General features: G+C 66.6%; 49 protein-coding genes and 1 tRNA gene (1 of these 50 running past the window's edge). 18 read left to right on the top strand and 32 right to left on the bottom strand.

What is annotated here, in order from left to right:
* Positions 1–1,924: the 5' portion of a penicillin-binding protein 1C gene (gene pbpC, locus HNR60_RS13255; protein WP_430694929.1), read on the bottom strand. Its footprint begins 122 nt before the window's first position; only the first 1,924 of its 2,046 coding nucleotides appear in the window; the start codon lies at positions 1,922–1,924; its stop codon lies beyond the left edge, outside the window.
* Positions 1,925–2,250: 326 nt separating this feature from the next.
* Complete coding sequence (locus HNR60_RS13250; protein WP_184258206.1) at positions 2,251–7,464, bottom strand: alpha-2-macroglobulin family protein; 5,214 nt, start codon at positions 7,462–7,464, stop codon at positions 2,251–2,253.
* A gap of 296 nt (positions 7,465–7,760) precedes the next feature.
* On the opposite strand from HNR60_RS13250, the gene HNR60_RS13245 reads away from it, so the two are divergent.
* The 3 genes from HNR60_RS13245 (at position 7,761) to HNR60_RS13235 (ending at position 9,301) form a co-directional block, all read left to right on the top strand.
* Positions 7,761–7,837, top strand: a tRNA-Arg gene (locus HNR60_RS13245).
* Complete coding sequence (gene rhuM, locus HNR60_RS13240) at positions 7,808–8,968, top strand: RhuM family protein (RefSeq protein ID WP_246432928.1); 1,161 nt, start codon at positions 7,808–7,810, stop codon at positions 8,966–8,968. Before HNR60_RS13245 ends, rhuM begins: the two co-directional genes overlap by 30 nt.
* Positions 8,969–9,103: 135 nt before the next feature.
* Complete coding sequence (locus tag HNR60_RS13235) at positions 9,104–9,301, top strand: hypothetical protein (protein WP_184258204.1); 198 nt, start codon at positions 9,104–9,106, stop codon at positions 9,299–9,301.
* 101 nt (positions 9,302–9,402) lie between these two features.
* On the opposite strand, the gene HNR60_RS13230 is transcribed toward HNR60_RS13235, so the two are convergent.
* The 5 genes from HNR60_RS13230 to HNR60_RS13210 form a co-directional block, all read right to left on the bottom strand.
* Positions 9,403–9,513 (bottom strand): sodium:solute symporter, encoded by a 111-nt coding sequence (locus HNR60_RS13230; protein WP_184258202.1) that lies wholly within the window; start codon positions 9,511–9,513, stop codon positions 9,403–9,405.
* Between the two features lie 315 nt (positions 9,514–9,828).
* Positions 9,829–12,972 (bottom strand): multidrug efflux RND transporter permease subunit, encoded by a 3,144-nt coding sequence (locus tag HNR60_RS13225; RefSeq protein ID WP_184258200.1) that lies wholly within the window; start codon positions 12,970–12,972, stop codon positions 9,829–9,831.
* 1 nt (position 12,973) lies between these two features.
* Complete coding sequence (locus HNR60_RS13220) at positions 12,974–14,143, bottom strand: efflux RND transporter periplasmic adaptor subunit (RefSeq protein ID WP_184258198.1); 1,170 nt, start codon at positions 14,141–14,143, stop codon at positions 12,974–12,976.
* A gap of 230 nt (positions 14,144–14,373) precedes the next feature.
* Positions 14,374–15,111 (bottom strand): Crp/Fnr family transcriptional regulator, encoded by a 738-nt coding sequence (locus tag HNR60_RS13215; RefSeq protein WP_184258196.1) that lies wholly within the window; start codon positions 15,109–15,111, stop codon positions 14,374–14,376.
* A 77-nt stretch (positions 15,112–15,188) separates the two neighbouring features.
* Entirely contained in the window at positions 15,189–15,626 is a 438-nt protein-coding gene (locus HNR60_RS13210) for an FKBP-type peptidyl-prolyl cis-trans isomerase (protein WP_184258246.1), read from the bottom strand.
* A gap of 346 nt (positions 15,627–15,972) precedes the next feature.
* Here HNR60_RS13210 and HNR60_RS13205 point away from each other — a divergent pair, with 346 nt between their 5' ends.
* Positions 15,973–16,317, top strand: coding sequence for a DUF6481 family protein (locus tag HNR60_RS13205; protein WP_184258194.1), 345 nt, complete (start codon positions 15,973–15,975; stop codon positions 16,315–16,317).
* Positions 16,318–16,402: 85 nt separating this feature from the next.
* On the opposite strand, the gene HNR60_RS13200 is transcribed toward HNR60_RS13205, so the two are convergent.
* On the bottom strand, positions 16,403–16,675 hold the full coding sequence (locus tag HNR60_RS13200; RefSeq protein WP_184258192.1) for a pentapeptide MXKDX repeat protein: 273 nt from the start codon (positions 16,673–16,675) through the stop codon (positions 16,403–16,405).
* Between HNR60_RS13200 and HNR60_RS13195 the strand changes: the two genes are divergently transcribed.
* Genes HNR60_RS13195 through HNR60_RS13180 form a run of 4 tightly spaced genes read left to right on the top strand, consistent with a single transcriptional unit; the run spans position 16,665 to position 19,916 of the window.
* Positions 16,665–16,994, top strand: a complete 330-nt coding sequence (locus tag HNR60_RS13195; protein ID WP_184258190.1) for a hypothetical protein — start codon at positions 16,665–16,667, stop codon at positions 16,992–16,994. The genes HNR60_RS13200 and HNR60_RS13195 overlap by 11 nt on opposite strands.
* Entirely contained in the window at positions 16,994–18,010 is a 1,017-nt protein-coding gene (gene dctP, locus HNR60_RS13190; RefSeq protein ID WP_184258188.1) for a TRAP transporter substrate-binding protein DctP, read from the top strand. Before HNR60_RS13195 ends, dctP begins: the two co-directional genes overlap by 1 nt.
* Positions 18,007–18,561, top strand: coding sequence for a TRAP transporter small permease (locus tag HNR60_RS13185; protein WP_430694927.1), 555 nt, complete (start codon positions 18,007–18,009; stop codon positions 18,559–18,561). Before dctP ends, HNR60_RS13185 begins: the two co-directional genes overlap by 4 nt.
* Positions 18,558–19,916 (top strand): TRAP transporter large permease, encoded by a 1,359-nt coding sequence (locus tag HNR60_RS13180; protein ID WP_184258184.1) that lies wholly within the window; start codon positions 18,558–18,560, stop codon positions 19,914–19,916. The genes HNR60_RS13185 and HNR60_RS13180 overlap by 4 nt, the downstream gene beginning before the upstream one ends.
* Before the next feature lie 306 nt (positions 19,917–20,222).
* Here the strand turns inward: HNR60_RS13180 and typA are convergent, their stop codons facing one another.
* Complete coding sequence (gene typA / locus HNR60_RS13175) at positions 20,223–22,046, bottom strand: translational GTPase TypA (protein ID WP_184258182.1); 1,824 nt, start codon at positions 22,044–22,046, stop codon at positions 20,223–20,225.
* Positions 22,047–22,397: 351 nt separating this feature from the next.
* Between typA and HNR60_RS13170 the strand changes: the two genes are divergently transcribed.
* Positions 22,398–23,279 (top strand): protein-L-isoaspartate O-methyltransferase family protein, encoded by an 882-nt coding sequence (locus HNR60_RS13170; RefSeq protein ID WP_184258180.1) that lies wholly within the window; start codon positions 22,398–22,400, stop codon positions 23,277–23,279.
* A 165-nt stretch (positions 23,280–23,444) separates the two neighbouring features.
* Here the strand turns inward: HNR60_RS13170 and HNR60_RS13165 are convergent, their stop codons facing one another.
* The gene (locus HNR60_RS13165) at positions 23,445–24,908 is read right to left on the bottom strand and encodes a TAXI family TRAP transporter solute-binding subunit (protein WP_184258178.1); all 1,464 of its coding nucleotides are present in this window, start codon (positions 24,906–24,908) and stop codon (positions 23,445–23,447) included.
* A 101-nt stretch (positions 24,909–25,009) separates the two neighbouring features.
* On the opposite strand from HNR60_RS13165, the gene HNR60_RS13160 reads away from it, so the two are divergent.
* Together HNR60_RS13160 and HNR60_RS13155 are read left to right on the top strand one after the other, a co-directional pair.
* Positions 25,010–25,381, top strand: a complete 372-nt coding sequence (locus HNR60_RS13160) for a 4a-hydroxytetrahydrobiopterin dehydratase (RefSeq protein ID WP_283810644.1) — start codon at positions 25,010–25,012, stop codon at positions 25,379–25,381.
* 77 nt (positions 25,382–25,458) lie between these two features.
* Complete coding sequence (locus HNR60_RS13155; RefSeq protein WP_184258244.1) at positions 25,459–25,845, top strand: YkvA family protein; 387 nt, start codon at positions 25,459–25,461, stop codon at positions 25,843–25,845.
* A 268-nt stretch (positions 25,846–26,113) separates the two neighbouring features.
* On the opposite strand, the gene HNR60_RS13150 is transcribed toward HNR60_RS13155, so the two are convergent.
* Both HNR60_RS13150 and HNR60_RS13145 read right to left on the bottom strand, forming a co-directional pair.
* Positions 26,114–27,532, bottom strand: a complete 1,419-nt coding sequence (locus tag HNR60_RS13150) for a peptidoglycan DD-metalloendopeptidase family protein (protein ID WP_184258174.1) — start codon at positions 27,530–27,532, stop codon at positions 26,114–26,116.
* A 136-nt stretch (positions 27,533–27,668) separates the two neighbouring features.
* Positions 27,669–28,322 carry a protein-L-isoaspartate(D-aspartate) O-methyltransferase gene (locus HNR60_RS13145; protein ID WP_184258172.1) on the bottom strand — a complete coding sequence of 218 codons (654 nt, stop codon included), beginning with the start codon at positions 28,320–28,322 and terminating at the stop codon, positions 27,669–27,671.
* A 213-nt stretch (positions 28,323–28,535) separates the two neighbouring features.
* On the opposite strand from HNR60_RS13145, the gene HNR60_RS13140 reads away from it, so the two are divergent.
* Positions 28,536–28,910 carry a response regulator gene (locus HNR60_RS13140; RefSeq protein WP_184258170.1) on the top strand — a complete coding sequence of 125 codons (375 nt, stop codon included), beginning with the start codon at positions 28,536–28,538 and terminating at the stop codon, positions 28,908–28,910.
* Between the two features lie 283 nt (positions 28,911–29,193).
* On the opposite strand, the gene surE is transcribed toward HNR60_RS13140, so the two are convergent.
* Positions 29,194–29,961 (bottom strand): 5'/3'-nucleotidase SurE, encoded by a 768-nt coding sequence (surE, locus tag HNR60_RS13135; protein WP_184258168.1) that lies wholly within the window; start codon positions 29,959–29,961, stop codon positions 29,194–29,196.
* Between the two features lie 189 nt (positions 29,962–30,150).
* On the opposite strand from surE, the gene HNR60_RS13130 reads away from it, so the two are divergent.
* Entirely contained in the window at positions 30,151–30,660 is a 510-nt protein-coding gene (locus tag HNR60_RS13130) for a hypothetical protein (protein ID WP_184258166.1), read from the top strand.
* A 248-nt stretch (positions 30,661–30,908) separates the two neighbouring features.
* Here HNR60_RS13130 and HNR60_RS13125 read toward each other — a convergent pair whose 3' ends face one another.
* The 12 genes from HNR60_RS13125 to HNR60_RS13070 form a co-directional block, all read right to left on the bottom strand.
* The gene (locus HNR60_RS13125) at positions 30,909–31,307 is read right to left on the bottom strand and encodes a hypothetical protein (protein ID WP_184258164.1); all 399 of its coding nucleotides are present in this window, start codon (positions 31,305–31,307) and stop codon (positions 30,909–30,911) included.
* Positions 31,308–31,424: 117 nt separating this feature from the next.
* Positions 31,425–32,825 (bottom strand): serine--tRNA ligase, encoded by a 1,401-nt coding sequence (gene serS / locus HNR60_RS13120; protein WP_184258162.1) that lies wholly within the window; start codon positions 32,823–32,825, stop codon positions 31,425–31,427.
* A gap of 347 nt (positions 32,826–33,172) precedes the next feature.
* A complete protein-coding gene (locus HNR60_RS13115) occupies positions 33,173–33,472 on the bottom strand; it encodes a hypothetical protein (protein ID WP_011472964.1) in 300 nt (99 codons plus the stop codon).
* 94 nt (positions 33,473–33,566) lie between these two features.
* On the bottom strand, positions 33,567–34,379 hold the full coding sequence (tatC, locus tag HNR60_RS13110; protein ID WP_184258160.1) for a twin-arginine translocase subunit TatC: 813 nt from the start codon (positions 34,377–34,379) through the stop codon (positions 33,567–33,569).
* Positions 34,376–34,927: a Sec-independent protein translocase protein TatB gene (gene tatB / locus HNR60_RS13105; RefSeq protein ID WP_184258158.1), complete on the bottom strand. Its 552-nt coding sequence runs from the start codon at positions 34,925–34,927 to the stop codon at positions 34,376–34,378. Before tatB ends, tatC begins: the two co-directional genes overlap by 4 nt.
* 135 nt (positions 34,928–35,062) lie before the next feature.
* Positions 35,063–35,299 (bottom strand): twin-arginine translocase TatA/TatE family subunit, encoded by a 237-nt coding sequence (locus HNR60_RS13100; RefSeq protein WP_184258156.1) that lies wholly within the window; start codon positions 35,297–35,299, stop codon positions 35,063–35,065.
* A 114-nt stretch (positions 35,300–35,413) separates the two neighbouring features.
* Complete coding sequence (gene scpB, locus HNR60_RS13095; protein WP_184258154.1) at positions 35,414–36,184, bottom strand: SMC-Scp complex subunit ScpB; 771 nt, start codon at positions 36,182–36,184, stop codon at positions 35,414–35,416.
* A 20-nt stretch (positions 36,185–36,204) separates the two neighbouring features.
* Entirely contained in the window at positions 36,205–37,041 is an 837-nt protein-coding gene (locus HNR60_RS13090) for a segregation and condensation protein A (RefSeq protein WP_184258152.1), read from the bottom strand.
* Positions 37,038–38,063, bottom strand: a complete 1,026-nt coding sequence (gene nagZ, locus HNR60_RS13085; RefSeq protein ID WP_184258242.1) for a beta-N-acetylhexosaminidase — start codon at positions 38,061–38,063, stop codon at positions 37,038–37,040. Before nagZ ends, HNR60_RS13090 begins: the two co-directional genes overlap by 4 nt.
* A gap of 48 nt (positions 38,064–38,111) precedes the next feature.
* The gene (locus tag HNR60_RS13080; RefSeq protein ID WP_184258150.1) at positions 38,112–39,542 is read right to left on the bottom strand and encodes an SPOR domain-containing protein; all 1,431 of its coding nucleotides are present in this window, start codon (positions 39,540–39,542) and stop codon (positions 38,112–38,114) included.
* A 101-nt stretch (positions 39,543–39,643) separates the two neighbouring features.
* The gene (argS, locus tag HNR60_RS13075; RefSeq protein ID WP_184258148.1) at positions 39,644–41,437 is read right to left on the bottom strand and encodes an arginine--tRNA ligase; all 1,794 of its coding nucleotides are present in this window, start codon (positions 41,435–41,437) and stop codon (positions 39,644–39,646) included.
* 166 nt (positions 41,438–41,603) lie between these two features.
* Positions 41,604–42,818 (bottom strand): deoxyguanosinetriphosphate triphosphohydrolase, encoded by a 1,215-nt coding sequence (locus HNR60_RS13070; RefSeq protein ID WP_184258146.1) that lies wholly within the window; start codon positions 42,816–42,818, stop codon positions 41,604–41,606.
* A gap of 106 nt (positions 42,819–42,924) precedes the next feature.
* Here HNR60_RS13070 and erpA point away from each other — a divergent pair, with 106 nt between their 5' ends.
* A complete protein-coding gene (gene erpA, locus HNR60_RS13065) occupies positions 42,925–43,254 on the top strand; it encodes an iron-sulfur cluster insertion protein ErpA (RefSeq protein WP_184258144.1) in 330 nt (109 codons plus the stop codon).
* A gap of 13 nt (positions 43,255–43,267) precedes the next feature.
* Here the strand turns inward: erpA and HNR60_RS13060 are convergent, their stop codons facing one another.
* Positions 43,268–43,843, bottom strand: coding sequence for a histidine phosphatase family protein (locus tag HNR60_RS13060; protein WP_184258142.1), 576 nt, complete (start codon positions 43,841–43,843; stop codon positions 43,268–43,270).
* 242 nt (positions 43,844–44,085) lie between these two features.
* On the opposite strand from HNR60_RS13060, the gene HNR60_RS13055 reads away from it, so the two are divergent.
* The 3 genes from HNR60_RS13055 (at position 44,086) to HNR60_RS13045 (ending at position 45,727) form a co-directional block, all read left to right on the top strand.
* Positions 44,086–44,304, top strand: coding sequence for a CbtB domain-containing protein (locus tag HNR60_RS13055; RefSeq protein ID WP_184258140.1), 219 nt, complete (start codon positions 44,086–44,088; stop codon positions 44,302–44,304).
* Positions 44,305–44,322: 18 nt separating this feature from the next.
* Entirely contained in the window at positions 44,323–45,048 is a 726-nt protein-coding gene (locus tag HNR60_RS13050; protein WP_184258138.1) for a CbtA family protein, read from the top strand.
* A gap of 61 nt (positions 45,049–45,109) precedes the next feature.
* Complete coding sequence (locus HNR60_RS13045; protein ID WP_184258136.1) at positions 45,110–45,727, top strand: hypothetical protein; 618 nt, start codon at positions 45,110–45,112, stop codon at positions 45,725–45,727.
* A 15-nt stretch (positions 45,728–45,742) separates the two neighbouring features.
* Here the strand turns inward: HNR60_RS13045 and HNR60_RS13040 are convergent, their stop codons facing one another.
* Both HNR60_RS13040 and HNR60_RS13035 read right to left on the bottom strand, forming a co-directional pair.
* Positions 45,743–48,871 (bottom strand): efflux RND transporter permease subunit, encoded by a 3,129-nt coding sequence (locus tag HNR60_RS13040; RefSeq protein WP_184258133.1) that lies wholly within the window; start codon positions 48,869–48,871, stop codon positions 45,743–45,745.
* A 3-nt stretch (positions 48,872–48,874) separates the two neighbouring features.
* Complete coding sequence (locus tag HNR60_RS13035; RefSeq protein ID WP_184258131.1) at positions 48,875–50,005, bottom strand: efflux RND transporter periplasmic adaptor subunit; 1,131 nt, start codon at positions 50,003–50,005, stop codon at positions 48,875–48,877.
* A gap of 155 nt (positions 50,006–50,160) precedes the next feature.
* Between HNR60_RS13035 and xth the strand changes: the two genes are divergently transcribed.
* Complete coding sequence (gene xth / locus HNR60_RS13030) at positions 50,161–50,952, top strand: exodeoxyribonuclease III (protein ID WP_184258129.1); 792 nt, start codon at positions 50,161–50,163, stop codon at positions 50,950–50,952.
* A gap of 266 nt (positions 50,953–51,218) precedes the next feature.
* Here xth and HNR60_RS13025 read toward each other — a convergent pair whose 3' ends face one another.
* The 4 genes from HNR60_RS13025 to HNR60_RS13010 form a co-directional block, all read right to left on the bottom strand.
* The gene (locus HNR60_RS13025; protein ID WP_184258127.1) at positions 51,219–52,028 is read right to left on the bottom strand and encodes a tetratricopeptide repeat protein; all 810 of its coding nucleotides are present in this window, start codon (positions 52,026–52,028) and stop codon (positions 51,219–51,221) included.
* Complete coding sequence (ilvD, locus tag HNR60_RS13020; protein ID WP_184258125.1) at positions 52,015–53,739, bottom strand: dihydroxy-acid dehydratase; 1,725 nt, start codon at positions 53,737–53,739, stop codon at positions 52,015–52,017. The genes HNR60_RS13025 and ilvD overlap by 14 nt, the downstream gene beginning before the upstream one ends.
* Positions 53,740–53,994: 255 nt before the next feature.
* Positions 53,995–55,413: a dihydrolipoyl dehydrogenase gene (lpdA, locus tag HNR60_RS13015; protein ID WP_184258123.1), complete on the bottom strand. Its 1,419-nt coding sequence runs from the start codon at positions 55,411–55,413 to the stop codon at positions 53,995–53,997.
* Between the two features lie 97 nt (positions 55,414–55,510).
* Positions 55,511–56,640: 2-oxo acid dehydrogenase subunit E2 (locus tag HNR60_RS13010; RefSeq protein WP_246432927.1), on the bottom strand; the 1,130-nt coding region annotated here is incomplete at its 5' end.

Below are 56,640 nucleotides of genomic sequence, written 5' to 3'. Positions count from 1 at the left end.
CGACGCCGTTGACCATCATGGTCAGCGGCAGCACCCCGCCCGCGACCCTGACCGGCAGCGACGGCATCGAGGTGTCGCCGGAGCCGTCGATCCGCGAGCCGTTCAGCGGAAACTGGATGCGCAGCGCCTGCTCGTTGCCGTTGCGCAGCAATTCCCCGGCCGGCCGGAAGCGCCGCAGCGGCAGCGGCAGCTTGGCGTTGCTGGCCAGTAGCGTACCGCGCGGGGCTTTCGGCAGCGCCGCGGGCAACTTGCCGGTGCGGGCAAAGGCGTCGAACAGGATCGGGGCTGCGGCGGTGCGGCCGACCAGGCCGGGCACCGCGGCGCCGTCGGGCCGGCCGACCCAGACCCCGATGGTGAGGCGGCCGTCGAAGCCGACCGACCAGGCGTCGCGATAGCCGTAGGACGTGCCGGTCTTGAAGGCGATGCGATTCGCCGCGGCGTTGTCCGGCGGCGGGGTGCCGAGCAGCACGTTGCCGACCTGCCAGGCCGCGACCGGATCCATCAGCCGCAGCGGCTCCGGCGGCTTCGGCTCGTCCAGCGCGAGCTCGCGCAGCGGCACCGTGGCGCCGAGCCGCGCGATCCCGGAATACAGCTGCACCAGATCCTGCAGCCTGATGCCGACGCCGCCGAGCCCCATCGCCAGCCCCGGCGCCTCGTCCTTCGGCAGCACCAGGCCGGCGCCGGCCTGTTTCAGCCGCGCCGCGAGGCGACTCGATCCGACGCGGTCCAACAGCGCGATCGCCGGCACGTTGAGCGACAGCTGCAGCGCCTTCCGGACCGGCACCGTGCCCTGGAAGGTCATGTCGAAATTCTCCGGCGCGTAGGCGCCGAAGCGGATCGGCCGGTCGTCGATCAGGCTTTCCGGATGCACGAAGCCGTCTTCGAAGGCGAGCCCATAAATAAAAGGCTTCAGCGTCGAGCCCGGCGAGCGGATCGCGCGCGACATGTCGACCTGACCGGCGCGGCGGTTGTCGAAATAATCCGGCGAGCCGACCCGCGCCAGCACCTCGCCGCTGGCGTTGTCGACCACAACCAGCGCAATCGAAATGTCGGGGCCGAGCGCCGCGGCGCGGTCGCGCGCCAGCGCTTCCAGCGCGCGCTGGATCGGCGCATCCAGCGTCAGCCGGATCGTCGCCGCGCGCTTCCCGGTCGCCATCGCCTGATCGGCGGAATGCGGCGCCAGCATCGGCATCGGCCCGCGCTGCCGCGCCAACGCCACCGCCTTGGCCTGCGCCGCGTCGTCGGCGCTGAGCACGCCGTCCTCGACCATGCGGTCGAGCACGCGGTCGCGCGCCGCCCGCGCCGCAGCCGGATGGCGGTCGAGCCGCCGCGTCTCCGGCGATTGCGGCAGCGCCACCAGCAACGCGGATTCGGCGAGCGACAGCCGCTTCGGCTCCTTGCCGAGATAACCTATCGAGGCCGCGCGAACCCCTTCGAGATTGCCGCCGAACGGCGCCAGCGCCAGATAGAGATCGAGGATCTGATCCTTGCTGAACCGCCGCTCAAGTTGGATCGCGCGGACCATCTGCCGCAGCTTGGCGTGGACCGAGCGCTCGCGGCGCGGCTCCAGCAGCCGCGCCAGCTGCATGGTGATGGTGGAGCCGCCGGAGACGATGCGGCCATGCGTGATCAGCTGCAGCGCGGCGCGCCCGAGCGCCAGCGGATCGACACCAGGATGGCTGTAAAACCGCTTGTCCTCATAGGCCAGCAGCAGATCGAGATAGCGCCGGTCGACGTCGGTCGCGGCATGCACCGGCAGCCGCCAGCGGCCATCGGCCATCGCATAAGCGCGTAGCAGCTTGCCGTTGCGATCGACCACCGAGGTCGAGACCTGCTGGGCTTGATCCAGCGGCAATGGTCCGAGCGCCCAGACCCACGCGGACATCGCGCCGACGGCGATGACGCCGAGCGCAGCGATGATCATCGCCGCGACTCTGACCTTGCGCCACCTGCTCGGGGTCTCGCTCATGATCGGTTCAACATCATCCGGCGTCGAAGTTGATAGCAGCGGTGCGACATCGTCCCCTCGCCCCGCTTGCGGGGAGAGGGTGGCGTGACAAGCGAAGCTTGTCGCGCCGGGTGAGGGGGCGCCGCGTTGTGCCGAGGCGCCCCCTCACCCGACCCGGCTTCGCTGGCGCTCCGCCGGGTCGACCTCTCCCCGCACGCGGGGAGAGGTGAGTCAGCGCTTGCATCGGAAGCCTGAGTGCAACGACGTCATCCGTATCTTCCTAACTACTCACACCCCGCCCCTCACTTCGCCGGCCGCACCTCCACGCTGCCCGTAGAGCTGCGGCCATTACGCGACGGGTTGTACATGTCCTCGACATAAGCCTGCGGCAGCACGTATTTGCCCGGCGACACCGCGCGCACCACATAGGCCACCGTGAACACCGCCTTGTCGTCGCTCTTCCTGTCGATCGCGGCGTTGAAGCGGTCGTCGCGGAACTCGCTATGCACCGGCTCGACGCCGTCCTCGATCCAGTCCAGCGTGCCGCTGTCGCCCGACGACACCAGATGCGGATTGTCGATCTCGAAGCCGGCCGGCAGATAGTCCGCCACCATGATGTGACCGTATTCCGGCTTGGCTTCGGTGATCTTCAGCACCACCGCAAAGCGGTCGTTCTGCTTGGCCTTGGCGATCTGCGCCGGGGTGCCGTCGAGCGCAAAGTAGTTGCGCTCGATCTTGAAGCCGTTGGCCGCCGCGGGCTCCGGCGTAATCGGCGCGCCGGCGACCGAGACCACCGCCTGCACCGGCGCGTCGCCGGTGTTGCTGATCTTGATCGGCCGGCCCGCCATCTCGCTGGCCTTATAGCTGCGATACAGCGCGGTCTTCACCGGACTGCCGTCGACGTCGAGCGCCATGGTTTCCTTGGCGAGCGCGCGCGCGGCCAGCACCAGCCAGGCGTTCTCCTGCGTCGACGTATAAGGCGTCAGCCCCCTCGCCGCCTCGACCCGCTGCACGGCTTGCGTCAGCGTCGCGCGCGGCGCGTTGCCTTCGCTGGCGAGCGACACCAGGGCCGCTGCGTCGCGCAGCGCCGAGCCGTAATCGACCCGGCCGAACGCGATCACCGGCTTCGGCGCCAGACTCTGTACCGCCGCGGCATAGACCCGCTCGGCGCGCGGCCGGTCGCCGACCAGCGCCAGGGCGGCTGCGAGCTGCGACTTGGCGATCGGGGTCGCCAGATTGTCGAGCTTGGTATCGGCGAGATAGCGCAGGTCACCGATGGGTGCTGCGCCGTTGCGCGCCAACACGTAGAGCCCGTAGGCCAGATCGCGGCCGCCGTCCTTCTCCGGTTCGGCGGCGTTGACCACCGCATTGCGCACCCGGTCCAGCGCCGACTTGAACACCACGTCCGGCACCGCAAATCCCTTTTCGCGGGCGCGGGTCAGGAAGTCGGTGACGTAAGCGTCGAGCCAGGCGTCGTCGCCGCCGGCCGACCACAGCCCGAACGAGCCGTTGGAGCCCTGCCGCGCCAGCAATCGATCGATGGCGTCCTTGATGCGCTGGTCGGCCGCTCCGTCGATTGCCAAATACGCGCCGGCCGCGAGATCGTTGACGTACAGCAGCGCCAGCGCCCGGCTGGTGATCTGCTCGGTGCAGCCGAACGGATAGCGATCGAGCGCCTTCAGGACGGTGGCGGCGTCGAGCGCGGTGGAGAGCCCGACCGACAGCGAAACGCTGCCGGTGCCCGACACCAGGTCGTTGAACATGTCCGAGGTCAGCGTCAGGCTTTCGCCCTGGGCCAGCGTGCGGACCGAGCGTCGTGCCAAAATCTGCGTCGCGGGCTTCACCTCGAGCGCGTAGTGCCGCGCCAAGGTCAGACCGTTCGGCCCTTTGATCGAGACGTCGAACGCCGCGGTGCCGGCGCCGCCGGCGTCGAGCGACAGCGCCGTCGAGCCGCGCTGCTTGGCCGCGAGCTTCAACGTCGTGGTGGGATTGCCGCTGACTTTCACCGGCCCAGAGGCGGCGACGCTGATGGCGTAGTCGCCGGGCGCACCTTCCACGTTATCGAGGTCGAAGCTCAGCGTGCCGCGGTCGCCGTTCAACAGGAAGCGCGGCAGCGTCGCGGTCAGCACCACCGGATCGCGCACCGTGACGTCAACGCTGGCGCGGCCGACCTTGGTGGCGGTCCAGGCCACGGCCATCACGCGCGCGGTGCCGGCGAATTCCGGGATCTCGAAATCGATCTTCGCGCTGCCATCGGCCGCCACGGTGACGATGCCGGAATACAGCGCCAACGGCTTCTGCGTCGGCGGGCTGCCCTGCAGCTCGGCGCCGGCCGAATCGCCACCGGAACGGATCTGGCCCCGCGAACCCTGCATGCCGTCGATCAATTGCCCATAGAGGTCGCGGATTTCCGCGCTGAGGCGGCGCTGGCCGAGATAGTAATCGTCCGGCGCCGGCGGCTTGTAGTTGGTGAGGTTGAGAATGCCGACGTCGACCGCGGCGACCACGATCTTGGCGTCCTCGCCCGGGTTGAGCCCGCCAAGTTTCACCGGCAGCGTCAGCGTGGTCGACGGCCGGATCAGCGGCGGCGGCGACAGCGCGACCGAGAGCGTCCGCGCGGTCTTGTCGATGCCGAACCATTTCAGCCCGATGGCGCGGCCGGGCATCCGTTGCGCGGCGGCATCGAGCGGCCGGCGCAGCGTCGTCACCACATAGGCGCCGGTGCCCCAATCCTTGCCGACCGCAAGCTTAACCTGCGACTGGCCTTCCTTGACGTCGACGCTCTGCGTGGTCAACAGCCGGTCGCCCAGCACGTTGACGGTGAGCTTGCCGGCGCTGCGGGCATTGACCGTCACCACCAGCGTGTCGCCGGCGGCGTAGTCGGGCTTGTCGATCGAGGTTTCCAAGAGGTCGGGCGTGTCGGCCGAGCCGTCCGAATACCAGCCGACGTCGAACTGCACTTGGGTGAGCGGGCCGTCGACGTCGGCGGATTTGACGTCGAGCCGGTAGCGGCCGGGCTGCGGCTGGAACGTCAGCCGCGCCGGCTTGTCGGCGGCAAGGCTGAGATCGCCGTCGGCGACCCGCCGGGTGGATTTCACCGGCTCGTAATCCCAGGAGGAATTTTGCCGGTACCATTGATAGCGGGATTCGATCTTGAGGAGTTCATAGCGCAGCCCGCTGCGCGGCAGCGCCTTGCCCTCCGGCGAGACGAACACCACGTCGAAATTGGCGTTGTCGCCCTCGGTGACGGTTTTGTCGGCAAACAGCGGCTTGACCCCGATCGCCGCCGCACTCGGCGCCACCGGCAGCACCAGCTTGCGCTCCACCGCGCGGCCGCCGGCTTCCGCCATGCGGATGAAGATCTGCGCCTCCTGCGGCCGGGTCGACGCCGCGGGCTTGGGCAGCACCAACGGGAAAGCCGCCACGCCATTGGCGTCGGCCTCCGGCAGGTTCTCGAGCGGGGTGCGCTCGTGGCTTGCGGTCTCCTCGTCGGCGATGCCGAAGCGATAGCCGGCAAAACCCGGGCGCTCAGTGGCCGGCGCCACCAGCAGGTCGCCCTCGAGCTGCAGCCCGGAGGCCGGCGCGCCGTAGAGGAAATGGCCGTCGACCTTCAGTTCCAGCGGAACATCAGCTTTGATCAACTTGTCCTTGCTGGAAATATCGAATTCGATGCGATCCGGGACGTAATCCTCGACCATGAAGGTGGTTTCGCCGACGCTCGCCCCCTTCGGATCGGCGAAGGCGCGGACCCGCCAGGTGCCGGTCGGCACCGCGGAATTCAGCGGCAGCGTCAGGCTGCGACCGCCGGCGCCCTGGTCCGGCAGCACGGCGCGGCGGAATTCGACGCCGTCCGGCCGCTCCACCACCAGCGTCAGCGGGGCGCCTGCAAGCGCGTTGCCCTGGCCGTCGCGCAACAGGGCTGTGAGATAGACCGTCTCGCCGGAGCGATAGACGCCGCGCTCGGCATAGACGAAGGCGTCGGCGCCGGCCGGCACCGCGCGCCCCGACACGCCGCGGTCGGAGAGGTCGAAGGCGTTGGATTTCAGGCTGAGAAAAGCGTAGTCGGCAACCGCCCCCGAGATCGTCAGCAGTGCCGGCGACAGCCCGCCCTCGCCGCGCGACAGCCCCGCTTCGAACAGCACGTGGCCGGCGTCGTCGGTCTTGCGGGTGGCGAGGATCTCGTTGTTGCGGGCGAGCAGCCGCACCTCGGCGTTGACGACCGGCTCGGTCGAGGCCAGCGAATTGACGGAGACGTGGATGCCGTCATTGCCGGAAAACGCGGTCAGCCCGAGATCCGAGACGATGAACCATTGCGTCGCCAGCGAGCCGCCGTCCTCGTCGCCGTCGGCGCTGGGGCCCTTGGCGGCCGCGGCCATCACATAAACGCCGGGCTGCAATTCGCCCAACACCTCGCCGACCGGAAACGCGGTGGTGACGTCGGCGTTCAGCGTGCTCTCGGTGTCGAGTTCGCCGCTCCACACCTTCAGGCCGCGCTCGCCGCCGAGCTCGGTCAGCTCATAGCCGCTCAGCGCACGCTGAAAATCGCTGCCGATCACGGTGTTGATCAAATTGCGGTCGCCGATCCGGAACACCTGCACCGACACCGTCTTGGTATTGACGCTGACCAGCGGGATGCCGCGCTGGCCGCTGCGCGGCAGCACATAGGCGCGGCCGGTGAAGCGCACCAGCGGCTTGCGGTCGCGGACGTAGATGTTGAATTCGGCGGATTTCGGCAGCGTCTCCTTCACCGCCGACGGCAGCCCGGCGCGCAGGTTGACGGTGTAGCGCTCGCCGTGCTTGAGCCCCTCGACGCAGAGCTGCTTGTCCTCGCTGGTCAGCGCCGGCTTGTCGGTGCCGGCCTGGGCGAGGAATGGCGCGAAGTCGGTGCGCTTGGCGAGATCCTCGGAGAATTGGAAGCAGGCCCGCGGCGACGCCGAATCGGAATCCACGGTGTAATCGAGCAGCCGGAAGCCGTGATCGTCGCGCAGCTTCTCGTATTGGCCGCGCACCTCGGCGACCTCGCGCAAATCGAGCGACAGCCGCAGCGTATCCAGCGCCGGGCGCCACAGCTTCCTCTCGGCGAAAGCGCGGCCGAGCACCGCCAGCGCCTCGGCCTCCTCGCCGGCATTGCCGGCGCGCTGATAGGCGAGATAGGCCGCGGTGGAGGCGCGCTCCAGCAGGAAGGTCTGTTCGCTCGAGGTCGGCGACCACACCCGGAACACGGTCTTCGCCAGCCGCAGCCAGTTGCCGCTGTCCGCGGGCGACACGGTGGCGATCTGCCCCATGATCTGCAGCGCGCCGCGGGTGTCGTTACGCTTCAAGGCGGCGTCGGCGTCAGTGCGCAGCGTCGCCAGCGGCTTGTTGACCACCCCGGCCTCGGACTTGATCTGGGCCTCGAGCTTGATCGCGGAATCCGAAAGGTCGTCGCGTTTGAACGCCTTGTCGGCCGCCGCGGCGGACAACAGCCCGAGCGCCAGCGTGGCGCAAAGCGTGACGGCGCGAAGCAAACCAATCATCGAGGCACTCCCCTGCGCGGACCAACCCCGCGTCTCGAATCCAATCGCGCGACGGCGACGCGGTGATGACCGCGCCGCCCGGGCTGCGGCGCCGACCCTTGCTCCGGCCCGGCGCGGCGGCCCCGCCCGCATCATTGCGTGCAGCCGCGCCGAACACAACGGCGCAGCCGCTTTGCTTTGACGCAAGGTCGCGCTAAATGGTTCGCAGGCATTTGGTCGGGGGCTGGATTTTTCCGCCGCCCGGGTGCCGGATGGTTGCCGGCCACCGGCGCTCACGGCGCCGGCGGCCACCCGACGGTCCCATAGCTCAACTGGATAGAGTAACGGATTTCTACTCCGTGGGTTGCAGGTTCGAATCCTGCTGGGATCGCCAATTGCCAGACCACGGCGCAGAGCGGCGGACGGCTACCTCGCCGCAGAATTCGAATCGGGCGAAGCCATGAGCGCTGATGGGGATGAACCGGTCCACCTCGTCGAGGACGCCGAAACTGGCGACCGATTTCTGGTCTACGGAACCGAAAAGGGCCTGCGGCTCGACATCCGATATCAGGGCGAAACGCTCTGGATGACACAAGCCCAGATCGCAGAGCTTTTCGGCGTTGACCGCTCCGTCATCACAAAACACATCGCCAATGTGTACGCCGAGGGTGAACTGGAGGCCGAGCCAACAAGTGCAAGAATTGCACAAGTTCGACAGGAAGGCTCCCGCAGGGTCGAGCGGCAGATCGAGCACTACAACATCGACGCGGTAATCTCGGTGGGATACCGGGTGTCCTCCGCCCAAGCCACGGTATTTCGTCGGTGGGCTACGGGAATCTTGGTCCAGTTCGCCAAGCAGGGGTTCGTGGTGGATGCGCCGCGCCTCAAACAACCGGAGAACTTCGACAGGGTCGCCGAACTACGCGAGATTATTCGCGATATCCGGTCGGATGAAGCGAATGTGCATCGTGAGTTGCGCAGAATTTGCTCGATGTGCCAGGACTATGATGGCACGTCGGAGGCAGCGCGCGAGTTCTATCAACGGACACAGGCCAAACTGGTCTATGCCGTAACGTCGCATACCCCTGGCGAGATCGTCGCCACGAGAGCAAATTGTCAGTCGGACAATATGGGACTCCGCACTTGGCAGAACGATAACATCAGGAAGACCGACGTCACCGTTGCCAAGAACTACCTTGTGGAGACGGAAATCAAAGAGCTCAACCGTCTCACGACAATTCTTCTCGACATATTTGAAGACCAGTTGGATATCGGCAGACTTGTGGTGATGCAGGATGCCAACAATCTGCTCGACCAACAGCTGCAACAACTGGGGAGAACAGTCTTGCGAACCGGCGGCTCGATCAAAGCTGGCGACGCAAAACGTGTTGCCGAATCTGAATACGAGAAATTTGATCAACGGCGCAAGCTTGAGCGCCACCAAGAGGCCGACGCAAGCATCGCCGCTTTAGCAAGAGAGGCAAAGAAGCTGCCGAAGTCGCCGCCGCGAAAGCCGAAGAGATAATCGCGGAAGGATTCCGGTAGAACCGCTGGCCACGAACTCCGTCAGTCGGAGCGCAACGCACCCAGCCTGCCCCTTGCATTCCCGTTAAAGTTGCGGAATCATTTGGCCCATAAGTCTTAGGGGGGGGGTAGCGTCATGAGTATCGAAGCCCGGCCGGACGACAGCATCGTCCGCTTCTACGAGAGCGTGCGCAGGCAGGTGGAGCTCGACAAGGTCGCCAAATTTCCGCTGGCCTCGGGCCGCCGCGTCCGCGACTATGCGGCGTCGTTGCGCGCCGAAATCGATCGGCGGCGGCTGCGCGCCGCCCCGATCGAATGGCCGGCCAAGGATTGACGGTTCACGCTATCGCGGCGATCTTGGCGCTCACCCCCGACCGCCAGGCGGCGGTCGACCTCTTGCGCGCGGTTGCCGGTCGAGCGCGGGCGTCGGTCAGATCAGGGTTTGGCCAGCGCGGCCGTAATGCGGCCCTGCAGCACGACGCCGAACCAGATCACCAGGGTCGACAGCGCGGCCGCGGCGATCACCAGAACGTCTGTTTCAGCCATGACGATAATCCCGGTTTGGGGGATGATGGATCTGGCCGCGACGATGCGCCCGGTCGGAGGGGCGGTCGTTGACCTGTATCAACCGTCAGAGCCGGCCGAGACCACCGCCGCCTCAGGCAAACACGAACAGCACGATCGCAAACGACAACGCGACCAGTTGCAGCAAAGCTGGAATCATGGCGTCCGCTCCCGTTGGTTGAGCCCTTCGCTACGGTGCGGAGAAATGATTAACTGATTCTTACCACCGGATGGAACCGGCGGCCGCTGACCCGGGGATTCAACGGGCTGGGAGGGCGCGAATCGCCGCGTGCCGCCCTACTCCGCCGCCTGCTTCACCGCGTCGCGCTCCTCCGGGGGGCCCACCACCTCGCGCTTGCCGCGGCCCCAATGCGCCAGCGCCTCGGACAGCCGGTCGAGATAGAGATAGACCACAGGCGTGGTGAACAGCGTCAGCACCTGGCTGACCAACAGCCCGCCGACCATGGCGTAGCCGAGCGGCTGGCGGATCTCCGAGCCGGTGCCGGTGCCGAGCATCAAGGGCACGCCGCCGAGCATCGCCGCCATCGTGGTCATCATGATCGGGCGGAACCGCAATAGCGCCGCCTTGCGGATCGCCTGCTCGGCCGGCAGTCCCTCGTCGCGCTCCGCGGTGATGGCGAAGTCGACCAGCATGATGCCGTTCTTCTTGACGATGCCGATCAGCAAGATGACGCCGATCAGCGCGATCAGGCTGAAGTCGTAGCCGAACAGCATCAAGGTGGCGAGCGCGCCGACGCCGGCCGACGGCAGCGTCGACAGGATCGTCAAGGGATGGATGTAGCTCTCGTAGAGAATGCCGAGGATCAGATACACCACCACCAAGGCTGCGATGATCAACAGCGGCACGGTGGACAGCGACTGCTGGAACGCCTGCGCGGTACCCTGGAAGCTGCCGTTCAGCGTCGACGGCGCGCCGATTTCGGCCATCGCCTGCTGCACCGCCTCGGTGGCCTGCCCGAGCGCCACGCCCTGCGCCAGGTTGAAGCTGATCGTGGTCGCCGGAAACTGGCCCTGATGGCTGATCGACAAGGGGCGCACCGGCACCGTCGACCATTTCGCGAACGCCGACAGCGGCACCTGGTCGCCGGTCGAAGGCGATTTCAGATAGATCTTGTCCAGCGTGTCGACGGCGCCCTGCAACTCCGGCAGGATTTCCAGGATGACGTGGTAGCTGTTGAGCTGGGTGAAATACTGCGCCACCTGGCGCTGGCCGAACGCGTCATACAGCGTGTCGTCGATCAGCTGCGGCTGAATCCCGAACCGCGCCGCGGCGTCGCGGTTGATGGTCAGCGTCAGCGTGGTGCCTTCGGTCTGCTGGTCGGTGGCGACGTCGCGCAATTGCGGAAGCGTCTTCATCTTGGTGAGAATCTTCGGCGCCCATTCGTTGAGCTCGCCGAGATTGGCGTCCTGCAAGGTGTATTCGAACTGGGTGCGGGTGGCGCGACCGCCTAAACGAACGTCCTGCGCCGCCTGCATGAACAGCCGCGCGCCCTGCACCTTTTCGAGCTGCGGGCGCAGCCGCGCGATGATCTGCTGCGCGCTGGCGCTGCGCTCGCTGCGCGGCTTCAGCGTGATGTACATCCGACCGGTATTGAGCGCGCTGCCGGCACCGCCGACCTGCATCGCCACGCTGCCGACGTCGGGATCGGCCAGCACGATCTGGCCGAGTTCTTCCTGATGCCGCTTCATGTCGGCGAAGGAGATGTCCTGCGCGGCCTCCGAGGCGGCGGTGATCAGCCCGGTGTCCTGCTGCGGGAAGAAACCCTTCGGGATCACCACGAACAGATAGACCGACAGCCCCAGCGTGACGAAGAACACGATCAGCGTGGTCAGCCGCCAGCGCAGCACCAGGTCGAGCCCGCGCGCGTAGCCGCGCAGCATCGCGTCGAAGCCGCGCTCGCTGAGCTGATAGAGCCGGCCATGCTTGGTCTCGCCATGCGCGCGCAGGAACCGCGACGCCATCATCGGGGTCAACGTCAGCGACACCAGCAGCGAGACGACAATGGCCATTGTCAACGTGATGGCGAATTCGCGGAACAGCCGGCCGATGATGCCGCCCATCAGCAGCAGCGGAATCAGCACCGCGATCAGCGAGATGCTGATGGAGACGATGGTGAAGCCGATCTCATTGGCGCCCTTGATCGCGGCGTCCCAGGGCTTTTCGCCCGCCTCGATATAGCGGGTGATGTTCTCCAGCATGACGATGGCGTCGTCGACCACGAAGCCGACCGAGATGGTCAGCGCCATCAGCGAGAGGTTGTCGAGCGTATAGCCGAACACCCACATCAGCGCGCAGGCGCCGAGCAGCGCCAGCGGCACGGTGACGCTGGGGATGATGGTGGCCCAGACGCTGCGCAGAAACAGGAAGATCACCATCACCACCAGCGCGATGGTCAGCAGCAGCGTGAACTGCACGTCCTCGACCGCGGCGCGGATGGTCTGGGTGCGGTCGCTGATCACCGCGACCTTGACGGTCGGCGGGATCGCCGCCACCAGCCGCGGCAGCGCCGCCTTGATCTTGTCGACGGTCTCGATGACGTTGGCGCCGGGCTGCTTGAAGATCACCAGGAACACGCCGCGCTGGCCGTTGGCCCAGGCGGCCTGCTTGGCGTCCTCCGGCCCGGTCACCGCCTGGCCGATGTCGCGAATCCGCAACGGCCCGCCGTTGCGATAGGCGACGACGACGTCGTTCCAGTCCTTGGTCTCGGGCAATTGGTCGTTGGCGTAGATGGTGTAGCTGCGCGTCGCTCCGTCGATGTTGCCCTTCGGGCTGTCCACCGTGGTGATCGCGAGCTGGGTGCGGACGTCCTCCAGCGACAGGCCTTTGGCGACGAGTTTGGCGGGGTCGATCTGGATCCGGATCGCCGGCTTCTGCTGGCCGCCGATCAGCACCTGGGCGACGCCGGTGATCTGGCTGATCTGCTGCGCCAGTTGCGCATCGACCGCGTCGCTGACCGAGGTCAGCGGCAGCGTGTCGGAGGTCGCCGACAGCAGCATGATCGGGGAATCCGCCGGATTGACCTTGCGATAGGTCGGCGGGCTCGGCAGGTTTTTCGGCAATTGCCCGCCGGCGGCGTTGATCGCGGCCTGCACGTCGTTGGCGGCGCCGTCGATCGCGCGGTTGAGATCGAACTGGATGGTGATCGCGGATGAGCCGAGCGAACTGGTCGAGGTCATCTGCGCGACGCCGGGGATCTGCGCCAGTTGCCGCTCCAGCGGCTGCGCCACCGAGGTCGCCATGGTCTCCGGGCTGCCGCCGGGCAGGCTCGCCGAGACCTGGATGGTCGGAAAATCCACCTGCGGCAGCGGCGCCACCGGCAACAGCGGATAGGCCACCAGGCCGACGAACAGGATCCCCGCCATCAGCAGCGAGGTGGCGATCGGATAGCGGATGAACGGAGTCGAGATGCCGCCGGCCATGCTACTTGGCCCCGGCGGCGTTCGGCGCGGCCGCCGGCGGCGGCGCCGCATTGGCCACCGCGGTGGCAACGCGCGAGCCGGCCTGCACCTTGTATTGCCCGGCGACGATCACCCGATCGCCCGGCGACAGCCCCTGCTCGACCACCGCGCGTCCGTCGCCTTGCGCGCCGATCGTCAATTTGCGCAGCTCTGCCTTGTTGTCCGCATCGACCGCGAAGGCGTAGAGCCCGTCGACGCCGCGCTTCACCGCGTCTTCCGGAACCACCACGACGTCCTGCAGCGTATTGACCAACAGCCGCGTCGACACCGACAGGCCGGGCCACAGCGCGTGGTCCTTGTTGTCGAAGGTGGCTTTCAGCCGCACCGTGCCGCTGGTGGAATCGACCGTGTTGTTGACCACCGCCAGCGTGCCCTCCGAGAGCTGCTTCTTGCCGTCGGTGCTCATTGCCAGCACCTTCAACGGGCCCGAAGCCAGCGCCTTGTTGATGTCCGTGAGCTGCTCCTCCGGCGCGGTGAAGATCACCGCGATCGGCTCGATCTGCGCGATGGTGACGATGCCGGTCTGGGTCGCGGCGTTGACGATGTTGCCCTGGTCGACCTGGCGAAAGCCGGTGACGCCGGAGATCGGCGCGGTGACGTGGGTGTAATCGAGCTGGGTCTGGGCGTTGGAGATCGCCGCATCATCGGCAGCGAGCTGCGCGGTCAATTGCTGCACGGTGGAGCGCTGGGTGTCGGTCTGCTGACGGGTGGCGAATTCGCCGAGCTTGGTGAAGCGCTGCAGATCGAGATTGGCATTGGCGAGGCCGGCCTCGTCCTGGGCCTTCTTGGCCTTGGCCTGATCGAGCGCGGCCTGGAACGGGCGCGGATCGATCTGCGCCAACAGATCGCCCTTTTGCACCAACTGGCCTTCCTTGAAGGCGATGCGGTCGATCTGGCCGTCGATCCTGGTCCGCACCACCACGGTGTTGAAGCCCTGCGCGGTTCCCAGCCCGCCGAGATAGACCGGAAAATCGCTGCGCTCGACCGCCGCGATCCGCACCGGCACCGCGGCTTCGCCGGGCGCCTTGGCCTGCTCGTGCTTGGCCGCCGGCCGCAGCACGGCGTAGCCCCCGACCAGCACGACGATGGCGAGGAGCGCGAGCGTCCATCGCAGGGTTCGGGATTTCAGCATTGCCGGCCACGCTGTTTCTGCCACGCCAAAACAAATCAATTCCGGCTATGCCGGATTGATCCGTCAGCTTCGCAGTTAAGGACCGAGGCCGGCGCTGTAAACACACTAACGCTTGAAGCGTTACCACATTGCGAATTATTCACATTGCCGATGATTCATGTTGCTGCGGGGCTGCGCGGCGACGGCGCCGTTACGGCGCCCGATGCGCCAACCATCGCCGGCGTCTGCGTTCAGACGTTGGCGGGCGCCGGTTTCGCATCGAGCCCCTCCGGCGTGCCGAGCAGCCGGTCGTATTCGGCCTTGCTGACCGCGTAGCACTCGCACGAGGTGCGTTCGATGCCGGCACGATCCAGGATGGTGACGTGACCGCGGACGTAACTAATCAGCTGAAGCTGCTTCAGTCGCTTCGCCGCCTCGGTGACGCTGGAGCGCCGCGCACCCAGCATCATCGCCAGGAATTCCTGGGTCAGCAGGAAATGGTCCTCGTGCATCCGGTCGTGGGTCATCAGCAGCCAGCGGCAGCAGCGCTGCTCGATCGAATGGAAATGATTGCACACCGCCGACTGCGCCACCTGGTTGAAGAAGGCGTGGACGTAGTGCAGCATCAAGGTGCGGGTGGCGGCGCTCTCCAGCAATGCCTGCCGCAGCACCTCGGCCTTCAGCTTCAGCGCGTGGCCCGGCACCTGGACGTAGACATTGGTGGGCGCGATGGTGTCGCCGAGGATGATCGGGGTGCCGACGATGCCTTCATTGCCGATGGTGCCGATCTCGGCCGCGGAGCCGTCCGCCATGGTGGCGACCAGCGAAGCCACGCCGTCGAGCGGAAAGTACACGTCGTGGATCGGCTCGAAGGCTTCGTAGAGCGGCATCTTGTAGTCGAGCACGACGCTGTGCAGATGCGGCCGCAATTGATTGAGATCGTGCCGGGGCAGCATCTCCAAGAGCCGGTTTCGCCGCGACTGGATCATCGAGTCCTCCTCGGACCACGCCAGCCTAGTCGGCTTCGGTGCCGGCAGCAACGCCGGCACCGCTGTCGTTTGGGCGATCAGCCCTTCACGCCGAGCAGTTCGACGTCGAACATCAGCGTGGCGTTCGGCGGGATCACGCCGCCGGCGCCGCGCGCGCCGTAGCCGAGCTGCGGCGGAATGATCAGCGTGCGCTTGCCGCCGACCTGCATGGTGGAGACGCCCTCGTCCCAGCCGGCGATCACCCGGCCTTTGCCGATCGGAAATTCGAACGGCTCGTTGCGGTCCACCGAGGAGTCGAATTTCTTGCCCTTGACGCCGTTCTCGTAGAGCCAGCCGGTGTAGTGCATGACGCAGATTTGTCCCGGCTTCGGCGTGGCGCCGGTGCCGACTTGGGTGTCTTCGATCTTGAGGCCTGAAGCTGTGGTCATGGTTTTTCCTGCGCTCTGCGCCGTGGCGGGGGAAACCGGCGCGAGCGTGGCGCCGGTGGTGAACGTTGCGACGATGGCGATCGCCATCACGACGCGGGCCGGATTGAGGGTCGGCATGGTCACTCCTCGTCGAGACTGATTCCACTTCGTGCGAGGCCGCCGGAACCCGCGCGGCCGCCGCCGACAAAAACCATCGCCGCCTCGCGGTCAACCTGGTTTTCGCCGACAATGCCCCGGCGGCGCAGCGCTGTCGACCCGCCGGCGCCACGCCGCGACAACGGTTTCTGCGCCCAGCGCGCAGAATTCGCAGATAATTGGTGCGCAACCGGCCCGCGGCCTGTAAACCGGCGTCGAGTTCAAGATGGCGCAGCTCTTCGGAGCGCGCACAGACTTTCGGCTCGCCACAACAACCGAAACCAACAAGGGCCGTCCCATGAGCGGATTCAAGGAACCAAGCTTCGCCGACCGCCAGAAGGCCGCGCAACAGGCCCGCAAGAGCATCCTGGAAAAGTTCAAGGCCCAGCCCGGCCCGGACGATCCTTTGGTGCAGCAGCGCGCCGCCGAGCGCGAGGCGCAGGCCGCGGCACGCGCCGCTGCGAAGATCGCCCGCGACGCCGAGAAGGCCGAGAAGAAGCGCCGCGACGAGGAAGCCGCCGCCGAAGCCTTGGCGTTGGCTGCGCGCGAGAAGGAAGAAGCCGCCAAGCGCGAAGAAGCGCTGGAGGCCGAACGCAAGGCGGCGCGCGACGCCCGCTACGCCGCCCGCAAGAAGCGCAAATAACCCACAGCGATCGCGGCGCGCCTTGCCGCGCCGCGAGGCCTGCGGCTGCCTGATCGGCGCCGCCGCCCCGGGCGCGATCGCAGCGTTATTTCTTCATCGTATCCTTGGCCATGCCGTGGTCCTTGGCCATGCCGTCGCTGCCGGCGTCCTTGGCCATGCCGTCCTTGGTCATGGCGCCTTTCGACATCGTGTCCTTCGACATCGCCCCGTTCGACATCGCGTCTTTCGACATGCTGTCGTGCTTCATGGCGTCGTCCTTGCCCATCTTGTCCTGAGCGAACGCAGCCGGCGCGAGCGCCAGGCTGAATGAAGCCGCGGCGGCGAAGGCGGCGGCGGCGAAACGGCGATTGATCGTCATGCTCTGTCATCCTGTGTCATGGGGACGCGCGACGAACGTCGCCGTCGCCATCAGGGACGCAGCCCGCGCCTTATTGTTACCTGCCGCACGCGAATTTTTTCCGGTGGATACGGACGTCGCGCAGATCACGCCTGACGCCGCGCGTCGCGTGCCCGATCAGGCGATGGCCGACGACCGCACCCTGCCCCGAAGCTGTGCGGCGCAGCATGCGAAGTCGGCGCCGCCCTCTATCCTCCGCGAGAATTTGCAGGCAGACTTGCCGAAACGCCGCGGCAGGCTCGATCCGGCACGCGGTCAAAACAAATTCGGGAGGTTTTGATGATCACGCGCCGCCACGTCCTTGCTTCCGCGCTCGCGGCCCCCGCGATCCTGCGCTTCGGCCCGGCGCACGCCGCCACCACCTTGAAAATCTCCCATCAGTTTCCCGGCGGCACCATCGACAAGGGCGACTTCCGCGACCGGCTGACCCGCAAATTCGCCGAGGAAATATCCAAGCGCAGCGGCGGCGAGTTGGTCGGCGAAGTCTATCCGAACTCCTCGCTGATCAAGACCACCGCGCAGTTCTCCGCGCTGCGCAAGGGCGCGCTCGATCTCAGCCTCTATCCGATGCCCTATGCGGGCGGTGAAGTGCCGGAGACCAATATCGGGCTGATGCCCGGGCTGGTCTCGACTTACGATCAGGGGCTGCGCTGGAAGACCCAGCCGATCGGCAAGGCGCTGACCGATTTCCTCGCCGACAAGGGCATCGTGCTGATCAGCTGGGTGTGGCAGGCTGGCGGCGTCGCCAGCCGCACGCGTCCGCTGGTGGCGCCGGAAGACGCCAAGGGGCTGAAGGTGCGCGGCGGCTCGCGCGAAATGGACATGGTGCTGCAGACCGCCGGCGCCGCGGTGCTGTCGGTGCCGTCGAACGAAATCTACGCCGCGATGCAGACGGGCGCCTGCGACGCCGGCATCACCTCCTCCACCAGCCTGATCTCGTTCCGGCTCGAGGAGGTCGCCAAGCATCTCACCTCCGGCGCCGGCGCGTCCTACTGGTTCATGCTGGAGCCGTTGATGATGTCGAAGGCGATCTTCGACAAGCTGCCGAAGAATCAGCAGGACATCATCATGGCGGTCGGCAGCGAACTGGAAGCGTTCGGCCGCAAGGGCGCGCAGGACGACGACATCGAAGTCGCCAAGGTCTACGAGAAGGCCGGCGCCAAGGTCGCGACGCTCGACGCCGCGACCGTCGGCAAATGGCGCGACATCGCCCGCGACACCGCGTGGAAGGACTACGCCGGCAAGACCGCCACCTGCGCCAATCTCTTGAAGCTCGCCAGCGACGTCGCCGCGTGATGCACGGTCCGTTGCCGGACGGTCATCATCATCCGCAGGCTGTGCCGCAGCGCGGCGTGATCGCGGCGTTGGCGCGCGGCCTCGCGCTTTGCAACGCCGCGATCGTGGTGCTCGCCGCGATCGCGCTGATCGCCGCCTGCGGCATTCTCAGCTTCAGCGTGCTCAGCCGCAGCCTGTGGCACAGCGCCACCTATTGGCAGGACGAGGCCGCGGTGTTCCTGCTGGTCGGCGCCACCTTCCTCACCGCGGCCTATGTGCAGCAGCAGCGCGGCCATATCGGCATCGAGGCCTTCGTCGGCCTGCTGCCGCCATGCGTCAACCGGGTCCGGCTTTGGCTGGTCGATGTCGCGAGCCTCGCCTTCTGCGGCTTCTTTGCCTGGAAATCCTGGACGCTGACCCATGAGGCCTATGTCGACGGCCAGGTCTCGAATTCGATGTGGTCGCCGCCGCTCGCCATCCCCTACGCGCTGATGGCCGCCGGCATGACGCTGCTGTGCCTGCAATTGCTGGTTCAAGTGCTGGCGCCGGCGGTGCGGAAGCAGCATCGATGAGCGTGCTCGGGATCGGCATCAGCTACGGCGTGGCGACGCTGCTGGCGATGTTCTCCGGCATGCCGATCGCATTCGCGCTCGGCGCCGTCGCGGTCGCGTTCATGGCGATCTACATGCCGGCGGCCTCGCTCGATACGGTGACGCAGAACGTCTACGAGGAGATGGCCTCGATCACGCTGCTGTCGATCCCTCTCTTCATTTTGAAGGGTGCCGCGATCGGCAAATCCCGCGCCGGGCAGGATCTCTATTCGGCGCTGCACGCCTGGCTCAATCGGGTGCCGGGCGGGCTCGGCGTCGCCAATGTGTTCGCCTGCGCGCTGTTCGCCGCGATGGCCGGCTCCTCGCCCGCGACCTGTTCGGCGATCGGCTCGGCCGGGATTCCGGAGATGCGCAAGCGCGGCTATTCCGGCGGTTTCGCCGCCGGCATCATCGCCGCCGGCGGCACGCTCGGCATTCTCTTGCCGCCTTCGATCACCATGATCCTGTTCGCGGTGGCGGCGGAGAAGTCGCTCGGCCGGCTGTTCCTCGCCGGCATCGGCCCGGGCCTGTTACTTGTGCTGCTGTTCGGCAGCTACGCGGTGTTCCGCTTCCGCAAGGAATACGCGGCGGCGAGCCGGCTTTACGAACAGACCGGCGTCGACGCGCCGATTCTCGCGCGCGACAAATTCACCATGGCGCAGCGTTTCAACGCGCTGCCGCGGGTGGCGCCGTTCGTGATCCTTTTGACCGGGGTGATGATCGCGCTGTATGGCGGCTACGCCACGCCGTCGGAAACCGCGGGGCTCGGCGGCTTGCTGGCGCTCGCACTGATCGCGCTGATCTACGGGGTGTGGCGGCCGACCGACCTCGCGCCGATCCTGCAGGCGACGATCCGCGAATCCACCATGCTGATGATGATCATCGGGATGTCGCTGCTGTATTCCTACGTGATGAGCTATCTGCACATCTCGCAATCGGTCGCCGAATCCATCGTGGCGATGCAGCTGCCGCGCTGGGAGCTGCTGGCCGCGATCCTGGTCATGGTGGTGGTGCTGGGCTTCTTCCTGCCGCCGGTGTCGATCATCCTGATGACCGCGCCGATCATCCTGCCGCCGCTGCGCGCCGCCGGCTTCGACATTACCTGGTTCGGCATCGTGATGACCATCGTGATGGAGATGGGGCTGATCCACCCGCCGGTCGGGCTCAACATCTTCGTGATCCGCAACGTCGCCCCCGACATCCCACTCAGCGAGGTGATCTGGGGCACGCTGCCGTTCGTGCTCTTGATGATGTTCGCCGTGGTGCTGTTGTGCTTCGTGCCGCAGATCGCCACCGGCTTCCCCGATCTGGTGATGGGACCGGAAAGCGTGCGGTGATAACCGCTCTTCGGCCGCGCCATACATTCCACCGTCATCCTGAGGAGCCCGGCGAAGCGCAGCGGAAGCCGGGCGTCTCGAAGGATGGGCAGCACGGATCTGGCGGGCCGCGCGTCTCGCAGCCGCATCCTTCGAGGCTCGCCCGACAGCGCAAAGAGCGCTGTCGGACGAGCACCTCAGGATGACGGCGCCGCTCAGCGAGGCTCACCTTCGCGTAACTAACAACACGCCGCCGCAACGAAAAAGCCTGCCCTCGGGTTTCCCCAAGGACAGGCTTGATACTTGCAATCCCGGTGAAAGCGGCGCTTACGCCACCGCCACCTTGCTCTTTTCGGCGCGCTTGCGCTCGTTGGGATCGAGGTGGCGCTTGCGCAGCCGGATCGACTTCGGGGTGATCTCGACCAGCTCGTCGTCCTCGATATAGGCCAAGGCCTTTTCCAGCGTCATGCGGATCGGCGGGGTCAGCCGCACCGCTTCATCCTTCGAGGTGGTGCGGATGTTGGTGAGCTGCTTGCCCTTGAGGATGTTGATCTCGAGGTCGTTGTCGCGGGTGTGCTCGCCGACGATCATGCCCTTGTAGACCTTCCAGCCCGGCTCGATCATCATCGGGCCGCGATCTTCCAACTTGAACATCGCGTAGGCCACCGCCTCGCCCTGGTCGTTGGAAATCAAGACGCCGTTGCGGCGGCCCTGGATCTCGCCCTTGTACGGCAGGTAGTTGTGGAACAGCCGGTTCATCACCGCGGTGCCCTTGGTGTCGGTCATCAGTTCGCCCTGGTAACCGATCAGCCCGCGGGTCGGAGCGTAGAACACCAGCCGCAGCCGATTGCCGCCGGACGGCCGCATCTCGATCATCTCGGCCTTGCGTTCGCTCATCTTCTGCACGACGACGCCGGAGAATTCCTCGTCGACGTCGATCACGACCTCTTCGACCGGCTCCAGCACGGTGCCGTCGTCGTCCTTGCTGAGCACCACGCGCGGCCGCGACACCGACAGCTCGAAGCCTTCGCGGCGCATCTGTTCGATCAGGATCGCGAGCTGCAATTCGCCGCGGCCGGACACGATCATGGAGTCCTTGTCGTCGGCCTCGACCACCTTCAGCGCGACGTTGCCTTCGGCCTCGCGCAGCAGACGGTCGCGGATCAGGCGGCTTGTCACCTTGTCGCCTTCGGTGCCGGCGAGCGGCGAGTTGTTGACGATGAACGACATCGACACCGTCGGCGGATCGATCGGCTGCGCCTGGATCGGGATCTCGACGGTGGGATCGCAGAAGGTGTCGGCCACGGTGCCCTTCGGCAGGCCCGCGATGGCGACGATGTCGCCGGCTTCGGCTTCCTCGATCGGAGTGCGCTCGAGGCCGCGGAACGCCAGGATCTTGGTGATGCGGCCGGTTTCAACCACCTTGCCGTCGCGCGACAGCACCTTGATGGCCTGGTTCGGCTTCACCGAGCCCGAGGCGATGCGCCCGGTGATGATGCGGCCGAGATAGGGGTTGGCCTCCAGGATGGTGCCGAGCAGCCGGAACGGGCCGTCTTCCACCACCGGGGCGTGGACGTGCTTCACCACCAGTTCGAACAAGGGCTTCATGCCCTCTTCCTGGTTGCCGTCGGGCTTGTCCGACATCCAGCCGTTCTTGCCGGAGCCGTACAGGATCGGGAAATCCAGCTGGTCGTCGGTGGCGTCGAGCGCTGCGAACAGGTCGAACACTTCGTTGACGACTTCGGTGATGCGGGCGTCGGGGCGGTCGACCTTGTTGATCGCCACGATCGGCTTGAGGCCGAGCTTCAGCGCCTTGCCGACCACGAATTTGGTCTGCGGCATCGGGCCTTCGGCGGCGTCGACCAGCACGATCACGCCATCGACCATCGACAGGATGCGCTCCACCTCGCCGCCGAAATCGGCATGGCCCGGGGTGTCGACGATGTTGATGCGGACATCCTTCCACTGCACCGAGGTGCACTTGGCGAGAATGGTGATGCCGCGCTCTTTTTCCAGATCGTTGGAATCCATCGCGCGCTCGACCTGGCGCTGGTTGTCGCGATAGGTGCCGGATTGCTGCAGCAGCTTGTCCACCAGCGTGGTCTTGCCGTGGTCGACGTGGGCGATAATGGCAATGTTGCGAAGTTTCATGGTTCTTCTTTTAGGTTCAAGCGGCCTGGATGCCCGGTCAGCGCAATCGGCGGAGGCCTCGAGCGCGCAATCCGCGCCCCCGCACCCGCCTTGCCTGAAACGCGCAAGGACATCCCAGATCAGGGCAATCCCTAAAAAGCAAGCCCGGCCAAAAGGGGCCGGGCACTCGCACGCGTTGCGACGCAATATAGTCGAAAATCAGCAAAAAACAATGACGACGTCGCCTTTTCGACGCTCGAGCCGGATTTTTCGCAACCCAAAGGTTGTCGCAAATTTCGGGTAGAATCGCCGATCGGCCGTCGGCAACGGCCGGTTCCCGACTTTTCGGGCTGGCAGGGAGCGGCTGACAGGATGAGCAAGGCGACGCAGCGATCGGGCGCGGTGGCGGCGGCGGCTCGGCTCGACGAGATCCGCGGCTTTTTTGCCAGGTTGATGGCGGCGACCGCCGAATCCGACGATCCGCGGTTCGAGCGGGCTTTTGCATCGGTTAAGCGCGAGGCGTTCCTGTCGCCCGGCCCCTGGCAGATCCAGGTCACGCGCGACAAATACGTCGCAACGCCCAGCGACGACCCCGCCTATCTCTGTCAGAACGTCGTGGTGGCGCACGATCCGACGCGGCGGATCAACAATGGCGAGCCGTTCCTGCACGCGCGCTGGATCGGCGCGGTGGCGCCGCAGCCCGGCGAGACGGTGTGCCAGATCGGCGCCGGCACCGGCTATTACACCGCGATGCTGGCGGCGCTGGTCGCGCCCGGCGGTACGGTGACCGCGTTCGAGATCGACGACGTGCTCGCCGACACCGCGCGGCGCAATCTCGCGCCGTTCAAGAACGCCGCCGTGGTCAGCGGCGACGCCACCCGGCTGCCGTTGCCGCGCTCCGATGTGATCTACGTCAATGCCGGGGTGGTGGCGCCGCCGGCGGCCTGGCTGCAAGCCTTGAACCCGCAGGGCCGGATCATCCTGCCGTGGCGCCCGGCCGACGACATCGCGCTGACTTTGCTGATCCGCCGCGTTGCGGCCGGCTTTACTGTGCAGCCGATCGGGCAGTCCTGGTTCATCCCCTGCGTCGGCGCCTCGGATCTCGCGATCTGCCGCAGGCCGCCGAGCCACAGCGAGGCTGCGGCGGCGCGATCGCTCTGGCTCGTCCGCGAGCGCGCGCCCGATGCCGACGCGGTGGCGATCTACGACGAGGTCTGGTTCTCCGCGACCGAGCTTGCCGCAGACTTTTCGTGACGATTGAATCCAGCTGACCGACGATCACGCCGTCATTCCGGGGCGCGAGGTCGAAGACCGAGCCAACCCGGAATCTTGCCGCGCGTCCAAGCATCCGCCACATGTTGCGAGATTCCGGGTTCGCTTGCAGCTTCGCTGCGCGCGCCCCGGAATGACCGACAATGTCTACGACCCGCTGCCGGCCAGCAGCTGCACATTGGCGCGCGGCGGGATTTGCGGCGCCAAGGCCAGCAGCGCCTTGCGGTCGGCGACCGCGTTGTGGAACTGCTCCAGCGCGATGTTGAACGCCGTCAGCGTGCCCTCCTCGATCGCGCCGTTCTCGAAGCAGGTCAGGGTATCGCGCAGGATGTTGTCGGCCTCCACCTGCATGGCGTCGAGTTCGTCGGTCGAATCGCTGCGCCTGGCCGTCGCGATCATGTCGAGCAGCCGCTCGCGCAGCCAGGAGTTGTTGGTGCGCTCGTCCTTGCGCAGATAGCCGGCGAACCAGGCGCCGATCGAGCCCAGCGCCGAGGCGCCCATCAGCGACCACCAGATGTAATCGCTGTAGCGGTCGAGGAAGGTCTTTTCCTCGCCGTCGACATAGGCCGCAGCCCCCGGATGCACCGGGATCGCGGCGTCCTTGTCGGTGTCCGGAGTCTCGATCTTCGCCGCCAGCGGGAATTCGTTCATCACGGTCTGGCGGATCGCGAACAATTGCCGCGTGAACGCCGAGACGGTGGGCTCCGGCAGATCCTTCCGCGCCACGATGTGGTGCGAAAAGCTGATGGTCTTGACCTCGTCCTCGGGCCGCGCCGGCGCGCCGCCGAACACCCCGGCCGGAATCTCCGAGGCCTCGTACATCGGATGGTTCTGCGCGATCGCCTCGGCGGAATCGATCGCCAGGAACGTCGGCATGCCGCCTTCCTTGGTCGAGGCGGCGATGGCGTCGGCGGTGATCTTGCTGTTGACCGGGCCGGCGGCGAGGAAGGCGTCGACCTTCTGGTCCTTGATCGCCTCGGCGACCTCGCCGGTGGAGAACTGCACGATGTCGACCTTGGCGGGGTCGACGCCGTATTGCTGCAGCACCACTTTCAACAGGTTCACATTGGCCTGGGTGCGGCCGATGATGCCGATCCGCTTGCCTGCGAGCTGCCCGATCGCGGTGATCTTGACCGCGGCCTTCTTCTTGGCCTTGGCCTCGGATTTCGGCCTGGTCGGCACCCACAACACGGCGACGTTCTTGCGCAGCACCGCGACCGCCTGGGCGTTTTTCGGCACTTCGAGGTCGCCGCGGATCACCGCCAGATCGGCCTTGCCTTCGGCCAGCGCGCTGGCGCTGCCGAGCGCGCCGTCGGTCAAGACCGGGCGCAGCCGCACCGAATTGTGGTCGCGCGTGAACGCCTGGGTCAGCGCCTGCACCACCCGGACGTCGTCGGAATTCTGCGGGCCGACCGCGATCCGCAGCGTCTCCGGCCGCATCGCGAAGTAATAGGCCCCGGCGCTGGCGCCGACCACCGCGAGGATCGCCGCCAACACCACGAAAGCCGCTTTTTGCCGTCGGGAACGCGAAACCTGTTGCACCGTGGGTCCCACCAAGTCAGGGCCATCCACGATCTGTCTGGAAAACAATCGTTCGAGGCTGGAACCCATTGTGCTCCCGATTAAATCAAGATCGTAGCGAATTCCTTGCGCGCTTGGACGGGTGAGCTGCACATGGTTACTGTGACCAGTGAGCCGGCTTTGCCGCGTTATTGTGGCACGGATCGGCCACGCGCCGCGGCGGTTCGGGGTCAAGATGCTGTGACAGGGAGGCGACCATGGTGGAACGGCTATCGGACGAGGAACGCCACGCGGCGCTGCGCGAGCTGCCCGGCTGGAGCGCGGTCGAAGGCCGCGACGCCCTCGCCCGCAGCTTCGTGTTCAAGGATTTCAACGAGGCCTTCGGCTTCATGGCGCGGGTCGCGCTGATCGCCGAGAAGCACGACCATCACCCGGAATGGCGCAACGTCTACAAGACCGTCGAGGTGGTGCTGACCACCCACGATTCCGGCGGCGTCACCGCGCGCGACATCGATCTCGCCCGCGCAATGAACGCCATCGCCGCACAATTGTCGCCGCGCTGATGCAATCCGGCGGCGCGCTCCCTACATCCAGGGAGCCAGGTGGAACAGGGCCGCGGCTGGCGGCTTGAGGTGGAATGATGAGTTCAGAGCACAGCGTGGGCTATGAGCCGGCGGACCGGCTGGCGCGGGATCCCGACGGCGTGCGCCGGCGGTTCTGGCACAAGCTGAAGCGTCTGGCGGTCAAGCTGCCGTTCGCCGAGGAGCTGCTGGCGGCGTATTACTGCGCGTTCGACCGCCAGACGCCGCGGCACGTCCAGGCGACGCTGCTCGGCGCCATCGCCTATTTCGTGCTGCCGTTCGATTTCGTGCCCGACATGCTTCCCCTGCTCGGCTTCACCGACGACGCGGCGATTCTGGCGACCGCGATCCGCATGGTGGCGAGCCACATCACGCCCGAGCACCGCGCCGCCGCCCGCGCCGCGATGGCGCGCGGCCTCGATCACGGCGAGGATCCTGTCGAATAGAGGGCGACGAGGGAGTTAGATGACGAGGCGAGAGTCTGGTTGTTAGTTCAGCCCAGCCCATAAACGCCGTCATTCCGGGGCACGAGCAGCTTTAGCTGCGAGCGAACCCGGAATCCAGTAGTCCAGGGCGGTGAGTACTGGATTCCGGGTTCGCTCGGCCTGCGGCCTCGCGCCCCGGAATGACAGCCTCGGTATGTGGCACGCGCGACACCATGGAACGCGCTTTAGGCCAGCATGTGATGATGCGTCATCACATGCTGAGGCGCGATCACGCGCCGTTGAGGAACTGCAGCGGATCGACCGGCGACGAGCCCTTGCGGATCTCGAAATGCAGCTGCGGCGATGCGACTTCGCCGGACTGGCCGGACTTGGCGATGGTCTGGCCGCGCTTGATGGTTTCGCCGCGCTTCACCATCAGTTCGCTGGCATGCGCATAGGCGGTGACGTAGCCGTTGGAATGCCGCACCAGCACCAGGTTGCCGTAACCCTTCAGCTCGCTGCCGGAATACGCCACCACGCCGTCCTCGGCGGCCTTGATCGGGGTGCCCTCGGGCACCGCGACGTTGATGCCGTCGTTCTGCTTGCCGTTGGTCTTGGCGCCGTAGCTGGTGATCACCCGGCCGCGCACCGGCCAGCGGAAGGTCGGCAGCGCGCCGGTGGCTTCCGCGGCTTTCACCGGGGCTTCCGGCGCCGCGGTTTCGGCCGGCGTCGTGGTGGCACTGGCGAGCCGCACTTTTTGCGCGGGCTCGGCCGGCAGGGCCGCCGCCATCTTGATCGGTGCCGCCGCAGGTGCCGGAGCCGGCGCGGCAGCGACCGCAACGGGCGCCGCGGCCGGGGCCGGCGTGGTCGCGGCTTCGGCGCTGCGCCCGCTCGGCACGGTGAGTTTGGTGCCGATCTTCAACGGCGCGTTCGGCGCCAGACCGTTGGCGCGCGCCAATTCGGCGACCGGCACGCGGTTGCGCCGCGCGATGCTCATCAGGCTGTCGCCCGGATTGACGACGTGGACGCTCGCCGGCGCGGCGGCGGCGACCATCGCCGGACGGGTGGCGGGCGCGGTCATCGCGGGGGCGGCGGCGGGCGGCGCCAGCGCGGCGGCGGCGCGGGTCGGAATGATCAGAGACTGGCCGGGCGACAGCGCGCGCGGACCCCTGTAGCCGTTGGCCTGCAGGATCTCGGCGGTGGAGACGTTGTAACGCCGCGCCAGCGTCTCAAGCGAGTCGCTGGTGCCGACGATGATGGTGGTGCCGCGCGCCGCCGGCTTGGCGGCGACCGAACGCGGCGCGGTGGAGCCGGTGATCTCGGCGGCGGCGCTCGGCGGCGCGTAGGAGGCGACGCCCCGCCCGCCCCCGGACACCCCGGCATTGGCGCTGGGATAGCCGCGCGGCTGAGCGCTCGGATAGGCCTGCGGCGCGGCGGCGCTGGGATAGGACTGCGGCGCCGCAATCGGCGGCGGCAGCGGCTGCGACTGATATTGCGGCTGTTGCTGTTGGTATTGCGGCCGGGAATATTGCGGCAATTCCCGCGGCGCCTGCTGCGGCACCGCGCCGGTGGCCTCCCGCGCGAACGGATCTTGCGACAGACGCGTCTGCATGTCCGCGCTGCAGCCACTGAAACCGACGGACATCAACGCCAGCGCCGCGACCTGCGGAGCGCGACGCGAGCAAAGCAACTCGAGGACGCGGGACATGGTTACTCACTCTTTACGCAACAGAACTTTACCTTTTGAGTAAACCACCCGTTCAGTTACCAAGCGTTTAACCGTGCCGGCGAAAACATCGCCGCGGCGCTGCAACCGTTAAACAACGGGGAGATCTTGCGGAGCGCTACAGCTCGCGCGCGAGCCCCGGCAGCGCCGGCACGAAGCGCACCGCGACCAGCTCCTTGCGCTCGATTGCGGTCTTGGTCTTGCGGATCCGTACCAGGGTCTGGGTGGCGTCGTGCGGTCCGACCGGCGCGATCAGCACGCCGTCGAGATCGAGCCGGGCGAGCAGCGCCTCCGGCACGTCCTGCATCGCCGCAGTGACGATGATGCGATCGAACAGCCCGGCGTCGGCCGGCACCGCGAAGCCGTCGCCGATCCGCACCTCGACGTTGTCGCAGTGCAGCGCCTCGAGCCGGGCGCGGGCGCGGTCGGCCAGGGTCTTGAAGCGCTCCAGCGTCAGCACCGAGCGGCTCAATCGCGCCAGGATCGCCGCCTGATAGCCCGACCCGGTGCCGATCTCCAGCACCCGGTGGTCGGGGCGCAGCTGCAGCTGTTCGGTCATATAGGCCACCACGAAGGGCTGGCTGATGGTCTGGCCGCAGGCGATCGGCAGCGCGGTGTCGCGCCAAGCCTCGGCGCGCTGCTCGGGTTCGACGAAGACGTCGCGCGGCACCTCGTCCATCGCCCGCAGCACCGTCTGGTCGCTGATGCCGCGGCGGCGCAGGCTGAGCTGGAACATCATCTTCTCGGGCGGCGGTGGTCCGATCGGCGGCATGGCGGGCTCTCGTTGGCGGGGCACATCTGTTCCGCGGCCGGAACTTAGCAGGGTTTTCGCGGGCCCCGCACAAACTCTCGGTAAGGCTCCGTCCAGAAGAAAGTTGACATTGCGTACCAGAGCCTTATTTGCGACCTTGGTCGGTGTTCCAATCTGATCGGCTCCGCCATTGAACTCAGCGCAGGCTGGGCAGCTTGGCTAAGGAAATTCATTATGACGACGACGACTCCGGCCGGCTCCGTGTTCCTGGTCGAGGATGAGGCGATGATCCGAATGATGGTCGCCGATATGCTTGAGGAACTGGGCTATCGCGTCGTCGCCGAGGCCGGCGAGATCAACGAGGCGATCCGGCTTGCCGGCTCCACCGAGTTCGACATCGCGATTCTCGACGTCAACGTCAACGGCAAGGTGATTTCGCCGGTCGCCGACCTGTTGAAGGCGCGCAACTGCCCGTTCATCTTCGCCACCGGCTACGGCGCCCAGGGCGTGCCGGAAGACTACCGCGACCGCCCGGCGCTGCAGAAGCCGTTCCAACTCGAAACGCTGGCGGAATTGTTGGCCAGCACGCTGAAGGGCGCGACGGTCTAGCCGCGCCGCTGTCGCTTCCGGTCATCCTGCACCGAGTCGTCATCCTGAGGCGCCCGAGCGTAGCGAGGGCCTCGAAGGACGCGGCTGCGAGTCCGCCATGCCCGCGGCCATCCTTCGAGACACCCGGCTTCGCGCTGCGCGCTTCGCCGGGTTCCTCAGGATGACGGCGCCAGCGTCGAAAGCCCTGGGTTCATCCTGCACCGAGTCGTCATCCTGAGGCGCTCGCGCACTTCGCGCGAGCCTCGAAGGATGCGGCTGCGACCGCAGCGCTCGCTCGTCCGCCCTACCCCAGCGTGGTATTCAGCACCTGCGAGAACACCTCGTCGGTGCGGTCGAGCCGCAGCGGCGTCACCGAGACGAAGCGCGCGGCGAGTGCCGCGAGATCGGTGCCCTCGGCGGGCGTGTCGACCACCGCGATGCGCTCGAAGCCGATCCAGAAATACGGATTGCCGCGGCCGTCGCGGCGCTCGTCGACCCGCAGGAAACCCTGGTTGCGCTTGCCCTGCCGGGTCACCCGGACGCCCACCACATCGTCCGGCGCGCAGGCCGGGAAGTTGATGTTGACCACGGTGTTCTTCGGCACGCCCTGCGCGATGATCTTGCGCAGGATCGCAGGGCCATGCGCCAGCGCGGTGTCCCACAGCGGCGTGCCCTTGTTGTCCATCGAGAATTCCTGCGACAGCGCGAACGACGGAAAGCCCAGAATGCTGCCTTCCAGCGCGCCCGCGATGGTGCCGGAATAGACCACGTCTTCGGCGACGTTGCGGCCCTTGTTGACGCCGGACAGCACCAGGTCGGGGCCCTTGTCGCCGAGAATGTGCCGCGCCCCCATGATCACGCAGTCGGTCGGCGTGCCGCGCACCGCGAAATGCCGCGGGCCGATTTCGCGCAAGCGAAGCGGATCGTTCAGCGACAGCGAATGCGACACCCCGGATTGATCGAGCTCCGGCGCCACCACCCAGACGTCGTCGGACAATTGCCGCGCGATCTGTTCGACGATCTTCAGCCCCGGCGCGTGGATGCCGTCGTCATTGGTGCACAGAATCCGCATGCGCTGAAAGCCTTTGTCACTGCCGGAACGGGTTGGATGAGGATGCGAACTTTTGCCAGCCTGCGGCGGTTTTACCAACCGTTTTTTGGCCCCGCAGCGCCGTGCTGCGCGCGGCCGCGGAACATTCGCCCGCAGATCTCGTTTTCTGCAAAGCCGTCCGAGGCGACGGCGTGCTGCCGGGTGGCCACCATGGCGATGACGCGAACGGCTTTGGCGATCGGTTCGGTGCTGCTGCTGTCGGGGCTCGGCGTCTATGGGCTGTCGTCGCAGCAAAGCCCGCGCGAGCCGGTCAGTCTTGCCGAGGCAGCGCCCGCGGCCGCCGAGGACGATGCCTCCAATCCGCAAACCCCGCCGCCCGCCGCCGCACCCCGCAATCCCCGCGACGCGCGGGCGATGCTGCCGGCCGCTACGGCGCCGTTGGGGCGGATCAGCCTGGTGCGGCAATCCTGGAAGCGCGGCGGCATGGGCTCGCAGGCGCTGGCGACCTTCACGGTGCACAACCGCAACCGCTTCCCGATCAAGGATCTGGAAATCCGCTGCGCGTTCCGCAGCGACGACGGCAGCTACCGCACCGAACGCCGCCGCGTGCTGCCCGACACCGTCCGGCGCCGCAAGACCTTCACCGACACCCTGGTCGGCCACGTCAACCTCAACGCCACCTACGGCAAATGCAGCCTGCTCGGCGCCAGCCGGGCGTGAGTGAACGATCGGCGTGGCGTGAGATCAATGTTGCGCAGCCCGCTCAACTCGCAATCCGGAATGACGGCGCGTTTTGAGGAGCGCGTGTCACCACTACGATCGTCATTCCGGGGCGCGAGGCCGAAAGGCCGAGCGAACCCGGAATCTCGCGGCGCGCACAAGCCTGCCCCTGCAGCAAGATTCCGGGTTCGCTTGCAGCTTGCGCTGCTCGCGCCCCGGAATGACTCTTGCTCAGCGATAGCGCGCGACTACTTCTTCGCGCAGGTCAGGATCAGCGTCGAGGCGGTCGGGCCGCATTTCGCGGTCAGCACGCCGTCGGCGGCGATCGACATGTTGTCGCTGAGCCGGGCGCCGCCGCCGCCGACGCAGATCGCCGAGACCAACGCCTCATCGGCCTGGCACGAGGTCGGGCAACCGTCGGAGGCGCAGGACGTCGAGGTCATGCTGCGCACGCTGGTGCCGGCCGGACCCGCCGGACCGGCAGGCCCCGCGGGACCCGGCGCGCCATCCTTGCCGGCCGGTCCGGCAGGACCGACGGCACCGGCCGCGCCGGCCTCGGCCTTGGCGGCAGGATCGCCCGGCTTGTCGCTGCAGCCGGCAAAGCTCAGTGCCGCAGCCATCATCACGATCACGAGCGGTATGCGCATGGTGGTCTCCCCAGCTATCCGTTTCAAGCTCGCCGCGGATCGCCCGACACCGGCGAGACTCGTCGCTGCGAGATTAGGATCGGCGCGCCGATGCGTCGATCCGTCTTTCAGACTGCATCAGCCGTTGCTGATCACTTTGATGCCGCCCATGTAAGGCTGCAGCACGGTCGGCACCGCGATCGAGCCGTCCTCCTGCTGATAGTTCTCGATCACCGCGATCAGCGCGCGGCCGACCGCCGTACCGGAGCCGTTCAGCGTATGCACGAAGCGCGGCTTGCCGTCGGGACCGCGCGAGCGCGCGTCCATCCGCCGGGCCTGGAAATCGCCGCAGACCGAGCACGACGAAATCTCGCGATACGCCCCGCCCTCGCCCTGCCCCGGCATCCAGACTTCGATGTCGTAGGTCTTCTGCGAGGCAAAACCCATGTCGCCGGTGCACAGCGTCATCACCCGGTAATGCAGCTCGAGCCGGCGCAGCACCTCCTCGGCGCAGGCCAGCATCCGCTCGTGCTCGTCCTTCGACTGCTCCGGCGTCGTCACCGAGACCAGCTCGACCTTGGTGAACTGATGCTGCCGGATCATGCCGCGGGTATCGCGCCCGGCGGCACCGGCCTCAGCGCGAAAACACTGCGTCAGCGCGGTCATCCGCAGCGGCAGTTCCTTTTCGTCGAGGATGGATTCGCGGACGAGATTTGTGAGAGGGACTTCGGCGGTGGGGATGAGCCAGAGACGATCCAAAGACGCCAGATCGTAAGCAAACGTGTCGAGCGCTTGCCCGGTCTTCATCGATAGATCGTTCTCGTGTTGATACACTATCGCCTGCGCGTGAATCTTAACCGCTTCCCCTCGATGCGTAGTAAACTGGTCCTCTTCAAACTTCGGCAACTGCGCCGTCCCGAACATCGCGTCGTCTTTGACGAGCAGCGGCGGGTTCACTTCGGTGTAGCCGTGTTCTTCCGTGTGGACGTCGAGGAAGAACTGCCCGATCGCGCGCTCGAGCCTTGCGAGTCCCTTCTTCAGCACCACGAAGCGCGCGCCGCTGAGCTTGGCCGCTGCCTCAAAATCCATCTGCTTCAACGCTTCGCCGAGCTCGTAATGCGGCTTCGGCGTGAACGCGTAACTACGCTTCACCCCGAAATGACTACGCACCAGATTGCCGTGCTCATCGGCGCCTTCCGGCACGTCGGCGAGCGGCAGGTTGGGGATCTCCGACAGCGCCTTTTTCAACGCCGCGTCGGCGTCCTTCACCGCGGCGTCGAGCGCCGGCATGGTGGTTTTCAGTTCGGCGACCTCGGCCATCAGCGCCTCGGCCCGCGCATTATCCTTGGCCTTCTTGGCGTCGCCGATTTCTTTCGACGCGGCGTTGCGCCGCGCCTGCGCCTGCTCGGAGGCCAGGATCGCCTTGCGCCGCGCGTCGTCTTTCTCGATCAGCGATTGCGCGATCGGCTCCAGCCCGCGCCTGGTATAGGCGTCGTCGAAGGCCTGCTGATTATCGCGGATCGCTTTGATGTCGTGCATGGGTCGGGTCCTGGCTGGCTTTGACAATCCACCTCAACGCGGACTGTCAACGCCGGCTCAGTACCCCGAATGCGCGGCTTTTGGAACATCAAAGCGGACTGCGCTGGTTTCGCGCGCGTCATCCGGAAGCCGCATCCTCTACAGAGTCGTCATCCTGAGGCGCCCGAGCGCAGCGAGGGCCTCGAAGGATGCGGCCGCGAGACGCGCGGCGGGCTCCGACCGCGCAGCCCATCCTTCGAGACACCCGGCTTCGCGCTGCGCGCTACGCCGGGTTCCTCAGGATGACGGCGGAATGTGGGGCGCTTCAGGAGACGCTGCGAGATAACCGATCACAGCAGCGACCGGAATCAATGCTGGCGCAGCACCAGCGCCAGCACGGCGATCGCCGCGGCAAGGACTCCGACGCCGACAGCGACGATGCCGCCCAGACGCACGGTCAGCCGCAAGGTCTGGGTGTCGATGGCCGCCTGCAATTCCGATTTCACCAGCAGCAGATCGGATCTGACGGCCTGCAAATCGGGTTTGGTGACAAGCTCGGTCATGATGAACTCGCGCGCCGCCTCGGCATGGGCCTCGGCCTGTTCGTTCGACACGCCCGCATTCCGAAGACGCTTGGCGTAACCCAACGTATCAAATGCGAACGCCACCGCGATGCCCCGACGCCAGAAACTGCAACCCAGGATAGATGGAATCCGGGGTCTACAGCAAGATCATCGCGGCAAAGCCGGAGCCGTGAACGCCCTACTCCGCCAGCGTGACGTCCGGCGGCGGCGAGGCCGCGGCATCGGCGGCGGTCTTGGCGGCTTTCTTCTCCACCACCTGCACGGCGATGATCGAGCCCTCGTATAACAGCAACAGCGGGATCGCCAGCGAGGCCTGGCTGATCACGTCCGGCGGCGTCAGCACCGCGGCGATGACGAACGCCACGACGATGAAATAGCGCCGCTTCTCGCGCAGCTGCTTCGCGGTGATGATGCCGATGCGGCCGAGCAGCGTCAGGATCACCGGCAGCTGGAACGCCAGGCCAAAGGCGAAGATCAGCGACATCATCAGCGACAGATATTCGCCGACCTTGGGCAACAGCTGGATCTGCGCGGTCTCGGCACCGCCCATCTGCTGCATGCCGAGCGAGAACCGCACCAGCATCGGCAGCACCACGAAATACACCAGCAGCGAGCCCAGCGCGAAGAAGAACGGCGTCGCGATCAGATACGGCAGGAACGCGCCGCGCTCGTGCTTGTAGAGGCCCGGCGCCACGAACATGTAGATTTGGGCTGCGATGATCGGGAACGAGATGAAGCCGGCGCCGAACATCGCGAGCTTCAGCTGGGTCAGGAAATATTCCAGCAGCGCGGTGTAGATGAACTTGGAGTTCTCCGGACCGGCGATCCAGACGAACGGCCACACCAGCACATTGTAGATCTGCTTGGCGAAGAAGAAACAGAAGATGAAGGCGATGCCGAACGCCAGCAGCGCCTTGATCAGCCGCGAGCGCAGCTCGATCAGATGATCCATCAGCGGCGCTTTGCTGGCCTCGATGTCCTCGGCGCTCATGAGGCTTTAGCGTCCTTGATCGGCTCGGCGACAACGTCGGGCGCAGGCGGCGCCAGCGCCGGGTGAACTTCCTGGGTGATCGCCGGATGAATTTCCTGGGTGATCGCCAACGGCTCGCCGGCCTGGGCATCCGGCGTCGGCACAACGATCGGCGCTTCGCCGGTGGTCGCTGCGTGAGTCTCGGCTTCGAGCAGCGTCTCCGCGGTCGGCGGCTCCGGCGTGGTCGGCTCCATCGGCGGGGTGTCGACGTGCTCGATCTTGTCGATCGTCATCGCCGCATCGATGTCCTTCTGCAGCGAGGTCATGATGTTGTCGCGGCTGAAGGTGGTGGCGGTGGCCTTGATGTCGTCGAAGCTCTTCTTGAGGTCGGCCATTTCGGCTTCGCGCATCGCCTCGTTGAACTGGCCCTGGAACTCGGCGGCCATCTTGCGCGCCTTGCCCATCCACTGCCCGACCATGCGCAGCACGCCGGGCAATTCCTTCGGGCCAATCGCGATCAGCGCGACGACGCCGATCACAAGCAGTTCACTCCAGCCGATGTCGAACATGAAAGCTTCCGCTCACGCGAGGAATTGGCCCGAAGTCAGCCGCCCCACGTCTCCCCCTGCTCGGAAAAATCCTACCGGAAACGCTGTGGCAGGCCGCCCCCGGCGCGCCACAGCTTTGCCGCAAGTTTTGCGGCCTCAAACGACCTTGCTGCCGACGTCGCTGCGCGGCGCCGGGCTGGGCGGCGCGGTGTGGTCGATCGACTTCACGGGTTCGGGCTTTTCGGCCGTCTTTTCATCGTCCTGCAAGCCCTTCTTGAAGGACTTGATGCCCTGGGCGACGTCGCCCATCAGGTCGGAGATCTTGCCGCGACCGAACAGCAGCAAGACCACGCCGATGACGACGATCCAGTGCCAAATGCTGAGTGAGCCCATCCTGATTCCTCCGAACACACGGCCGGCGCACCAGCCTCATCTACTTTGGAAGCTAGGCGCAGGAGGTGTCAAAAACAAGAACTTAAGCCGTGTATTGCGCGCCGCCGACGCGCGTCAATCGGCGTTGCCGTTGCCCTCTTCGGGATCGGCGACCGGCGCCAGCGCCAGTTCCAGATCGCCGACCTCGAGCGGATCCTCATCGTCGCGCAACGCCGGATCATCCGACGGCATTGGCACGCTGAAGCCCGACGGCAGCCGCGAATCCAACAGCCCGGTGCCCTTCAGTTCCTCGAGGCCGGGCAGATCGCCGAGCGATTCCAGGCTGAACTGCGACAGGAACGCCTCGGTGGTGCCGAAGGTCAACGGCCGGCCCGGGGTCTTGCGGCGACCGCGCGGCTTCACCCAGCCGGTTTCCAAAAGCACGTCCAACGTGCCCTTCGAGGTGACGACGCCGCGGATGTCCTCGATCTCGGCACGCGTCACCGGCTGGTGATAGGCGATGATCGCCAGCATCTCGATCGCCGCGCGCGACAGCCGCCGCGTCTCGGTGCTCTCGCGGGTCATCAGCCAGGCCAGATCGCCGGCGGTGCGGAACGTCCACTTGTTGGCGACCCGCACCAGATTGACGCCGCGATGCGCGTAATCCGCCTGCAACTGCAACAGCGCCGCCTTGACGTCGACGCCCTCCGGCATCCGCTTGGCGAGCGCCGCCGTATCCAAAGGCTCGGCCGAGGCAAACAGCAGCGCTTCCAGCAGCCGCAATTCTTCCGGCCGCGACTGCGGCGTTTCGGAAACCTCCTCGCGGGCCGGTCCGAAGACTTCCGCGGCGACGTCCTCAGCGACGTCCTCGGCTTCGATCACACGCATTTCCGCCAGACTGGCCATGGCTTGATCTCCTTCTTCCACTACTCAGCCGGAACGTCCGGCGCGGGCACCGCATCCGCTGGACGCGGCAGCCGCTTACGAAAATACAACGGCGCGAACGCCTCCGACTGATGCAGTTCGAGTTTGCCTTCGCGCACCAATTCCAGCGCCGCGGCGAAGCTGGAGGCGAACACGGTGGCCTTTTGCGAGGGATCGATGACGTATTCGATCAGGTAATCATCGAGCTTGGCCCATTCGTCGGCGATGCCGACGAGGCGCTCCAAGGACGCCCTCGCCTCGGCCAAGGACCACACCGTGCGGCGCGCCAGATGCACCTTGGCGATCACGCTCTGCTGGCGCTGTGCCGCATAGGCCGACAGCAAATCGTACAGCGTCGCGGTGAAGCGCGGATGCTTGATCTCGGCGATGCCCTCCGGCAGCCCGCGCGGAAAGATGTCGCGCTGCAGCTGCGGCCGGGTCATCAGCCGGTTCGAGGCCTCGCGGATCGCTTCCAGCCGGCGCAGCCGGTTGGCGAGCGCGGTCGCCATGTCCTCGGCGCTCGGACCGTCGGGCGTCGGCGGCTCCGGCAGCAGCAGCCGCGATTTCAGAAACGCCAGCCACGCCGCCATCACCAGATAGTCGGCGGCGAGCTCGAGCCGGATTTTTCGCGCGGCTTCGATGAAGATCAGATACTGATCGGCCAGCGCCAGGATCGAGATCTTGTGCAGGTCGACCTTCTGCTGCCGCGCCAACGCCAGCAACAAGTCGAGCGGGCCTTCGTAGCCCTCGACGTCGACCAGCAGCGCCGGTTCGTCGTCGGCCGGCACCAGTTCGGCGGCCGGGCGGCCGGTTTCGAACGACAAAATCTCCGCGCTCATGCGCCCACTCCAGCTCGGCCGATCAGGGCGTCGAGTTCATTGCGTGCCAGGGTCCGGTCGAACGGCTGCGGCTCATGGCGCGACGCCAGCGCGCGCTCGGCGCGCGCCTTGGCCTCGCCGGCAAGGAGCGGCGCTTCGGCGGCCACCGCCTGCATCTCGTCGAGCTTGCCGTTGCAGTGCAGCAGCATATCGCAGCCGGCCGCGACGATGGCGCGGCTGCGCTCCGCGATCGTTCCGGCCAATGCGTTCATCGAGACGTCGTCGCTCATCAATAGCCCCTGGAACCCGATCGTCCCGCGAATCACCCGTTCGATGATTGTCGCAGAAGTGGTCGCGGGTTGGGCGGCATCGAGGTCGCTGAACACAACATGTGCGGTCATCGCCATCGGCAGGTCTGCCAGCGGTTGAAACGCCGCGAAGTCGGTGCGCTGCAGTTCGGCGAGCGGGGTGTCGACCACCGGCAGCGCGTGATGGGTGTCGGCAGTGGCGCGGCCATGGCCGGGAATGTGCTTCAAGACCGGCAGCACGCCGCCCTGCTGCAGCCCTTGCGTGACCGCGCGGGCGATCGCCGCGACCTTGCCGGGTTCGGTGCCGTAGGCGCGATTGCCGATCACCGCGTCCGCGCCTTCGACCGGCACGTCGGCCAGCGGCAGGCAGTCCACGGTGATGCCGAGGTCGATCAGATCAGCCGCGATCAGCCGCGCGCTGAGCTGCGCCGCGGTCAGGCCGAGCTGCGAATCAATGTCATAGAGGGTGGAGAAGATCGCGCCGGGCGGATACGCCGGCCAGTGCGGCGGGCCCAGCCGCTGCACCCGTCCGCCCTCCTGGTCGATCAGCACCGGGGCCTCGGGAAACTCCGCCTCCGCACGAAAATCCTCAACAAGTTTTGAGACTTGTTGAGGCGTATCGATATTGCGCTTGAAGAGGATAAAACCCCACGGCCGGGTCGAGCGAATGAACGCGCGTTCCTCGGCGGTCAAAACGGTGCCGGACACACCGATAATAAATGCGCGCCTGTTCATCATGGGCCGATTAGCCCGCGTGGCGCTCCGGGGTCAAGGAAACCGCCGTTAATTTCTTTGGACGACGCACTGTCCGCCGGCACTTTTCAGGCTGCCGCAGAACTGTGAGGCCTCGTCGGGCGAGCCGAACGGCCCGACCATGGCGCGATAATACACGCCCTTGTCGCCGAGATCGGCGCGCTTGATCAGCGGCGGATGCGATCCGAGCACCGAGCCGAACTTGCTCTGCAGCGCGCGATACGAGGCCTTGGCGTCGGCCTCAGAGCGTTGCGAGGAGACCTGCACGACATAGCCGCCGCTGGTCGCCGGCTGCTCGGTGGGTTGCGTCGAGGCGACCCGCGCCCGCGGCTCGGCGGGCTGGCTCTGCGGCGACAGCGACAGCGGCGCATTGGCGGTCGAGGCATTGGCGTTGGCGACCGGAGCCGGCGGCGTCCGCGTCGCGGCCGGCGCAGTCACCGCCGGCTTGGTTGCGGGCCGTCCATTCGGCGCCGCCGACGGATCGGCCTGATCCGGACGGACGCTGAGCGTCTTGATCTTGCGCGGCTCCTCGCCGAGCGCGCCGGTCGAGTTGGCGGAGAGCTGCTTGCCGGCCGGCGCCACGCTGGCGGCCGACGGCGGACTGGAATTCTGCGCCAGCGGCGGCAGCACCACGCGCGGCATGGCCTTGCTCGGATCCTGCGGCTGCTCTTCGCGCGAAATCAGGGTCTCGACGGTGTTGCCCGCGGCCAGCCGATCCTGGATCGGCTTGCCGGCGTCGGCGGCGGACGGCGGGACCACCTTGATCGGGGCGGTATCGGCCTTGATCACCGGCGGCTCGCCGCTGCGCGGCGATCCGACATAGGTGCGATAGCCATAGGCCCCGGCGGTCCCTATCACGCCGAGCGCCAGCACCGCCGCGATGGTCAGCATGCCGCTGCGGCGCCGTGGCGGTTCGCTGGCCTGCTCGGCATAGCCGTCGGAATAGTCGTAGGGCTGATCGGAATAGGCTTCCTGCTGCGGATGCAGATAGCCTTGCGACGGTTCGACCGCGCCATACAGCGCGTCGTCATAGCGCGACGGATCGGCCGGCTGCGCCGCGGTGACCTCGGCATAGAGTTGCTGATCGCGGTAGTCCGGCTCAGCGGCCGGCTGCGGGGTGGCATAGCGCTGGGCCGGATGCGCCGACATCGCCGGCTCCTGGCGGAACGCGGTGTCGCGCCGGTTCTGCATCCAGGACGGCAGCGGCGCGACCGGCGCCTCGTAGTCCGGCTCCGGCGATTGCGGCGGCAAGCGAAACTCATCGCGCAACGGATCATGCTCGGGCTCGACCGGCTGCTGCGCCGGCTGATTGGTCCGCGCGAAATTCGAGAACGGATCGGTCTGCCCGATCAGTCGCGCGAGTTCAGCCAGAGGATCGCCCTCGCCCTTGGCAGCCGTATTTTGACCGCCGCGGTAATCGTCATCCGCGGGAAAAGGTCTATCCTGGTATCGTTCAGCCATGGTGATGTCGCATCCCCTTCGGGAAAGCCGCCAACCCGCCGTTCAAACGAAACAGCCGCTGTGAAAGGCCGTCACGATCCCGACGTGACAACCGCCCCCGCCTAACGCATCTCGTCTGGTGCATGGACGCCGAGGACGGCGAGACCGGAAGCCAGGACCGAGACGGCACCCTGAACCAATGCCAGCCGTGCCTTGGTAATCTCTGCATCATTATTGATAATGAAGCGTAAATGAGGCAAATCGCGCCCGCGGGTCCAGAGCGCGTGGAATTCGCTGGCGAGTTCATAGAGATAGAACGCGATGCGGTGCGGCTCGTGGGCCAACGCCGCAGCTTCGACGATGCGCGGATAGAGCGCGAGCTGCCGCAGCAGGCCGAGCTCCGCGGTGTCGGTCAGCCGCTCCACCGCCGCATCGGCGAGGAACGCTGCGCGCGCCACCGCTTCGTCGGGCAGATCCGGAATCACCTCACGGGCGTTGCGGAACACAGAATGACCGCGGGCGTGGCCGTATTGCACGTAGAACACCGCGTTGTCCTTCGACTGCTCGATCACCTTGGCGAGGTCGAAATCCAGCACCGCGTCGTTCTTGCGGAACAGCATCATGAACCGCACGGCGTCGGAGCCGACTTCGTCCACCACTTCGCGCAAGGTGACGAAGTCGCCGGAGCGCTTCGACATTTTCACCGGCTCGCCATTGCGCAGCAGCTTTACGAGCTGCACGATCTTGACATCGAGCGCGCCCTGCCCGCCAGTCACCGCCTTGATCGCCGCCTGCACGCGCTTGATGTAGCCGCCGTGGTCGGAGCCCCAGACGTCGATCATGTTGCGGAAGCCGCGATCGAACTTGGTCTTGTGATAGGCGATGTCGGAGGCGAAGTAGGTGTAGGAGCCGTCCGACTTCAACAGCGGCCGGTCGACGTCGTCGCCATAGGCGGTGGCGCGGAACAGGGTCTGCTCGCGATCCTCGTAGTCCTCGATCGGCGCGCCCTTCGGCGGCGGCAGCCGACCCTCATAGACATCGCCCTTGGCGCGCAGGAAATCGATCGTCGCGGCGACGCGGTCGGTGTCGCCGGCGATCAGCGAACGCTCGGAAAAGAACTCCTCGTGGGTGATGTTGAGCGCCGCGAGGTCGCCGCGGATCATCTCCATCATCATGGCGATCGCCTTGGCGCGGGCGATCGGCAGCCATTCCGCCTCGTCCTGGTTCAGCAGCTTATCGCCATGTTCGGCGGCCAACGCCTCGCCGACCGGCTTCAAATAGTCGCCGGGATACAGCCCCTCGGGGATCTCGCCGATCTTTTCGCCGAGCGCCTCGCGGTAGCGCAGCAACGCGGAACGGGCCAGCACGTCGACCTGGGCGCCGGCGTCGTTGATGTAGTATTCGCGAGTGACGTCGTAGCCGGCGAAGTCCAAAAGGCTCGCCAGCGCGTCGCCGAACACCGCGCCGCGGCAATGCCCGACATGCATCGGGCCGGTCGGATTGGCCGAGACGTATTCGACGTTGACCTTCTCGCCGGCGCCGACGGAGCTACGGCCATAGCCGGCGCCTTGCGCCAGCACGGTGCGCAACGCTTCCGACCACACCTTGGGGTGCAGCGTCAGGTTGATGAAGCCCGGCCCGGCCACGTCGACCGAAGCCACCAGATCGTCGGCGCGAAGCTTCTCGGCGATCTTTTCGGCGAGATCGCGCGGCTTGGCCTTGGCTTCCTTGGCCAGCACCATCGCGGCGTTGGTCGCCATGTCGCCGTGGCTGGCATCCTTCGGCGGCTCCACCACGATGCGCGCAAGATCGATCCCGGCGGGCAGCGCGCCCTCGGCGGCCAGCGCGTCGCAGACCGCGTGGACGCGGGACAGCATGACGGCGAACAGATGCGGCGGCGATACGGACTCGAGCATGGGACTTGAAACCAAAACTTGCGCCGGATCATTCCGGCTGAGGGGCCTGTTGGCCGTGGGATAGCCGGTTTGCCGGCGGCGCGCCGCAAAACTTTCCGGGCGGCGCCGTCAGCGCCGTCGGCGGGAACCGGATTTGACTGGACCAGGAAGCACTTAACGCCGCCGCCTAACGCAATTCCGGAGTTAAGTCAAAAAGCCGCTGGTGCTCGGTCAGCGCGAAGCGGTCGGTCATCCCGGCGATGAAATTGCAGATTCGGCGCAGCCGGTCGGCTTCGGTCTCGCCCTGCCCGGCATTCGCCGGCAGCCATTCCGCCGGCAGATCCGCCGGATGGTCGCGATACCGCGCAAACAGCTCGAACACCACGGTCTGGGCGTCGTCCATCACCCGCATCACCCGCGGATGGCGATACATGTGGCGCTTGAGGAATCGCTTGATCAGCGCTTCGGCCTCCGCCACGTCCGGGGCGAAGCCGATCATCTCCTGGCCGGCCTCGCGCACCGCCTGCGCCGAAACGGGCCGCACCGAGCTGAGCCGCCGGCCGGCCTCGCTCACCGCCGCCCCGATCAGACAGGAAATCAGCTCGCGCACCAGCTCGGCGCCGCGCCGCGCCGGGTCGAGCCCAGGGTAACGTAAGTCGATCGCCGCGATCATCTGCGCGGTCAGCGGCATCTCGGCCAGGTCGTCGACCGCGAACAGCCCGGCGCGCAGCCCGTCGTCGATGTCGTGGGCGTCATAGGCGATGTCGTCGGCGATGCCGGCGACCTGCGCCTCCAGCGAGGCGTGGCTCCACAATTCCAGGTCGTAGCCGCGGTTGAACTCGACGATGCCGATCGGCACGCCGTGCGCGAGGTAGCGGCCGAGCGGCGCGCCGGCGCGGTCGGTCAAGGGCCCGTTGTGCTTGACGATGCCCTCCAGGGTTTCCCAGGTCAGGTTGAGACCGTTGAACTCCGGATAACGATGCTCCAGCGCGGTGACCACCCGCAGGCTCTGGGCATTGTGGTCGAAACCGCCATGGCCCTGCAGGCAGGCGTCGAGGGCGCGTTCGCCGGCATGGCCGAACGGCGGATGGCCGAGGTCATGGGCCAGCGCCAGCGTCTCGGTGAGGTCCTCGTCGAGCCCGATTTGGCGGGCGATGGCGCGGGCGATCTGCGCCACTTCCAGCGAATGCGTCAGCCTGGTGCGATAATGGTCGCCCTCGTGATAGACGAACACCTGGGTCTTGTGCTTCAGCCGGCGAAACCCGGTGGAATGGATCACCCGGTCGCAATCGCGCCGGAACGGGCTGCGGGTCTTGCTCGGCGGCTCGTCGACCAGCCGGCCGCGGCTCGCATCGGGATCGCAGGCGAACGCCGCGCGAGGAGCTGCCATTCCGACCGACACGATGCCTTGTTCCTTCTGCGATTGATTCCGCCAGCCGCCGCACTTAACTATGGCGGGCGGCTTATTCCAATGATTTGCAGCGCCGCGACGACTTCGGAGAGCCCTCATGACCGCCAGCGTCACCATCAGCGAACGCGCCGCGCGCCGGATCGGCGAGATTCTCACCAAAGAGGGTGACGGCGCGATGCTGCGGATCAGCGTCGAGGGCGGCGGCTGCTCGGGCTTTCAATACAAATTCGACGTCGAGCGCGCCAGGAATGCCGACGACACCGTGATCGCCCGCGACAGCGCGGTGGTGCTGGTGGATTCCGCCTCGGTGCCGTTCCTCGAGGGCGCCGAACTTGATTTCGTCGACGACCTGATCGGCGCCTCGTTCCGCGTCAACAATCCCAACGCCACCGCGTCCTGCGGCTGCGGCACCAGCTTCTCGATCTGAGCCCTTTGCGGCGTCACTCGCCGACGTCGCGCTGAACTGAGGGCGCGCGCAGCGCCCAGCGCTGCGCGTTGCGCGTGAGATCGATCCGCGCCAACGGCCCGGCATCGATCTTCCAGAAGCTTGTAGCCGGCGCCTGCAACACATGGATCACCGCCGCGCGAACAATCGCGGGGGGGCTGACCGCCAGCACCCTGCCCGACAGCTGCAATCCATCGAGCCACGCGCCGACCCGCGCGATCACCGCGGCGACCGATTCGCCGCCATGCGGCGCGGCATCCGGCGACGACATCCACAGCGCCAACGCCTCCGGCTCGGCGGCGGCAACCTCGGCGATCGGCTGCCCGCGCCAGCGACCCGAATCGGCATCGCGCAGCTCCGTGATCACCTCGGCATCCAGCCGCAGCGCCGTGGCGGTCTGCAGCGCCGCGCGCGCCGGACTGCTCAGCACGCGGCCATAGCGCGGCAAGCTCGCAGCGAGCGCCGCTGCAGCCGCGATCCCCTTCTCGTCCAGAGCTTCGTCATCCGCAAACGCGGCGGCGCGGGTCGCTGCGGTCGGCGCATGGCAAAGCAAGGTGAGATGGAGCGTCATGTCAGGCCCTGTGCGGTTCGAAGCAAGCGCTGTTACCACACGCCATGCCACGATCGGCTACGTTGACACTGCTGATGTGAACGGGCATCATTTGCCGTCTGCTATCGAAGGGAAGCTGGTGAAAACCCGGCACGGTCGCGCCACTGTAATCGGTCCTGCTGCGTCAGCTTGGATCGGAAGTCAGACCCCTCCGGAAGCCGTCATATCTCGAACGGGACGCGCAATCCCAGAGGAGTCTTTTCATGTCACACGTCGTATCCGCGCCGGCTCTGCAGCCCGCAATTCCTACCGTCATTCCGGTCCGCGAGATCCTGCCCTGGGCGATCTTCGGCGGCCTCTTGGCGATCATCGCCGTTTACTTCGTCGGCGCCGAACAGGGCGCGTTGTCGATGTTCGACGGCATGTATGTGCATGAATTCCTGCACGACGGCCGCCATCTGCTCGGCTTCCCCTGCCACTGAGCATAAGGCCGACACATCATGGTTAGAACTCTCCTGGTCCGGGGGATGCTGGTTGGCATCCTCGCCGGACTGCTGGCGGCTGGCTTCGCCTATCTGTTCGGCGAGCCGCAAGTCGATCTCGCCATCGCCTTCGAAGAGCACGCCAGTGCTGCCGCCGGTGCCGCCGCCGAAGCCGAGCCCGAACTGGTCAGCCGCGCGGTGCAAAGCACGCTCGGGCTGTTCACCGGCATCGTCGTGGTGGGCTGCGCGCTCGGCGGCATTTTCGGGCTGGCCTTCGCCTATTTCCACGGCCGGCTCGGCCGCTGGTCGCCGTTGCTGACCGCCGCCGTGCTCGCCGCCGCCGGCTTCATCGTCCTGGTGGTGGTGCCGCAGCTGAAATACCCGGCCAATCCGCCGGCGGTCGGCAGCCCCGACAGCATCGCCGCGCGCACCGGGTTCTATTTCCTGCTGCTCGGCCTGTCGATCGCCGTGGCGATTGCGGCGCTCGGCACCGCGCGCCAGCTGATGGCGCGGCTGGGGGGCTGGAGCGCGGCGCTGATCGGGATCGCGATCTACGCGATCGCGATGGCCGGCGTGATGCTGGCGCTGCCGTCGATCAGCGAGGTGCCGGCGGACTTCTCCGCCGACGTGCTGTGGAATTTCCGCGCCGCCTCGCTCGGCATCGGCGCGGTGCTGTGGGCGACGCTCGGTCTGGCATTCGGCGCATTGACGCAGCGGCAGCTCACGGCGGGCCGCGGCCGTTAGGCGACCACGCACAAACAGGTGCGCTCCCCCGGGAGCGCACCGCCGCGCCAGGGATATCATCATGACGCGCCTGGGCCTGACGCGAAGCCGGCTGCTCACCGCCACTGTGCTGCTCGTCGTCGCGGCGACGCTGACCCCGGCGGCCGCCCACCACCGCACCGGCGGCCCCACCACCGGCATCGCGATCCCGAGCCTCTCGCACGGCCAGATGGCGGTGCTCGACGCCAACCGTGCCGCGATCCTGGCGCTCGCCGAGCGTCAGCCGCAGCGCGACGAGCGGTTTTCGCGGATCCTGAACTACGCCCGCATCCAATACGCGATCTGCCTGTGGGGGCTGATGCCGGGCGCCATCGACAACGACGACAGCCCGTTCAACGAATGCGCCCACGCCTATCTCGCCGCGACCCGCGCCTTGCTTTCGGCGATGAGCGAGACCGCGCCGCCGGCGGCCGAAGCGCACACGCTCGCCGCCAAGGTCGACCGCGAATTGCTGCTGAACGGCACGCTGGAGCTGTGCAGCTTCAGCGGCGAGACCTTCAACACCGCCGACGTGGTGCAGCCGCACTGGACCGACGTGCCCGGCCATCTGCCGAGCCTGGCGGTGTTGGGAAGCGTGGCGCTGGCGGCGATCGGCGGCGTGGCGCTCGCCGCGCGTCCGGGGCGCCGGCGTCGCGGGTGACGAGCCGAGCGTAAGCTACTCCGCCGCCTCGATCCGCGGCCGTCCGGCGTCGCCGACCGTATCGAGTTGCGGCTCGAGCTTGCGCTTCAGCCTTCGGTCGACCTTGTCGAGATAGATGTAGATCACCGGCGTGATGAACAGCGTCAACAGCTGCGAGACGCACAGCCCGCCGACCACCGCGACGCCGAGCGGCTGGCGCAATTCGGCGCCCGCCCCCGCTCCCAAGGCAATCGGCAGCGTGCCGAAGATCGCCGCGAAGGTGGTCATCATGATCGGGCGAAACCGCAGCAGCGCCGCCTCGCGGATCGCCTGCTCGGCGGAAAGACCGAATCGCCGGCGCTCCAGCGCGAAGTCGACCATCATGATGGCGTTCTTCTTGACGATGCCGACCAGCATGACGATGCCGATCATCGCGATCACCGACAACTCCATGTTGAACAACATCAGCGTCAGGATCGCGCCGATGCCGGCCGAGGGCAGCCCGGAGATGATGGTGATCGGGTGGATGAAGCTCTCGTAGAGAATGCCGAGGATCACGAAGGCGGCGAACACCGCGGCCAGGATCAACACGCCCTGCCCGCGCAGTGAATCCTGGAACACCTGCGCGGTGCCGGAGAAGCCTGTGGCAATGGTCACCGGCAGATTGGACTGCGCCTCGATCCTGGTGATTTCATCGACCGCGTAGCCCAGCGAATTGCCGGGCGCGAGGTTGAACGAGATCGTCACCGCGGGCTGCTGGCCCTGGTGGTTGATCTGCAGCGGGCCCACCGTCGGCACCAGCTTTGCCACCACGTCCATCGGAATGGTCTGGTTGGCGGCGGTCTTCATGTAGAGCTTCGACAGATCGGAGGGATCGACCCGGAACTGCGGCTGCGCTTCCAGGATGATCTGGTAGTCGTTCGACGGCATGTAGATGGTGCCGACCTGGCGCGAGCCGTAGGCGTTGTAGAGCTGGTTGCGCACCTGATCGACGGTGATGCCGTAGACCGCGGCCTTCTCGCGGTCGATCTCCACCGTCAGCTGCGGGTTCTTGATGTAGAGGTCGGTGGTGACGTCCAACAGCCCCGGCACCTTGGCGATCTTGTCGCGCATTTCCGGCGCCAGCCGGTACAGCGCCTCGGTGTCACCGCTCTGCAAGACGTACTGATACTGGCTCTTCGACGGCCGCCCGCCGATGTTGAGATTCTGGATGCTCTGGAAGAACGCCTGCAGCCCCGGCACCTGCATCGCGGTCTCGCGCAGCCGCGCCATCACCACCGGCGCGCTTTCGCGCTCGCTTTGCGGCTTCAGCGCGATGAACAGCCGGCCGTAATTGCCGGTCGGATTGGGGCCGCCGGAGCCGACCGTTGAGTTGATGTAATCGACCGCCGGGTCGGATTTCAGGATCGCCACCAGCGCCTGCTGGCGCACCGTCATCGCCTCGAACGAAGTGTCGGTGGCGGCCTCGGTGACGCCGGTGAGAAAGCCGGTGTCCTCCTGCGGAAAGAAGCCCTTTGGCACGATCATATAGAGATAGACCGTGCCGCCGAGCGTCGCCAACGTCAGCAGCAGCATCAGCGCCTTGCGCTTCAACACATGGTCGAGCGCCCATTCGTAGCCGCGCAGCCAGGCCGCGAACATCGCCTCGAACACCCGAAGAACGACGTTCTCCTTCTTGTGCGGGTCGTGCGCCTTCAACACCCGCGCGCACAGCATCGGCGTCAGCGTCAGCGACACGAAGCCCGACACCACGATCGCAGCCGCAATCGTCACCGCGAATTCGCGGAACACGCGGCCGACGATGCCGCCCATCAGCAGCACCGGGATGAACACCGCGATCAGCGAAAACGTGATCGAGATGATGGTGAAGCCGATCTCGCGGGCGCCCTTCAGCGCCGCCTCGAACGGCCGCATGCCGTGCTCGATGTGGCGGACGATGTTCTCCAGCATCACGATGGCGTCGTCGACCACGAAGCCGACCGACAGCGTCAGCGCCAGCAGCGTCATGTTGTTGATCGAGAAATCCAACATATACATCACCGCGCAGGTGCCGAGCAGCGAGATCGGCACCGCCAGCGCGGGAATGAAGGTGGCCCAGGCCGAGCGCAGGAACAGGAAGATCACCAGGATCACCAGCACCACGGCGATCAGCAGCGTCTCCTCAACGTCGGCGACGGCCTGCCGCACCGACACCGAGCGGTCCATCATCACGCTGACGTTGATCGAGGGCGGGATCTGCGCGCGCAGCCCCGGCAGCTTGGCGCGCACCCCGTCGACCACCGCCACCGTATTGGCGTCGGGCTGCTTCTGGATCGCCAGCACGATGGCGCGGGTGTCGTTCAGCCAGGTGGCGATCTTGTCGTTCTCGACGCTGTCATAGATCCGCGCCACCTCGTCGAGCTTGACGGGCGAGCCGTTGCGCCAGGCCACCACGATGTGGCGATAGTCCGCGGCCTTGTCCATCTGGCCGGAGGCCTGCAGCGAGATGTCCTGCTTCGGCCCGTTCAGGGTGCCGACCGGGGTCGAGGAATTGGCCCGCGCCACCGCGGTGCGGATATCTTCCAGCGACAGCCCGCGCGCCGCCGCAGCTTCCGGATCGGCCTGCACCCGCACGGCGAATTTCTGCGCGCCGAAGATCATCACCTGCGCCACGCCCGGCACCTGCGACAGCGCCTGGCCGATGGTGATGTCGCCATATTCGTTGACCGCCGACAGCGGCAGCGTCGCCGAACTCAGCGACACGAACAGCACCGGGAAGTCGGCCGGGTTCACCTTGCGGAAGCTCGGCGGCGTGGTCATTTCGATCGGCAGCCGGCGCTGCGCGATGGTCAGCGCGGTCTGCACGTCGAGCGCCGCGGCGTCGATGTTGCGGTTGAGGTCGAACTGGATGGTGATTGCGGTGGTGCCCTGCGACGAGCTCGACGACATCGACGAGATCCCGGCGATGGTCGAGAGCTGCCGCTCGATCACGCCGGCGACCGACGCCGCCATGGTATCGGGGCTGGCGCCGGGCAAGGTGGCGGTCACCGCGATGGTCGGGAAGTCGACCTTGGGCAGCGCCGAGACCGGCAAGAGGCGGAAGCCGAAGATGCCGAAGGCGATGATCGACGCGGTGATCAGCGTCGTCATCACCGGGCGGCGGATGCAGACTTCGGAGAGCGTCATGGCTCAGGCCCCGGCTTTGCGGGCGCGCGCCTCGACCTTGGTGCCGTCCGACAGCAGCAACTGCCCGTCGGTCACCACCTCTTCGCCGCCGCGAAGGCCGTCGGCGATCACCGACAGCCCCTGATAAGTACGCTCGACCTTGACCGGCTGCACATGCGCGGCGCCGTCCCTGACCACGAACACGAAATTGCCGGTCTGGCTGCGCTGCACCGCCACGGTCGGCACCACCACTGCGGTCTCGCTGCGCACGATCAGCTTGGTGGTGACCAGCGTGCCCGGCCACAACGTCTCGTCACCGTTGTCCATGATGCCGCGGACCGTGACCATGCCGGTGGTGGAATCGACGCTGTTCTCAACCATCGCCACCTTGCCGGCCTCCGAGCGCCCGCTGCCGGGGATCGTCGCGATCACCCGCGTGGTGTCGGCGGCGATGGCGTCGCGCAGCTCGGCCAGCACCCGCTGCGGCACCGCGAACGACACATAGACCGGCGCCATCTGGTTGATGGTCGCCAGCGGCGTGGTGTCGGCCGGACGAACGAAATTGCCGATCTTGACGTTGGCGGCGCTGATTCTCCCGGCGAACGGCGCCCGGATGGTGGTGAAGCTCTTCTGAACCTTGAGATTGTCCAGCGCCGACTGGGCGGCCTTGATGGTGCCGCTGAGGATGTCGAACTGGGTCTTGGCGTTGTCGAGGTTGACCTGGGTGGTGGCGCCCTTGCCGATCAGGTCGCCGAACCGCTTGAGGTCGCGCTCGGCGCCGGCGCGCTGCGCCTGGTCGCGCGCCAGATTGCCCTCGGCCTGCTCGATCTGCGCGTCGATCTGCCGGGCGTCCAGCGTGAACAACAGCTGGCCCTCTTCGACCCTGGCGCCGTCCTGGAAATGCACCGCGATGATGGTGGTCTCGAGCCGGGATTTCAGCGCCACACTGGAGATCGGCGTCACCATGCCGATGGCGTCGACATCGATCGGCACGGCCTTTCGTTCGGCGCGGGCAATTTCCACCGCCACCACCCGGGCGCCCTGCGGGGCCTGGACGTTGGCGCCGTCCGCCATCCAAGACGACCGCGTGAGATAGCCGCCGACCACCACGACGCCGAGCAAGGCTGCGACGACAATCCGATTCCGCTTGTTCATGACACCCTGCGTGGTCGGGCCCGCCGGGGACCGCGACCTCTGGTTCCTCTGGCCTCGCCGCGCCAAGCCACTTTTGTGCTGTGATGGAATGACTTATCACAGGCGACCTGCCCGTGGTATGCCGCCCAGCTTAATTCGCGGTAAGGAAGGCCGTTATGCGTATCGCGACGTGGAACGTTAATTCTGTGCGACAACGGCTCGACCATCTGCTGGTCTGGCTGAAGGACTGCGCGCCCGACATCGTCTGCCTGCAGGAGATCAAATGCGTCGACGAGGCGTTCCCGCGCGAAGCGATCGAGGCGTTGGGCTACAACGTGGTGACGCACGGCCAGAAGACCTTCAACGGCGTCGCGCTGCTGTCGAAATATCCGCTGGAGGAAGCCACGCCGCGGCTGGCCGGCGATGACGACGACCTGCACGCCCGCTTCATCGAGGGCGTGGTGTCGCTGAAGACCGGCGTGGTGCGCGTCGCCTGCCTCTATCTGCCCAATGGCAATCCGCCGGAGACCGAGAAATACACCTACAAGCTCAAATGGATGTCGCGGCTTCTTGAGTATTCGAAGGAGCGGCTGAAAACCGAGGAGCCGCTGATCCTGGCCGGCGATTTCAACGTCATTCCGGCGCCCCGCGACGTTCACAATCCGGCTGCCTGGGTCGGCGACGCGCTGTTCAAGCCGCAGACCCGCGAGAGTTTCCAGGCGCTGCTCGGGCTCGGGCTCACCGACGCGCTGCGCGCGGTGACCGATGCGCCCTCGCAATACACGTTCTGGGACTATCAGGCCGGCGCCTGGCAGAAGAACTGGGGCATCCGCATCGACCACCTCTTGCTGTCGCCGCAGGCCGCCGACCGGCTGACCGGCGTCGGCATCAACAAGCACGTCCGCGCTTGGGAAAAGCCCTCCGACCACGTGCCGGTGTGGATCGATCTGGATCTTGCGGCAGCGTGAGGCTGGCTTGGCTTTGGGTTTAACTGACGCCGCGGCTGCTTCCCAACGCTAAAGTTCGGCGTGCCCCGGACGCAGCGCAACGCGCCGCGCTTGCGGCGTGGTGCGCTGCAGAGCCGGGGCCGTTGCGGAACGAGGCCTGAGAGGTTGCCGACGTAATAGTCCCGGCTCTGCGGCACAGCGCTACGCGCTGCGCCTTGTCCGGGACACGTCGCAATAGGAGTCTGCGGGGGGAGGTTCGCTGCGAACGCCGGGCAAGCGAAAGCAGCTCAGTCCTTGCGGCCCTGGACCCAGTGCTCGAGCATCTGCAGCGCCATGGCGCGGTCGTCTTCGGAGGCCTTGGCGATCGCCTTGTTGTAGCTGTCCTTGATCCAGGTCTCGTCGGGGGCGGCCGAGTCGCGGGCCAACGTCAGCCACATCAGGCCGCGCGCCGCCTGCTTCGGCAATTGCTCGCCGTTGAACAGCATCTGGCCGAGCAGCGCCTGGGCCTGGTGCTGGCCCTTCTGCGCGGCGAGGCCGAGCCAGCGCGCGCCGTAGCGCGAATCGCGCGGCGTGCCGACGCCGTTGAGATACAGCCGGGCCAGATCGTATTGCGCGTCGGCATTGCCGAAATACGACGCCGCGTAGGAGAACATCTCCCGCGCCCGCTCGGCGTCGGCCTTGACCTTTGAGTTCGGAATGCCGCCGAGATAATAGCGCCCGAGCGCCACGAAGGCGTTGGCGACGATCGCCGCCTGCGGCGCCGACGGGCTGTCCTCGGCGTGCGCATTGGCGATCCGGCTGAAATATTCGAACGCCACCACGTCGTCCTGGGCGACGCCGTCGCCGATCGCGTACATCCGGCCGAGCTTCCACTGCGCCACCGGGTGGCCGCCCTCGGCGGCATATTGCAGCGCGGTCAGCGAGGTGATCGGCGCCGCCGCCTTCTTCATCGTGGCGACCGCGCCGGGCTGCGCCGCCGCCACCGGGATCGCGGTCTCCTCGCCGGTGACCGGCGTGCCTTCGAACGCCCCCGCCGGCGCCGCCGACAGCACGCCCAGCAACATCACAACTGAAAACCGACGCTCAAACATCCGCATAACACTGTTTCTCGTGCGAACCACCCGGATGGGTCACCGCGCCACCGACCGCGGGTCCGACTTGCTGGGCATACTTCCACAACGCGCCTGACGAATGGTTGGTCTCGCGCGGTTGCCAGTTGGATTTGCGCGCGGAGAGTTCGGCCTCGGTCAATTTTACGTTAAGCGTGCCGGCCACCGCGTCGATCTCGATGATGTCGCCGTCCTGCAACAGTGCGATCGGACCGCCGAGTGCCGCTTCCGGGCCGACATGGCCGATGCAGAAGCCGCGGGTGGCGCCGGAGAACCGGCCGTCGGTGATCAGCGCGATCTTGCCGCCCATGCCCTGCCCGGTCAGCGCCGCGGTGGTCGACAGCATCTCGCGCATGCCGGGACCGCCGCGCGGCCCCTCGTAGCGGATTACGATCACTTCGCCTTCGCGATAGGTCTTGTTCTGCACCGCCTCGAAGGCGTCTTCTTCGCGGTCGAAGCAGCGCGCCGGGCCGGTGAATTTCAGATTGGACATCCCGGCGACCTTCACGATCGCGCCCTCGGGGGCGAGGTTGCCCTTCAGCCCGACCACCCCACCGGTCACGGTGATCGGGTGATCCGCTGAGCGCACCACGTCCTGGTCGGGATTCCATTTCACGGTCTTCAAATTTTCCGCAATCGTCCGGCCGGTGACCGTCAGGCAGTCGCCGTGCAGGTAGCCATGATCGAGCAATGTTTTCATCAGAAGCGGTATGCCGCCAACTTCGTACATGTCTTTGGCGACATAACGGCCGCCTGGTTTCAAATCCGCGACATAGGGTGTCTTTTTGAAGATTTCGGCGACGTCAAATAGGTCAAATTTGATTCCACATTCATGCGCGATCGCCGGCAGATGCAGCGCCGCATTGGTCGAGCCGCCGGAGGCCGCCACCACGGCGGCAGCGTTCTGCAGCGCCTTCAGCGTGACGATGTCGCGCGGCCGGATGTTCTTGGCGATCAGCGTCATGATCTGCTCGCCGGCGGTCATGCAGAACGCGTCGCGGATTTCGTAGGGCGCCGGTGCGCCGGCCGAATACGGCAGCGCCAGGCCGATCGCCTCGGAGACCGTCGCCATGGTGTTGGCGGTGAACTGGGCGCCGCAGGCGCCGGCCGAGGGGCACGCCACCCGCTCGATTTCGTCGAGGTCGGCGTCCGACATCGCGCCGACCGAATGCTTGCCGACCGCCTCGAACATGTCCTGCACGGTGACCTGCTGGCCGCGGAAGGTGCCGGGCAGGATCGAGCCGCCATAGATGAAGATCGACGGCACGTTGAGCCGGACCATCGCCATCATCATCCCGGGCAAAGACTTGTCGCAGCCGGCGAGCCCGACCAGCGCGTCATAGGAATGGCCGCGGATCGTCAGCTCGACGGAATCGGCGATGACTTCGCGCGACGGCAGCGACGAGCGCATGCCGTCATGGCCCATGGCGATGCCGTCGGTGACGGTGATGGTGCAGAACTCGCGCGGGGTGCCGCCGGCGGCGGCGACGCCCTTCTTCACCGCCTGGGCCTGGCGCATCAGCGAGATGTTGCAGGGGGCGGCTTCATTCCAGCACGACGCCACGCCGACGAAGGGCTGGTGGATCTGCTGCGTGGTCAACCCCATGGCATAGAGATAGGAGCGGTGCGGCGCCCGCTCCGGGCCTTCCGTCACGTGACGGCTGGGCAACCTCGCCTTGATGTTAGAGTTGGCGTCCACGATCTGTTTCCTCGGCCATTTGTTGTTGTCAGCCTGAAAAACCGGAGAGGTTTTCCATCGCCTTCGCAACACGGACGGCCAATTTGCTCTACAGGAAATGATTTCGTGGAGGGGTGTGGCTAAATAGCGGCGCAGGCAAGGAGCACCTGCGGTCAGGGTTAAATGTTAAAGAACTGTGGCGGCAAAGCAACATTCGTTGCGCGCCGGCCACCATTATCAGGCCGCTGTCACAGCGGGAAATGGGTGCCTGAGGCCTCAGGCGTTCAGCACCTGGCCGTAGGCGTCCAGCACGGCTTCCTTCATCATCTCCGACAGCGTCGGATGCGGGAAGATGGTGTGCATCAACTCGGCCTCCGTGGTCTCCAGGTTCATCGCCACCACGTAGCCCTGGATCAGTTCGGTGACCTCGGCGCCGATCATATGCGCGCCGAGCAACTGCCCGGTTGCCTTGTCGAAGATCACCTTGACCAGGCCCTGGTCCTCGCCGAGCGCGATCGCCTTGCCGTTGCCGGCGAACGGGAAGCGGCCGACCCGGATCTCGCGGCCGCCCTCCTTGGCCTTGGCTTCGGTGAGCCCGACCGAGGCGATCTGCGGATTGCAATAGGTGCAGCCCGGAATCATCTGCTTGTTCATCGGATGCGGGTCGAGGCCCTTGATCGCCTCGACGCAGATCACGCCCTCATGCTCGGCCTTGTGCGCCAGCATCGGCGGACCTGCGACGTCGCCGATCGCGTAGATCCCGGGGACGTTGGTCTTGCCATAACCGTCGATCACCACGCAGCCGCGCTCGGTCTTCACCCCGAGCTTCTCCAACCCGAGGTTCTCGATATTGCCGACCACGCCCACGGCGGAGATCACCCGGTCGAATTCGACCGCTTCGGTCTTTTTGCCGTCGTCGATGGTGGCGATGACGCTGTCGGCCTTCTTCTCCAGCTTGCTGACCTTGGTGCCGGTCAGGATCTTGATGCCCTGCTTCTCGAACCGCTTGCGGGCAAGGCCTGCGATCTCGGCGTCCTCGACCGGAAGCACCTGCGGCAGCACCTCGACCACGGTGACCTTGCTGCCCATCGTGTGGAAGAACGACGCGAATTCGATGCCGATCGCGCCGGAGCCGACCACCAGCAGCGACTTCGGAATCGCTTCCGGCACCATCGCCTCGAAATAGGTCCAGACCAGCTTCTTGTCGGGCTCGAGCCCGGGCAGCACGCGCGGCCGCGCCCCGGTGGCGACGATGATGTGCTTGGCCTGATAGCTTCCCTCGCCCAGCGCGCCCTTCGGGCCTTCGGCCTTGGATGCCTTCACGGTGATCTTGCCCGGCGCGTCGATGGTCGCCGCACCCCAGATGATCTGCACCTTGTTCTTCTTCATCAGGAAGCCGACGCCGTCATTGAGGCGCTTGGAGACACCGCGCGAGCGTTGCACGACGGCCTTCGGATCGTAGCTGATATTGTCCGCCGACAGCCCAAAATCCTTGGCGTGCTGCATGGTGTGATAGATCTCCGCCGAGCGTAAGAGCGCCTTGGTCGGGATGCAGCCCCAGTTCAGGCAGATGCCGCCGAGATAGGACTTTTCCACGATCGCGGTCTTGAGGCCGAGCTGCGCTGCGCGGATCGCCGCCACATAGCCGCCGGGGCCGGAGCCGATGATGATGATGTCGAAGGAGGTGTCGGACATGCTTAGTCGCTCGCTTTCGTCATGTGACGCATTGTCGTTCAGCGGTTCTTCCCTCACCTATTGTGGGAGGGAAGAAATTCGTCTCCGCGGCGAACGCTTACACCACCATCATCACCGGATTCTCGATCAACAGCTTGAACGCGCCCAGCAGCTCCGCGCCGAGCGCGCCGTCGACGGCGCGGTGGTCGGTGGAGAGCGTGGCGCTCATCACGGTGGCGACCTCGACCTTGCCGTCGATCACCACGGCGCGCTGCTCGCCGGCGCCGACCGCCAGGATGGTGGCGTGCGGCGGGTTGATCACCGCGGCAAAGTCCTTGATGCCAAACATGCCGAGATTGGACACCGCGGTGCTGCCGCCCTGATATTCCTCCGGCTTCAGCCGGCGGTTGCGGGCGCGCGCGGCAAAGTCCTTCATCTCGCGCGAGATCGTCGACACCGATTTCAGATGCGCGTCGCGCACCACCGGGGTTATCAGCCCGCCGGGGATCGACACCGCGACGCCGACGTCGGAGGCGCGATGCTTCAGCATGGTGCCTTCGGTCCAGGTGACGTTGGCGTCGGGCACGCGCTGCAACGCCAGCGCCAGCGCCTTGATGATGAAATCATTGACCGAGAGCTTGTAGGCCGGCTTGCCGTCCTTGTCCTTCGGAGCCTGCGCATTGATCACCTCGCGCGCGGTCATCAGCCGATCGAGATTGCAGTCCATCGTCAGATAGAAATGCGGAATGGTCTGCTTCGCCTGCACCAGACGTTGCGCGATAATCCTGCGCATGCTGTCGTGCGGCACCTCCTCAAAGCTACCCTCTTTGAAATAGCCGCGGATCTGCTGATCCGACATCGACGGCGCAAGTTGCGGCGCGACCGAAGGCGGCGCGGCCGGCGCCTTCAGGCCCTTGCCGGACTTGGCCTCCTCGACGTCGCGAGCGATGACGCGGCCGTGCGGACCGGAGCCTTCGATGCGGCCGATCTCGATGCCGGCGTCCTTCGCCAGCCGCCGCGCCAGTGGCGAAGAGAACACCCGGCCGTTGCCGTGCGCGGCCTCGCCACCGGCACTGCCGGCTCCCTCTCCCCTCTGGGGAGAGGGTTGGGGTGAGGGGGCACTTTGTTTCGCGGACGGTTCTTTCGAGGAAGAATGGGGGGCGCCCCCCCCCCCGCCGGGGGGCGCGGGCGGGCGGCGGCCCCCCCCCAGGCGGCGGGGGGTGGGCCGGGGGGGGGGGGGGGGGCGGC

Source organism: Rhodopseudomonas rhenobacensis, from assembly GCF_014203125.1.
Taxonomy (GTDB): Bacteria; Pseudomonadota; Alphaproteobacteria; order Rhizobiales; family Xanthobacteraceae; genus Rhodopseudomonas_A; species Rhodopseudomonas_A rhenobacensis.
This window is presented reverse-complemented; position numbering and strand designations above follow the sequence as displayed.

What these genes read in the sequence shown, in the direction of transcription:
- HNR60_RS13250 (WP_184258206.1), bottom strand. Translation starts at nt 7,464, where the DNA reads ATGATTGGTTTGCTTCGCGCCGTCACGCTTTGCGCCACGCTGGCGCTC.
- HNR60_RS13235 (WP_184258204.1), top strand. Translation starts at nt 9,104, where the DNA reads ATGAGTATCGAAGCCCGGCCGGACGACAGCATCGTCCGCTTCTACGAG.
- HNR60_RS13230 (WP_184258202.1), bottom strand. Translation starts at nt 9,513, where the DNA reads ATGGCTGAAACAGACGTTCTGGTGATCGCCGCGGCCGCGCTGTCGACC.
- HNR60_RS13225 (WP_184258200.1), bottom strand. Translation starts at nt 12,972, where the DNA reads ATGGCCGGCGGCATCTCGACTCCGTTCATCCGCTATCCGATCGCCACC.
- HNR60_RS13220 (WP_184258198.1), bottom strand. Translation starts at nt 14,143, where the DNA reads ATGCTGAAATCCCGAACCCTGCGATGGACGCTCGCGCTCCTCGCCATC.
- HNR60_RS13215 (WP_184258196.1), bottom strand. Translation starts at nt 15,111, where the DNA reads ATGATCCAGTCGCGGCGAAACCGGCTCTTGGAGATGCTGCCCCGGCAC.
- HNR60_RS13210 (WP_184258246.1), bottom strand. Translation starts at nt 15,626, where the DNA reads ATGGCGATCGCCATCGTCGCAACGTTCACCACCGGCGCCACGCTCGCG.
- HNR60_RS13205 (WP_184258194.1), top strand. Translation starts at nt 15,973, where the DNA reads ATGAGCGGATTCAAGGAACCAAGCTTCGCCGACCGCCAGAAGGCCGCG.
- HNR60_RS13200 (WP_184258192.1), bottom strand. Translation starts at nt 16,675, where the DNA reads ATGACGATCAATCGCCGTTTCGCCGCCGCCGCCTTCGCCGCCGCGGCT.
- dctP (WP_184258188.1), top strand. Translation starts at nt 16,994, where the DNA reads ATGATCACGCGCCGCCACGTCCTTGCTTCCGCGCTCGCGGCCCCCGCG.
- HNR60_RS13180 (WP_184258184.1), top strand. Translation starts at nt 18,558, where the DNA reads ATGAGCGTGCTCGGGATCGGCATCAGCTACGGCGTGGCGACGCTGCTG.
- typA (WP_184258182.1), bottom strand. Translation starts at nt 22,046, where the DNA reads ATGAAACTTCGCAACATTGCCATTATCGCCCACGTCGACCACGGCAAG.
- HNR60_RS13170 (WP_184258180.1), top strand. Translation starts at nt 22,398, where the DNA reads ATGAGCAAGGCGACGCAGCGATCGGGCGCGGTGGCGGCGGCGGCTCGG.
- HNR60_RS13165 (WP_184258178.1), bottom strand. Translation starts at nt 24,908, where the DNA reads ATGGGTTCCAGCCTCGAACGATTGTTTTCCAGACAGATCGTGGATGGC.
- HNR60_RS13155 (WP_184258244.1), top strand. Translation starts at nt 25,459, where the DNA reads ATGAGTTCAGAGCACAGCGTGGGCTATGAGCCGGCGGACCGGCTGGCG.
- HNR60_RS13150 (WP_184258174.1), bottom strand. Translation starts at nt 27,532, where the DNA reads ATGTCCCGCGTCCTCGAGTTGCTTTGCTCGCGTCGCGCTCCGCAGGTC.
- HNR60_RS13145 (WP_184258172.1), bottom strand. Translation starts at nt 28,322, where the DNA reads ATGCCGCCGATCGGACCACCGCCGCCCGAGAAGATGATGTTCCAGCTC.
- HNR60_RS13140 (WP_184258170.1), top strand. Translation starts at nt 28,536, where the DNA reads ATGACGACGACGACTCCGGCCGGCTCCGTGTTCCTGGTCGAGGATGAG.
- surE (WP_184258168.1), bottom strand. Translation starts at nt 29,961, where the DNA reads ATGCGGATTCTGTGCACCAATGACGACGGCATCCACGCGCCGGGGCTG.
- HNR60_RS13130 (WP_184258166.1), top strand. Translation starts at nt 30,151, where the DNA reads ATGGCGATGACGCGAACGGCTTTGGCGATCGGTTCGGTGCTGCTGCTG.
- HNR60_RS13125 (WP_184258164.1), bottom strand. Translation starts at nt 31,307, where the DNA reads ATGCGCATACCGCTCGTGATCGTGATGATGGCTGCGGCACTGAGCTTT.
- serS (WP_184258162.1), bottom strand. Translation starts at nt 32,825, where the DNA reads ATGCACGACATCAAAGCGATCCGCGATAATCAGCAGGCCTTCGACGAC.
- tatC (WP_184258160.1), bottom strand. Translation starts at nt 34,379, where the DNA reads ATGAGCGCCGAGGACATCGAGGCCAGCAAAGCGCCGCTGATGGATCAT.
- tatB (WP_184258158.1), bottom strand. Translation starts at nt 34,927, where the DNA reads ATGTTCGACATCGGCTGGAGTGAACTGCTTGTGATCGGCGTCGTCGCG.
- HNR60_RS13100 (WP_184258156.1), bottom strand. Translation starts at nt 35,299, where the DNA reads ATGGGCTCACTCAGCATTTGGCACTGGATCGTCGTCATCGGCGTGGTC.
- scpB (WP_184258154.1), bottom strand. Translation starts at nt 36,184, where the DNA reads ATGGCCAGTCTGGCGGAAATGCGTGTGATCGAAGCCGAGGACGTCGCT.
- HNR60_RS13090 (WP_184258152.1), bottom strand. Translation starts at nt 37,041, where the DNA reads ATGAGCGCGGAGATTTTGTCGTTCGAAACCGGCCGCCCGGCCGCCGAA.
- nagZ (WP_184258242.1), bottom strand. Translation starts at nt 38,063, where the DNA reads ATGAACAGGCGCGCATTTATTATCGGTGTGTCCGGCACCGTTTTGACC.
- HNR60_RS13080 (WP_184258150.1), bottom strand. Translation starts at nt 39,542, where the DNA reads ATGGCTGAACGATACCAGGATAGACCTTTTCCCGCGGATGACGATTAC.
- argS (WP_184258148.1), bottom strand. Translation starts at nt 41,437, where the DNA reads ATGCTCGAGTCCGTATCGCCGCCGCATCTGTTCGCCGTCATGCTGTCC.
- erpA (WP_184258144.1), top strand. Translation starts at nt 42,925, where the DNA reads ATGACCGCCAGCGTCACCATCAGCGAACGCGCCGCGCGCCGGATCGGC.
- HNR60_RS13060 (WP_184258142.1), bottom strand. Translation starts at nt 43,843, where the DNA reads ATGACGCTCCATCTCACCTTGCTTTGCCATGCGCCGACCGCAGCGACC.
- HNR60_RS13055 (WP_184258140.1), top strand. Translation starts at nt 44,086, where the DNA reads ATGTCACACGTCGTATCCGCGCCGGCTCTGCAGCCCGCAATTCCTACC.
- HNR60_RS13050 (WP_184258138.1), top strand. Translation starts at nt 44,323, where the DNA reads ATGGTTAGAACTCTCCTGGTCCGGGGGATGCTGGTTGGCATCCTCGCC.
- HNR60_RS13045 (WP_184258136.1), top strand. Translation starts at nt 45,110, where the DNA reads ATGACGCGCCTGGGCCTGACGCGAAGCCGGCTGCTCACCGCCACTGTG.
- HNR60_RS13040 (WP_184258133.1), bottom strand. Translation starts at nt 48,871, where the DNA reads ATGACGCTCTCCGAAGTCTGCATCCGCCGCCCGGTGATGACGACGCTG.
- HNR60_RS13035 (WP_184258131.1), bottom strand. Translation starts at nt 50,005, where the DNA reads ATGAACAAGCGGAATCGGATTGTCGTCGCAGCCTTGCTCGGCGTCGTG.
- xth (WP_184258129.1), top strand. Translation starts at nt 50,161, where the DNA reads ATGCGTATCGCGACGTGGAACGTTAATTCTGTGCGACAACGGCTCGAC.
- HNR60_RS13025 (WP_184258127.1), bottom strand. Translation starts at nt 52,028, where the DNA reads ATGCGGATGTTTGAGCGTCGGTTTTCAGTTGTGATGTTGCTGGGCGTG.
- lpdA (WP_184258123.1), bottom strand. Translation starts at nt 55,413, where the DNA reads ATGTCCGACACCTCCTTCGACATCATCATCATCGGCTCCGGCCCCGGC.